Below are 56,884 nucleotides of genomic sequence, written 5' to 3'. Positions count from 1 at the left end.
TGGCGCTGGTGGGGATTGTGATCGTCATGTTCATGGTCCCGCGCGCTACCGGGCCGTTGCAGCATCGAGAGTCCGGCGTTGCGCGTCAGGCCCTGATGCCGACGCTCAAGCACCCCGACCTGCTGCGCCTGGACCTGGGCATTTTTGTGTTGCACGCGATGTTGATGTCGAGCTTCGTCGCCTTGCCACTGGCCCTGGTCGAAAAAGCCGGATTACCTAAAGAAGAGCATTGGTGGGTTTACCTGACGGCGTTGTTGATTTCCTTCTTCGCGATGATCCCGTTCATCATCTACGGCGAGAAGAAACGCAAAATGAAACGAGTTTTACTCGGTGCAGTCGGTACGCTGATGCTCACTGAGCTATTCTTCTGGCAGTTCGGCGATAGCTTGCGGGCGCTGGTGATTGGTACGGTGGTGTTCTTCACCGCGTTCAATCTGCTGGAAGCCTCCTTGCCATCGCTGATCAGCAAGGTTTCACCGGCGGGTGGCAAGGGCACGGCCATGGGGGTTTATTCCACCAGCCAGTTCCTCGGTTCGGCACTGGGCGGGATCATGGGCGGTTGGCTGTTCCAGCATGGCGGTTTGTCAGTTGTGTTCCTGGGATGTGCCGGGCTGGCTGCACTTTGGCTGGCCTTTGCTGTTACCATGCGCGAACCACCCTACGTTACGAGTCTGCGCTTGCCGTTATCACCTGAAGCCATCCGCGAATCAGGTTTGACCGAGCGTTTAAAGGCCGTTGTTGGGGTAACAGATGCAGTGGTGGTGGCCGAGGAGGCCGCCATTTATATCAAATTGGACACCGAACTATTGGATCGTACGACCCTCGAGCGCCTGGTCAACAACCCGGCGCCGGCGACGTGCGAAGCCTAGGAGAACGTTATGGCCCGTGGGGTTAACAAAGTCATATTGGTCGGCACTTGCGGCCAGGATCCCGAAGTTCGCTACTTGCCTAACGGTAACGCCGTGACCAACCTGAGTCTGGCGACCAGCGAACAGTGGACCGACAAGCAAACCGGTCAGAAGGTCGAGAAGACCGAATGGCACCGCGTGTCGATGTTCGGCAAGGTTGCGGAAATCGCCGGCGAGTACCTGCGTAAAGGTTCGCAGGTCTACATTGAAGGCAAACTGCAAACCCGCGAGTGGGAAAAAGACGGCATCAAGCGTTACACCACAGAAATCGTGGTCGACATGCAAGGCACCATGCAACTGCTCGGCGGCCGTCCACAGGGCGACCAGCAAGGCCAGGGCGGCATGTCCAACTCGGCGCCGCGTCCTCAGCAGTCCCGGCCGCAGCAGTCGCAACCAACCCAGCAGCCTCAGCGTGAGTCGCGTCCAGCGCCACAACAGCAGGCCGCACCGCAGCCGGCACCAGACTTCGACAGCTTTGATGACGATATTCCGTTCTAGGATGCGACTCAGACTCAATCTGTAAAGTATTTACTGAAAGCCCCGAGAGTTCTGCTCTTGGGGCTTTTTATTTGCCAAAAAAAGTAAAGACTACGAACCTGACGCTTCCAGCTGCCGATACGTGCAGGAGCGGGTCAGCGCGAAGATGCCGCCAAATCCTCTTCGACGAAGCGCAGCATTGCCTCCGCCAGCGCCTCGCGCGGATAGGCATTCTGTGTCACCCATAGTGAAGCGATGGTCGAATGTGTTCGGGCGATCGGCACTGCCAGTGCCCAATGATCGGCGTTGATATAGCCCATCAGGGTGCTGCCAGGCACAACCTGATCGTAGAAGATCACTTGGCTGTCGTTGCGGGCATCGATGCGCGCCAGCTTGTTGTAACTCGATTTCAGCACGGCCGAGATGTGGTCCGGCTGCGGGAAGGTAACGAGCGAATAGTAGTTCAGTTCGGACGGCAGCCGGTTCTGCGCCAGCCAGCTCTTGCGCGTTGCGGGTCGCAGGCTGTTGATCGCGCCACCGTCGCCCGAATCGCAGGTCGCACCGGGAAAGTGCCGCAACAGGTCCGCCTGGTACTGCTCGGCATCGTTGGCCAGCGCCGAGCCGCCGACCGAGCCGGCTGCGCTGATCACTGCCGCCACGCGGCCGCGGATTTCCGGGTAAGCGACCATCGCTTCGAGAATGTCAGGCGCGCCCTTCGAATAGCCGATCAGGGCGAGGCGCGGCGGTCCGGCTTCGGCTGGCATCGCCATGATCGCGTCGCGTATTTGCCGAGCGTTGTTTGCGGAACTCGATAAGGCGTCGACCTTGATCTGCACCAGGTCATATCCGAACTGGCGCAGATGAATCGCTACGCTGCCGGGCGCTTGCAGCCATTGCTCGAAGCATTCGTAGCCGACGCCGGCCACCACAGCGCCGATCAGACGGCGTTTCGATTGACCGAGATCGACGGGTTTGCCGGTGCCAGCAGGTTCGCTACCGACGCGCGTCAGTGCCTCCTCGCAAGGGCGGCTATCGGGCAGGTCGCTTCCTCGCTTGTCGAGGATCGAGCAGAAAATCTCGCGAAAGCGCGCCCGCTGGTCCTGCACGCCGGCCTGCGACGCAGGGACCAGCACAAGTGGCGGTGTGTCCGTCGAGTAGGCAATCAGCGGCGCGGGTGTGCAGGCGGTGAGCGCATGGCAGCCAGCGATCATCAGCCATGCCATGCCAGCGCTGCACAACAATGGGTGGGCACCGCACAAACGGCCGGCCGAGTCATCCGGCCTGCCGAACAGGTCACTTGCGGGCATCGTCGACCTCCTTCCGTGCAGGCGATTCGCGCCGGTCCAGATACGGTTCCCAATCGAGCATCTCCACCTCCGACAGGCTGAGCGGCCGCGTCGCAAAGAACATGACCGCACGCAGACCGTCGGTGAAGTAATGGGCGCCGCTGAACGTCGTTCGCGATTGTGCCTGGGACGCGGGACCGACGCCGGTGACGAACCCGAGCTTGTCCAGACCGGCCGAATACATCATGTCCTGGATCAGGAGATTTCTCGCCTCATCGACATCCTCATGCAAGACGAGGTTTTGCGAATCGCGCGGTGCAAAGCGTCCGCCGGTCGGTCTTGCGACCTGCGCGAGATAGACGGAGTGACCGTCGAAGCGCATTGGCGTGTTCCACACACGCACCCAAGTCGCCGGCGCTCCGGCTTGCGATTGCTTGCGAACCACGGCATCGGGCATGCGGCCGAACACACGTTCGGCCGCATCCGCGGGGTGCGCGGCACGCCGGTAGCCGCGACGCACAAATGCGGTGGCGATATCGGCGAACTCGCCGACGAGAATCGCATTGAACGGATCGCCGTTCGCCCTACCGTTCGCGTCAGCGGCGCAGCAGGGAAGGCGCTCCAACGCGGAACGCAACGCGGCCAGATCATTATAGTCCTTGATCTCGGAACCGTGATGCTGGAACAAGCCTTCGGCAAACCATTTTTCCCCAGCATCGTCCGGCACCCGCAAGAAGAGGGAGAACGGGATCAGCGTCTTTCTCTGCAGCAGATCGATATTCAGCAGCCGCGTAACGCGCTCCGGGTTGATGAACAGCACGCCCGCTTTCGTTTCGCCTGGCAGGACGGGATTCTTGAACCCCAGTTGGTCTAAGTGTGCATTGATGCGCGCGTTCGCTGCCGGGGCGAATATCCCGTGCATGGACCAGGCAACTTCGAGTGGCGAAAAATAGTCGGGATCGGTTCCCGGCCGCAGCAACAAGAGCGGATCGGCAGTCTGGTTCTGGACTTCGACCCACACGGGCTGCACGCGTGTCTTGTCCAACTCCACACCCAGCATGCGCCGCCTGTCTTCGGCACTGAGCACGGCGGCGCTGACGCGCACCTCGTGCCTGGTGGCCGTCTGCGCACGTTCACGCAACCCGGAGGTACTGAAATCGGCAGGCGCCTGCCAGGTCGCACAAGCAACGGCGAGCGCAAGAATCGCTGCACAACTCATGGTGCACAAGCAGCGCATTGCCCATCGCAGAGTACCCCTGGCGCGTGGCGCCGACGGCAAGCGGCTCATGGCTTGACCCGCCCCGGTGATTGTCCGCCATTCTCGTAGATTCCCTTCGATAGAAAGAATTCGATTTCCGCCAGGGAGGTGTGCGTGGGATCGAATACCAGGACACAGCGCAGCCCATCCGTGTAGTAAGGATCGGTCGTCAGGTTCTCGCGCGGCGCGCTCTTGGGCGCGGCCCCCACACCCTTGACAAATCCGAACTTGGCCAGCGTCACCGAATACGCCATATCCTGTGTCAGCGCACTCCGCGCTTCGTCGACGTCAGGGTCGATCTTGTGCGTCGTCAGCGTCGCAGAATGCACGGTCAACCGGCTGCCAATATCACGGCTGATCTGTCCGACCCACACCTTCTTGCCGTGATATTGCATGGGGCTCAGCCACAGTCTCAGGTGATTGCGCTGGTGGACGTTGTCACGCGCCTTTTGCAAGGCAAGGTCTTGAGCTCGCCCGAACAGATAGAGATCGCTCACCGGCGCATAGGGATAGCGCTCGCCGGCAAGCGCCGAATTAACCATTTTCATGATCGACCCCGACCACTTTTCCTCGGTTCCACGCCAGCCGCGACGCGCGAATGCGGGGAAGGCATCATCGAGGCCGCCGACGATCACCAGGTTCAGCGGATCGCCGTTCCTGGAACCCTCCTCGTTGGTGACGCAGCACGGCAGCGCCTCCAGCGCCGCCTGGAAACTGGTGTCATCCGTGTAGTTCACAATGTCTTCGGGCGGATAGATGCCCTGCCTGAACACTTGGCTGATGTGGTAATCGGTGCGCAGGCCCGGCACGATGGCCAGGACAGAGAAATGCCTCGCCCGCCCGTCTGCCACCAGATCGAGGTTAACGAACTTGAACCCCTCGTCGAGATTGGTCAACACGAAGCCCGAGGTTGTCGCGCCAGGTGGGATAGGGTTGCGGAAGGCCAGCCGACGAAAGTGCCGGTCGAGCGCCGTCCGCTCGTCCTGCGGGACGCCCGAGAAAAATGCTTCGGCCGCCTCGGATGCAGGGAAGAAATTTGGATCGAGGCCCGGCGAAAGCAGATAGTAGGCGCGGTCTTCCCGATTTTTGACTTCAACCCAGACTGGCTGTATCGATGTATTCGCCAGAGGCACGCCGTAGACCGCCTCGCTTTCTGCGGCCGACAGTACGGCGGTCGACACGCGCAAGCCGCCATCGCTGCGCGTCACGGCGCGGCTCTTGTAGTCAAGGCTCGTCGTTGGCGGAGGCAGGGAGGCGCAACCGGCGAGCGCGGCTGCGATGGCCGTTGCTGCGAGAACGTGTCTCACCATGCGATGCATCGCGTAACCTCATCAACTGAGCTTTACCAATCTTCGCTGCCCTGCCTACGTAATCCGTGGCTACTACGAACATTAGTTTCTACGTCGCAGCTTTTCATTATGTACCGCCCCGGGAATTCCGGAGGTTTTTTGGTGTGCATGACTCGGAGGCCAAGATGATTCGCCACTTCGTTCTTGTATCGGACTTGCACCGACTACCTCTTGCCAGTGTGTACTGGCGCACACAGACCACGGTTTCTTTAGTGCGAGGTTATTTGTCCCACTGTCCGAGCGACTTGTGGCGGCGATTAGCCCAACGTCGCGCTTTTCTCGTATCCGTAGAGGGGACCCATGTCATTCCGGATTGAATTGCGCAGGCTGCATCGCCACATGACTTGCGGCCTGGTGTCCGTAGTCGACGACGCCGACTTCCTCCATAAAGAAAATATTTCCCTTACCTGTGTGCTTGGCCTGATACATCGCAATATCGGCCTGTGCGATCAGATATGACGCTGTAACCGCACGCCCGGCGTGTGCCGCAATGCCGATCGACATGCCGAGTGCAAGCTTTCTCCCCGCAAATTCGAACGGTTCGCTGACCGCCGTCAGGCATTGCTGGGCAACGACGTTCGCGGCAGTGCGTACATCGGTGAGCCCAGTCAGCAGGATGACGAATTCGTCGCCGCCCAAGCGTGCCACCGTATCAACCTGGCGGCGTCCGTCGCTCAAGCGATGGGCGACCTGACGCAGCACCGCATCGCCGGCGGGATGTCCATACTGATCGTTGATCGCTTTGAAGCCATCCAGGTCGCAAAACAGCAATGCGATTTTCGATCCGTCGCGCTCGACCCGTGCCAGCGCATGTTCCAGACGGTCTTCCAGCATTGCCCGGTTGTACAACCCGGTCAGCGAGTCGTGATGCGCCAAGAACTTCAGTCGAGCCTCGCTGGCCTCGCGCGCCGCTTCTTCCTTGTGCAGTCTCTCGACCAGATAGTTGAAGCCTTTCACCAACTCGCCGACCTCGTCCACGTTGACGATCGGCAGCGCTACCAGCTTGCTCCTGCCATCAGCCATGTCCCGTATTGCATGTGCAGCATCGGTGAGCGGGCGCAGGATGCGCGGCAGCGCAATTAACAGGATCGCGACGAGCGCGATCAGAAAGGCCGCACTGGCCTTGAACATGAAACCGCGTACCGCCTCGATCGGACGATATGCCTCCTCGGCCGAGATGCGCGCAACCAGAAACCAGTTGCTGCTGGGCACAGTCACAATCGAGGCAAGTTCTTCCACGCCTTGGGCGTTCACCGCGACGCCGCTGCCGCGATAACCGGACATTGCACGATCGAGCAGTAGGTTGCCCCCAGGTGGCGGCGTCGGCTGGAGGCTCATGGCCAAGTCGCTTGACGCGACAAACAGATGGTCCTCGGGCGCAATCAGCAGGAAATCACCGGTTTCGCCCAGTCGCGTCAGCTGCATGCGGTCGAGAAAGCCCGGCGTGTTGAGCCGCGCAACGCCGGCCAGCACCGCTACGACGCCGCCGGCGCCATCGCGCACCGGTGCCGCGAAAACAATCGTTGGATCGCCGTTCATGTGTTCGCGCGAAGGCCTGCCGATGACCGGTGTATCCGCGCGTAAAGCGGCACGGAACCAGTCCGTCGCCGCAAAGTCGAGCGGCCACTGACCGGGCGCGACTGAATACTCTGCGAGCAGGCCATTCCCGTCTGGCCGTACTGCCAGAAGACCGCCGTTGAACAGCGGGTTGGCTTGCTGTCGGCCCTCGATCCAGGCTTGCAATTGTTGCGGTTGCCCGGCCAATGCCGGCGGCAATTCGCCGGCAAAGCGGTCGATCAGGGTCAGGCGCGAGCTGATGCTCTGGTCGATGTCGCGTGCGACGTAAGTCGCGATGGACATTTGCTGACTGGCGACCAGCTCATGCACATGCTCCTGAAATAGCGGTAGCGCTACGAAATTGCGCACCAACATGCCGATCATGAGCAGCGTGACACCGAGCGCGACAATTCGGATTTTGATGCTTTTAAAATTCACTTGATCGTATCCATTTTTATTGGAGGCATGTCACAAGTCTTCACGCTTGACTGTACTGCGCAAACGCAGATGCTACTGGTTTCGAAGAAACATTTAACGAGCGTTTACATGACCGGGGTGCGACTGACTCAACGCGGGTATGGCGAGTGCTTCAGTCTGTCGCGAGAATCTTTAGATCCGGCCAGTTGGCGAGCCAATTCTTTGAGCAAAGGCGATTCAGATAGGCCAACGGATCATGGCATCCGCTGCGAAGGCAGTTTTACCCAAACGCCCGATGCACTGCATCGGGCGTTTTGTATTTTAAAGCCAAGTGCCATCGCTTTCGGCAACGTCCGAGGCCATCCCAGCCACTGTTCGGATAGAAGTTCCCTGCCTTCGCGGAGCTCATGGTGAGCTTTCTTGACCGCGGATAACAGATACTTCCCATTGCCCGGCGTTTGCCGGATACTGTATGGCAAATGCCGGATCAATGGAGGTGCCGAATGTTAGCTGAAGTGATGCGAGAGCCTGCCTACGCTGCATACCGAATCCGCCTGGAGTCCCTCCTGCAGATTCCGACCGATGCCAGCGAGCTGGAAATTCACGAAATAATCCAGTTTGGTTTCGCGGCCGATCGACTGATGAAACTCTGCGACCAAGGCGATGTGACGCCCTTGGAACGTGATCAAATCATCCCCCTCAAAACGCTGAAGACACGGATTGCCAAAGACCAGAAGCTGACGGTCGACGAGAGTGATCGGCTGTTCCGGGCAGCGCATATCACCGCCATGGCCGACGCTCTGTTTGGAAACGATGAAAAGGCCAAGCGCTGGTTATCGAAACCCAAAGATCGTTTCTCAGGCAAAAGCCCAATGGCGATGCTTTCGACCATTCAGGGTACCCGTCAGGTCGAGGAGATGCTCATTCAACTGGCAGAAGGTTTTACCTTTTGATTTTCTGGCGGATAAGCGCGTTCGCTGATCTGACAGGGCGTGGAGGCCTGCTTGCCAGTGGACGGTGGCATACTGCCGGCAGGCCTGTCGTTTATCTCGCAGGGACACCTGCCGGGGCCATGCTTGAAATCCTGGTCCACCTTGAGGTGGATCAGGAAGACTTCCCTGAAACGCTGCAGCTGCTCAAGGTGGAGATCCCGGACAACATCAGCATTGCCATAGCACCTCAACTCAAGACGGATTGGGCAAATGATCTTCGTCACACCAAGGGCCTGGGTGATGGGTTTCTCAAGACTGCAGCGGCACTTCTGATGCCGATCCCAAGCGCCATCATGCCGCATACTCAAAACTACCTTTACAATCCCATGCACATGGACTCGGCGAAGGCAGTTCTGACCGGTGAGATCTTCAAATTGGACAATCGTCTGCTCAAGAAACCGTAGGCTCTTCCAAGCCGTAGATTTCTCCACGGCAAACAAAAGGCCCATAGCGCTCAAACGCTACGGGCCTTCTGGTTTCCGGCGCTTCTATCAGCTCTTGGCAAACGCCAGCATGTCGACGTTGACCTTTTCCTTGTGGGTATCCGTCAACCCATGGGGCGCGCCGGGGTAGACGATCAGCTTGGCGTGTTCGATCAGCCTGGCGCTTTCCAGTCCGGCCGCCTGAATCGGCACTATCTGGTCATCGTCGCCATGGATGATCAAAGTCGGGACGTCGAATTTCTTCAAATCCTCGCGAAAGTCGGTTTCCGAGAAGGCCTTGATGCTGTCCAGGGTGTTCTTGTGCCCGCCCAGCATGCCTTGCATCCAGAACGAGTCGATCAAGCCCTGGGAGGCTTTGGCGCCGGGGCGGTTGAAGCCGAAGAACGGCCCGCTGGCGATGTCTTTGTAGAGTTGCGAGCGATCGGCGATGGAGCCGGCGCGGATGCCGTCGAAAACTTCGATAGGCAAGCCTTTGGGGTTGCTGTCGGTTTTCAGCATCAGCGGTGGCACGGCGCTGATCAGTCCGGCCTTGGCCAGGCGTCCGGTGCCGTGGCGACCGATGTAGCGGGCGACTTCGCCGCCGCCGGTGGAGAAGCCGAAGAGGATTACCTCCTTGAGGTCCAGGTGTTCGATCAGCTCGGCCAGATCGTCGGCGTAGTGATCCATGTCGTTGCCGTCCCACGGCTGGCTGGAGCGTCCGTGACCGCGCCGGTCGTGGGCGATGGCCCGGTAGCCGTTATCCGCGAAATACAGCATTTGCGATTCCCAACTGTCGGCGCTCAGCGGCCAGCCGTGGCTGAACACTACCGGTTGTCCGCTGCCCCAATCCTTGTAATAAAGGGTATTGCCTTCGCGAGTCGTAAGCGTTGCCATGTCAGGAGTCTCCAATGAGTTTGCGTCAGTGGCTGGCAGTCAGGAAATCGGTGGTGGACACCACGCTTGCATAGGCAAAACCCAGGGCCGACATGAAGGCGGCGTGTACGTGGGCGGCCGGAACAACCAGACCGTTGAACTCAAGATCGCGGGAGGCACAGGCGTCGTGGATCACCGTGACCGGGTAGCCAAGGTCGGCCGCAGCGCGAGTGATAGCGTCGACGCACATGTGGCTCATGTTGCCGACGATCACCAGCTGCTCGATGCCCTGCTGGTCGAGAATTGACTGTAGTTCGGTTTCGCGAAATGAGTTGACGAAGTGTTTGAGCACCACCGGTTCGTCGGCGCGATTGATGACTTCAGGGTGCAAGTGCGCGCCTTCAGAGCCCGGCGTGAAGAAAGGCGCCGTGTCGGAAGTGAATTCGTGACGGATGTGCACCACCGGCTCACCGGCCTCGCGAAAAGCCTGAATCAGCCGTGCGGCATTGTCCGCAGCGGCTTCGACACCAACCAGTGGCCACTTGCCTTGGGGGAAGTAGTCGTTCTGGATATCGACTACGATGAGTGCTTGCTTGGCCATGTCTTTTTCCTTGAAGTGTGTCTTGGGTGTGGCATCAAGTATTGGGTCTGACCGGGCGTCCGAGGATTGGCCGCACCGACAATAGAGAGGGGAAAACTGACAATGGGCGTGGAACGCGCAGTCGCCGAACTCGGCGTGCTGATCTATCCCGGGGCGCAGATGGCGGCGGTGCACGGTTTGACCGACCTGTTCGGGGTGGCCAACCGCATTGCTGATGAGCACCGGACGGCGCGGTTACCGATACTGCGGGTCAGTCATTGGCGGGCCGATGGCGATGAGGTGCCCGTGCGAGTATTTGACAGCCATCCCGGCCCTGAGGGGGCGCTGGTGGCGGTGCTGATTCCGCCGTCGATCGGTGGCTTTTCCGACGATCTGGCGCCACTCGCGCTGATGCGCTGGATTCGCCAGCAACATGCCGGCGGTGCGACCTTGGGTGGCGTGTGCGTGGGCTCGATTCTGTTGGCGCAAAGCGGTCTGCTCGATGGCCGCGGCGCGACCACCCACTGGACCTCGGCGAAAAAATTCGCCGAGCGTTACCCGGCGGTCAAACTCAATGCCGACAAACCCATAGTCGACGACGGCGACCTGATCACCACCGCCGGGCTCATGGCCTGGTCCGAGCTGGGTTTGCGGCTGGTCGATCGGCTGCTCGGGCCGAGTATCGCCAGCAGTACCGCGCGCTTTTTGGTGGTCGAACACAGCGACAGCGCGAGTCAGTGTGGCAGCAATTTTTCACCGATTCTCGGCCATGGCGACGCCGCTATTCTGAAGGTTCAGCACTGGCTGCAGGCCAAGGGTGCGATCGAGGTGTCCCTGAGCAGCATGGCGCAGCAGGCCGGGCTGGAGGAGCGTACTTTCCTGCGGCGCTTTCGGACAGCGACCGGCCTGAAACCCACCGAGTACTGTCAGCATCTGCGGGTCGGCAAGGCCAGGGAAATGCTCGAATTCACCCACGACACCATCGACCATATTGCCTGGACCGTCGGCTATCAGGACCCGAGTGCTTTTCGCGCGACGTTCAAGAAAATCACCGGGCTTGCTCCCAGTGATTACCGAAGCCGGTTCGGCATCACGGCACCCGCGATGGCCGTGCGGGGTTGAATCCTTGGTCGTGCAAAATGCGTTGCCGGCCGGAGCGGTCGTGCAAAATACGTCAGGCCAAATGCCAGTATCGGTGCCGGCAGACCTCTGATCAGTGGAGCCTGATCTCGACTGGATTGTTGGCCTGATCCCTGCACCTATCCCAGGACACCCATTACGCGCATGGCCAAGGGGGACGCATGACCCCGGCACAACGAAAGAAACTGGTGGTCGCCCATTCGGTCCGCCCGCAGGCGCCGTTGCATGAAGTCGAAACCAACCGTGCGCTGGCTCGCTGGTTGGCGCAGATTCTCGGACTCAAGTTCGGTGGCAGTTATGACGCCGAACGTCACGCCTCTCGCGACCTCTATCTGCTGCCCACGCAAACCATTGTCGGCGCGCAAGACGCACGGCAACTCGGGATCAAGGGCCCGGAAGACTTGTGGGGTGGTTACGTCGAGTACGACTTTATCTGTACCAAAGCCATTACCCATGGCCTGTTGAACAAAGAGGCAGTGGCGCCTGAAGGCTGGGCGCCGCTGTTTTGCGAACGAGTTCGCACTGTGGTACTGGACGGCGTTAGCGTTTTTTCGTTGAGAGATGCCCGGCCGGCGGCAACCCACCTGCTCTACAGCGGGCCGATCCGGATGAAACCGATTCACGGCTGTGCCGGTCGGGGGCAGAAAGTGATCAACAGCCTCGATCAATTCGATGAAATCATTGCCCGGCCGGAAGCCGCCAAGCTGTTCAGCGAAGGCGTGGTGCTCGAGCAGGATTTGCAAAACGTCATGACCCACAGCGTTGGCCAGACCGCTATCGCCGGCAAACGCCTGAGCTACTGTGGCGAGCAGTACCTGACGGAAGACGGCGTTGGCGAAAAGGTCTACGGTGGTTCGGACCTGCTGGTAGTGCAGGGCGGCTACGATGAGTTGCTCGCCCTCGAGTTGCCGGATGACGTGCGTCTGGCCATCCGCCAGGCCCAGGTATTCGATGCCGCGGCGAATGAGGCCTATCCGGCATTCTTCGCCTCGCGGCGCAATTACGACATCGCCCAGGGTCTGGATACCGACGGCCAGCAGCGCAGCGGGGTGCTGGAACAGTCGTGGCGCATGGGCGGTGCCAGCAGTGCGGAAGTGGCGGCGCTGCAAGCGTTCGTCAACGACCCGGGAATGCGCGCAATCCGCGTGTCCTCGGTGGAAACCTATACTCAACAGGCATTACCGGCGGCTGCCATCGAAGTGTTCCGTGGCCCGGCTGAAAGCAGCGATTTTCTTCTCAAGTACGTAACGGTCAAATCCTATGACGGCTAGAAGCGAAACGATTCAGATCGAGATCGACCATGAGCAGATGACCGGGACCTTTCTCAGTCCCAAATCGAAAGTCCCGGGCGTATTGTTCGTGCACGGTTGGGGCGGCAGCCAGGAGCGCGACCTGGAACGGGCCAAAGGCATTGCCGGGTTGGGTTGTGTGTGTCTGACATTCGACCTGCGCGGCCATGCAGGCCACGGCATTGCACTGTCGCAGGTAACCCGTGAAGACAATCTGCGCGACTTGCTTGCGGCCTACGACCGCCTGCTCGCTCATCCAGCTATCGACACCTCGGCGGTTGCCGTGGTGGGAACCAGCTACGGGGGTTACCTGGCAAGCATCCTCACCTCGTTGCGCCCGGTACGCTGGCTGGCATTGAGGGTGCCGGCGCTGTATCGCGATGACCTGTGGCTCACACCCAAGCGTGACCTGGATAAAGCCGACTTGTTCGATTACCGCAGCAGCCGGGTGCAGGCTGGCAGCAACCGTGCGCTGCACGCCTGTGCCGAGTTTACCGGGGACGTGCTGATCGTTGAGTCCGAACACGATGAACATATCCCCCACGCCACCATCATGAGTTATCGCGCGGCCTGTCAGCAGACCCACTCGCTGACCCACCGGATTATTGACGGCGCCGATCATGCGCTGAGCGATCCGGTTTCGCAGCAGGCCTATACCTCGATCCTGGTGGGCTGGATTACCGAAATGGTGGTGGGCGAGCGGTTGAGTCTTATTCAGTCGAGGTGAAGGTGATGTTGGGTTCACCCCGCAGGCTTCTTCTCCACCCGCAGTGCCTTGGCCTTGGCCTCGACCACCAGGAACATCACCAGCGCAATCAACAGCGGCACAATGAAATACACCGCACGGTAGGCGATCAGCCCGGCCAGCAGGCTGCCGCGTGACACCTCATGTTGCAGCATCGCGATGAACACCGCTTCCAGCACCCCGAGCCCGGCCGGGATATGAGTAATCACCCCGGCAATGCTGCTGATCAGCAACACGCCCAGCACCACCGGGTAATCGAGTTGCTTGGGCAGTAAAGTGAACACTACCGCGGCCATCAACGACCAGTTCAGCGCCCCCAGGAACAATTGCAACAAGGCCATGCGCAACGATGGCAGGTTGATTTCGATACCGCGCAGGGCCCAGGTGCGTTGTCGGGAAAAGCGGCAGGCCACGAGATAGCTCGCACTCAGTAACAGCAACAGCAGCCCCACCCCTTGCAAGGCATCACTGCTGAGCTTCCAGCTGGGTGGCAGCCTGACCAGACCGCTGCTGAACACCGTTCCGGCCAGCAGCATGTAGCCTAACCAGTTGGTGGCCATGCTCAGACCGAGAATTTTCGCGATATTGGCCGTGCTCACACCCAGCCGCGAATACAACCGATAGCGCATGGCGATGCCGCCGACCCAGGCGCTGAGGTTGAGGTTGAAGGCATAGCTGATAATCCCCACCGGCAAAACCTGTCGCCAGCCCAGATTCTGTCGGATATAGGTGCGGCCGATCAGATCAAAGCAGGCGTACACCAGGAAACTCACCAGGGTCAGGCTGGCGGCAATGATCAGAGTGCGCACCTTGAAGTCGGCCAGGGTGTCGACTACTTCGCTCCAGTCGATACGCCTTGCCAGCAGAGTGAATAGCACGATCAGCAGTAAAAAAAACACCACCGTCAGTGGCCGTTTCCAGCGCTTCCATCCATGGCTGGCATCGGGGCCATTTTGCGCCGAGTGTGATTCGGGGTGGCTCATGGCGCTTGCTCCCGGGTCGCCTTCGACGTCTGCTGCGGATGGGTAAAGGGTTTGAGACGCGGTTTATGCGCCGGCAGCCAACCGATCCAGGCCGGAAAGTGCCGCAGGCAGTGGAACACTAGAAAGCCTATCGTCATCCGCCATAGCAGTCCGCGCGGTGAGCGGTTTTGCGGCATACACTTGCAGTGCTCGCGGCTCAGTTGATCCAGGCGCTCGAACAGCTCTCGATTGAATTCGCGGTCGCGAATCAGCACGTTGGCTTCCAGATTCAGTGACAGGCTCAACGGGTCCAGGTTACTCGAACCTACGGTGCTCCATTCCTCATCCACCAACGCGACCTTGCCGTGCAATGGCCGCTCGCAATACTCGTAGATAGTTACGCCATCCTTGAGTAGATAGTCATAGAGCATCCGCGCCGCGAGTTTAGCGACCAGCATGTCTGGTTGGCCTTGCAGAATCAGTCGTACCTCGACCCCGCGTCGTGCCGCGTTGCGGATTTCGCGCAGCAAGCGATAGCCCGGAAAGAAGTAGGCGTTGGCGATCACCACCCGACGTTTTGCTCTGCGCAAGGCCTGCCGGTAAACCTCTTCGATATCCGTCCGATGCTCGCGGTTATCGCGATAGACCAGTCGCACCTGACCGTCATGTTCAGTGAAGGCCAATTCCGAGCGACGTCCGCGGCGGCGTTGCCACCAATATTTGGCATGGGCCGGCCGGCCACTTTGCAGCAGGGCGAAATGATGGATGTCGACCACCGCCGGCCCCTGCACCTCGACCGCGTAATCCTGCTTGGCTTCAGGACCGAAGTCGGCAAGGTGATCGGCGGAAAAATTGATCCCGCCAAGGAAGGCAATTTCACCGTCGACCACCACGATCTTGCGATGCAGCCGACGGAACCAGTTAGTCCGCAGCAAGCCGAGGGTCAGCGGCGCGGGATCGAATATTTGCAGGCGTACCCCGGCTGCGCTCAGGGCTGCCAGGAATTCAGTACTCAGCTCACCGCAGCCGAATCCGTCCAGGCTCATGGTGATCCGCACGCCTCGTTGTGCTGCCTCGATCAGGATGCTTTGCAGCTCATTGCCCACCTTGTCCTCGAACAGAATGAAGGTCTCGATGAGGATTTCGCTCTGCGCCTGGCGCAGGACTTCGAACACCCTGGGAAAATACGCCTCACCATTTTCCAGCAGCACGACCCGATTGTTGCTCTGCCAGCCGTACTCGATATCTTCAAACGCCCGGTCCCGTGGGGATGGGGTTGTGGATAAGGTGTTCAGCGGGTTTTTTTCGATCGGCGTGCTGCTCATAGCTCGACCTCCACCGACAGCGGCGCATGATCAGACAGATGGGACCACGGGCGTGCCTTCAATACTTTCGGATGCTGCGCCTTCAGATTGCGCACGTAAATCCGGTCCAGACGCAATGCAGGCAGTCGCGCCGGGAAACTGCGCGCCGGTTTGCCATAGTGCTCGGCGAACACTTCGCGCAAACCGCAGGGTTTGAGTAGCGCATCGGCACGCTGGCGCCAATCGTTGAAGTCGCCGGCGACAATCACCGGTGCATCTGCGGGCAGATCTTCCAAACATTGCGCCAGGAGCTGCAACTGCTGGCGGCGATGGGATTCGAGCAACCCAAGGTGGACGCAAATCGCGTGTACTTCACGGCCGTCACCGGGTAAGCGCAATACGCAATGCAACAGCCCGCGGTTTTCCCGCCCGGAGATGGATACGTCGAGATTGTCATGGCGAATGATCTGGAATTTCGACAACAGCGCGTTGCCATGGTCGCCCGAGGGATATACCGCGTTACGCCCATAGGCGAACTGTGGCCAGATAGTGTCGGCGAGGAATTCGTACTGCGGCATCGTCGGCCAGTTGCTGAAGCGCCGTGAATGAGGCTCGTGGGTGCCGTGCACCTCCTGGAGAAACACCACATCGGCGGACACACTTCGCACCGCTTCGCGCAGTTCCGGCAAGATAAACCGTCGGTTGAGGGCGGTGAAACCCATGTGGATATTGACGGTCAGCACCGTGAAGCGGCAGACCGCCGTGGTGCCTGGGGTGATATCGCAATGCTCGCTTGTCGGCTCCTGCAGGCTCATGGCAATACCCCGGGTTCCGGCGACTTGCCCGGTTCGGTCGCCAGTGCGGCATCCAGACCCAGGCGCTGTAGCAGGCTGCGGGCATCGAAGGGCGCGCGGACTTTGAGGTCATTGTCGAAGTAACAAAACACCTCGCGGGTTTTTCGCGCTTTGGGCTTTTGCTGGCGGTCGATCAACTGCGCATCGGCCGGCTGTTTGCCGTGGCTCCAGGCGTCGATCCGATCACCCCAGAGCTTCAGCGCCTCGGTTGTGTAGCCGCTGGCGTAGAGCTGTTTGTCGCCATGCAGGCGCATATACACAAAGTCGCTGGTCAGGTCTTCACGGTAGGGCCACTTGCCGGCCGTATCGGCGATGACCAATGCGGTGCCATAACGCTTGAGCAAGGTGACAAACTCCGGGACCGCAAAGCTGTCGTGGCGGATCTCCACGGCGTGCCGTAGCGGCTTTTTTCCGTGGGACTTCATGCTGGCTTTGCCGTTCAGGCGGGCTTCGTGTTGTCGGGCGAGGTCCGCTGCCTGTTGGGTATTCGTCGGGATCTGGGCGAGAAAGGCTTCGAATAATTCGGGGTCGAACTTGAAGCTCGGCGGGAATTGCCAGAGGATCGGTCCGAGTTTTTCCTTGAGCTCCAGCACCCCGGAGGCGAAAAAATTGGCCAGGGGTTTGTGTACGTCACGCAGACGCAGGATGTGGGTGATGTAGCGGGGCGCTTTGACGCTGAAGACAAAGTCTTGCGGGGTGTCGGCGTACCAGTCGGCATAGCGCTGAGGCGTTTGCAGCGCATAGAACGAACCGTTGATTTCAATGCTGTTGACCGCCCGTGAAGCGAACTGCAACTCACGGTTCTGGGTCAGCCCTTCGGGGTAGAAATCACCTCGCCAAGGCTTGTAGCGCCAGCCGGAAATACCGATATGAATCACCGCCATGCGTCCTCCTGTCGTATCTCGCCGAATCACCTCCGTTCTGTTGATGACTGTGTTTGCGGCGGGAAAGTTTCGACGGGTTTACAGACGGTGAGTTACCTGTAGCAGCTGGCGCAGCCTGCGTTCGGCTCGGTCCGCGTTCGGGCGCAGCAGTCGCAATCCGGCGGAGGTGTTCTACCTGAAGTAACGCGACTACAGGTTTTACGACTGCTTCGCAGCCGAACGGGGGCAAGCCCCCTCGCCACAGGATCAATGACCACCCACCACCCGTGCCATACCTTCGAAAGGCTCTGCATACACCGGCCCGAGGCGATCGAGGCGACCGCTCCATGCGGTCAATGCCAGGGCGACCAGCACTACCAGCCCGCCGATCCATGCGGTATGAATCAGGCCCATGTGGGCGACGATCAGGCCTCCACCCCAGGCACCACCGGCGATGCCGAGGTTGAAGGCGGCGATATTGAGGCCGGAAGCCACGTCCACCGCATTCGGCGTGTGGTGTTCGGCCTGGCGCACTACATAGACCTGCAGACCCGGTACGTTACCGAAGGCCACCGCACCCCAGACCAGCACCGTAGCGAGGGCCAGCCAAGGGTTGCCGGCGGTAAAGGTCAATACAAAGAGCACGGCGGCGAGCAGGGCGAAGACGATTTTCAGGGCGCTGATCGGGCCGCGTTTGTCGGCCAGTTTACCGCCCCAGATGTTACCGATAGCCACCGAGATACCGTAGACCAGCAGCACCAGGCTGACGGTGCCAGCGCTGAAACCGGAGATGTCCTGAAGAATCGGCGCCAGATAGGTAAAGGCAATGAACGAGCCGCCGTAACCTATCGCGGTCATGGCGTACACCAGCAACAGTCGCGGTTGTTTCAGCACTTGCAGCTGCTGCAACAATGAAGCGGGTTTGCTGTGGGCGATGTTTTTCGGCACGTAGAGCAGGCTGCCGATAAAGGCGATCAGACCCAGGGCCGAGACCGCGAGGAAGGTTTCGCGCCAGCCGAAGTGCTGACCAATGAACGTACCCAGCGGCACGCCAGTGACCAGGGCCACGGTCAGGCCGGTAAACATGATCGCAATCGCGCTGGCGGCTTTTTCCTTGGGCACCAGGCTGGTGGCGATGATCGAACCGATGGAGAAGAACACTCCGTGGGCGAGACCGGTGACGATTCGCGCAATGACCAGTGATTCGTAGCTTGGCGCTTTCCAGGCCAGCAGGTTGCCGAGGGTGAACAACACCATCAGCGACAGCAGCAAGAATTTGCGCGGCACTTTACCGGTCAACGCGGTGAGCACCGGGGCGCCAACGGCCACACCCAGGGCATAAAGGCTGACCAACAGGCCGGCGGATGGCAAGTCGACCCCAAGGTCGGCGCCAATGGTGGGTAACAGGCCAACGATAACGAACTCGGTCGTCCCGATGGCGAATGCGCTTAGGGTCAGCGCGAGCAAGGCAATGGGCATGGCTGCAACTCCAGTGATTTGAATCAGGAGCGCAGTGTCGGTGTTTGACTCATGCAGAAAAATAGCCTTATCGGCATAAGATATTTGACTGGAAGTCAAAGGTTTGCCCGTGGGCAAACCTTGCGGGTGAGGCGCTTTGCAGCTCGGCCCCGTGCGGATTTAGTGCGACATCACTTCGCGAATATCGGCCGCCAGTTCTCGCACTCGTGCTTCCTCGGTGTCCCACGAGCACATGAAGCGCGCGCCGCCATTGCCAATGAAGGTGTAGAAGCGCCAGCCCTTGGCTGTCAGGGCCGCGATGGCCGGTTCCGAGAGTTGCAGGAACACCCCGTTGGCTTCCACCGGGAACATCAATTCGACGCCAGGAATGTCCTCGACCAGACTGCTCAACAGTTGCGCGCAGTGGTTGGCGTGGTGCGCGTGTTTGAGCCAGGCGTCGTGTTCCAGGATGCCGACCCAGGGGGCGGAGAGGAAACGCATCTTTGAAGCAAGCTGCCCGGCCTGCTTGCAGCGGTAGTCGAAGTCTTCGGCCAGCTTGTGGTTGAAGAACAGAATCGCCTCACCCACCGCCATGCCGTTTTTCGTCCCGCCGAAGCACAGCACGTCGACCCCGGCCTTCCAGGTCAGGTCTGCTGGCGAGCAGTCGAGGAATGCACAGGCGTTGGAAAAGCGCGCGCCGTCCATGTGCAGGTTCAGGCCCAGCTCCTTGCAAGTGGCGCTGATGGCGCGGATTTCTTCCGGACGATAGACGCTGCCGACTTCGGTCGCCTGGGTCAGGGTCACTACTCGTGGTTTCGGGTAGTGGATGTCCTGGCGCTTGAGGGCGATCTCGCGGATCGATTCCGGGGTCAGCTTGCCGTTTTCAGTGTGGGCGGTCAGCAGCTTGGAGCCGTTGGAGAAAAACTCCGGTGCGCCGCATTCGTCGGTTTCGACGTGGGCGGTTTCCGAGCAGATCACGCTGTGGTAACTCTGGCACAACGAAGACAGGGCCAGGGAGTTGGCCGCGGTGCCGTTGAAGGCGAAGAACACTTCGCAGTCGGTTTCGAACAGCTTACGGAAATGATCGGCGGCGCGGGCAGTCCACTCATCGTCGCCATAAGCGCGTTGGTGGCCATGATTGGCTTGCTCCATGGCGGCCCAGGCTTCAGGGCAGATACCGGAATAGTTGTCGCTGGCGAATTGTTGGCTCTTGTCGGTCATGGCCGTCTTCCGTGGTTGAGAGCAGCGTGGTCGATGATGGTGCGCACTTTACCCAAGATTGGCGGGGTAGCACACGCCCAGTTTCTGTAGGAAAAATGCAAACTGCTTGAGGGATTATGCGCGACTCTTCCATGAACCCTGAAACACCTGCCCGCGACGGTGCGCTGGATCTGCTCAAATGGCTGGCGCTGTTGAGCATGGTGCTCGATCACCTGCGGTACGTCGGTTTGAGCCTCGACGTGCTTTTCGTGCCCGGACGCCTGGCGTTTCCCTGGTTCTGCCTGGCGATCGCGTGCAATCTGGCCCGGGCTGTCCGGCCGGGCGCCGATGGGCAATGGCGTTACCTGGGTTGGCTCCTGCTGTTTAGCGTCGTGAGCGAGATTCCCTATCGGCTGTTCATTCCCCGCCCGGACACCCTCAACGTGCTGCCTACCCTGATGCTGGGCCTGCTGGTCGCGCGAGGCTGGCAGCATCGAACGGCTCAGGCGCAGCTAATGGCCGTGGCGGCGCTGCTGTTGGCCGCGCTGTTCCCTGAGCGACTGATGTTCGGTTTCTTCGGGATCTTGCTGCCGTTGGCCACCCTGCTGGTGTTGCGACGGCCCTGGTATTTCAGCCTGTTGCCGGGGCTGGTGTGCCTGGCGGCCAATCAATGGAAAACCCTGTTGCCCGGCGTCGCTAATGGCAATAGCGTGGCGATCCTCGGCATCACCGTTTGTCTGGTCGCACCGTTGATCGGCCTGCTGCTGTTGCGGCATATGGGCCGGCGCTCGCCACCGCCGATGCGTCGTTGGGCGTATGCGCTCTATCCCGTGCATTTCCTGGCGCTTTTGGCTTTACGAGAACTCATCGCCTGACACTTGTGTAGGCCGCTGCCGAAGGCTGCGATCTTTTGACTTTGCTCTTTAAAAGATCAAAAGATCGCAGCCTGCGGCAGCTCCTACAAAGGGCATGTCGTAAACGCACCTTTGCGTGGCGCCCATGGGCATTTGGCCTGTCTGCGCCGGTCATACCATCGCATCCAAAGGGCACTGTCTTAGGGCAGAGGCCTCACCGAGACGAATGGCGCACCACCGCCGCTGGGAGAGACGCGATGTTCAGCAAGCAAGACCAAATCCAGGGTTATGACGATGCACTGCTGGCGGCGATGAATGCCGAGGAGCAACGTCAGGAAGATCACATCGAGCTGATCGCGTCGGAAAACTACACCAGCAAACGCGTCATGGAAGCGCAAGGTAGCGGCCTGACCAACAAATACGCCGAAGGTTATCCGGGCAAGCGCTACTACGGCGGTTGCGAACACGTCGACAAGGTCGAGGCACTGGCCATCGAACGCGCCAAGCAGCTGTTCGGTGCCGACTACGCCAACGTCCAGCCGCATTCCGGCAGCCAGGCCAACGCCGCGGTATTCCTCGCCCTGTTGCAGGCCGGCGACACCGTACTGGGCATGAGCCTGGCCCACGGTGGTCACCTGACCCACGGCGCCAAGGTCAGCTTCTCCGGCAAGCTCTATAACGCTGTGCAGTACGGCATCGACACCGTCACCGGGCTGATCGATTACGACGAAGTCGAACGCATGGCGGTCGAGCACAAGCCGAAAATGATCATCGCCGGGTTTTCCGCCTACTCGAAGACCCTGGATTTCCCGCGCTTCCGCCAGATTGCCGACAAGGTAGGCGCCTACCTGTTCGTCGACATGGCTCACGTCGCCGGTCTGGTGGCTGCCGGTCTGTACCCGAACCCGCTGCCGTACGCCGACGTGGTCACCACCACCACCCACAAAACCCTGCGCGGTCCACGTGGTGGCCTGATCCTGGCCAAGGCCAACCCGGACCTTGAGAAAAAGCTCCAGGCCGCGGTGTTCCCCGGCGGTCAGGGCGGCCCGCTGATGCACGTGATCGCCGGTAAGGCGGTGTGCTTCAAAGAAGCGCTGGAGCCTGGCTTCAAGGCCTATCAGCAGCAAGTGATCGACAACGCCCAGGCCATGGCCAGCGTGTTTATCAAACGCGGCTACGATGTAGTGTCCGGCGGCACCGACAACCACCTGTTCCTGGTCAGCCTGATTCGTCAGGGTCTCACCGGTAAAGAAGCCGACGCCGCTCTGGGTCGCGCGCACATCACCGTGAACAAGAACGCCGTACCGAACGATCCACAGTCGCCGTTCGTCACCTCGGGCCTGCGTATCGGCACCCCGGCGGTCACCACTCGCGGCTTCAAAGTCGCTCAGTGTGTCGAGCTGGCCGGCTGGATCTGCGACATCCTCGACAACCTCGGCGATGCCGATGTCGAGGCCGATGTGGCGAAGAATGTGGCAGCCCTGTGCGCGGACTTCCCGGTTTACCGCTGAGAGCAGTTTTGGAGTAAATGACTATGCAACGCTACTCGGGCTTCGGCCTCTTCAAGCACTCCCTCAGCCACCATGAAAACTGGCAGAAGATGTGGCGCACGCCGACCCCGAAAAAGGTCTACGACGTGGTCATCGTCGGCGGTGGCGGGCATGGTCTGGCGACCGCCTACTACCTGGCCAAGGAACACGGCATCACCAACGTGGCGGTGGTCGAAAAAGGCTGGCTGGGCGGCGGGAACACCGCGCGCAACACCACCATCGTTCGCTCCAACTACCTGTGGGACGAGTCGGCGCACCTGTACGAACACGCGATGAAACTGTGGGAAGGCCTGTCCCAGGACCTGAACTACAACGTGATGTTCTCCCAGCGTGGCGTCTACAACCTGTGCCACACCCTGCAGGATATTCGTGATTCCGAGCGTCGGGTCAGCGCCAACCGCCTCAATGGCGTCGATGGCGAACTGCTCAACGCCAAGCAGGTCGAGGACGAGATCCCGTACCTGGATTGCTCAAAGAACACCCGTTACCCGATCATGGGTGCGACTGTTCAGCGTCGCGGCGGCGTCGCCCGTCACGATGCCGTGGCCTGGGGTTTTGCCCGTGCCGCCGATGCCCTGGGCGTGGACTTGATTCAACAGACCGAAGTGATCGGCTTCCGCAAGGAAAACGGCGTGTGCATCGGTGTGGAAACCAACAAGGGCTTCATCGGCGCCAAGCGCGTCGGCGTGGTCACTGCCGGTAACTCCGGGCACATGGCCAAGATCGCCGGTTTTCGTCTGCCGATCGAATCCCACCCGCTGCAAGCGCTGGTGTCCGAGCCGATCAAGCCGATTATCGACAGCGTGATCATGTCCAACGCCGTGCACGGTTACATCAGCCAGTCCGACAAGGGCGACCTGGTGATCGGCGCCGGTATCGACGGCTACAACGGCTATGGCCAGCGTGGTTCGTACCCGGTGATCGAGCACACCATCCAGGCCATCGTCGAGATGTTCCCGGTGCTGTCGCGCGTACGCATGAACCGTCAGTGGGGCGGCATCGTCGACACCACGCCGGATGCGTGCCCGATCATCTCGAAAACCCCGGTGCCGAACATGTTCTTCAACTGCGGCTGGGGGACCGGTGGCTTCAAGGCAACCCCTGGCTCGGGCAACGTGTTTGCCGCCAGCCTGGCCAAGGGTGAAATGCACCCATTGGCCGCTCCATTCTCCATCGACCGTTTCCACAACGGTGCGTTGATCGACGAACACGGCGCTGCAGCTGTCGCCCACTAACAGGAGAAATCCCTATGTTGCACATCTTCTGTCCTCACTGCGGCGAGTTGCGCTCCGAAGAGGAATTCCACGCATCCGGCCAGGCGCACATCCCGCGCCCACTGGATCCGAACACCTGCACCGACGAGGAGTGGGGCGACTACATGTTCTTCCGTGACAACCCACGCGGGTTGCACCACGAACTGTGGGACCACGTCGCCGGTTGCCGTCAGTACTTCAACGCCACCCGCGATACCGTGACCTACGAGATTCTTGAAACCTACAAGATCGGTACCAAGCCACAATTCACCGGCAAGACAGAAACGACGAAAGTCGTCACTGGTCTGGGAGAGAAGGTATGAGCCAGATCAATCGTCTGTCCAACGGCGGCCGGATCGACCGCAACAAAGTCCTGAGCTTCACCTTCAACGGCCAGAGCTACAAAGGCTTCGAAGGCGACACCCTGGCCGCAGCCTTGCTGGCCAACGGTGTCGACATCATCGGTCGCAGCTTCAAATACTCCCGGCCGCGCGGCATCTTCGCCGCCGGTGCCGAAGAGCCGAACGCGGTGCTGCAGATCGGTGCCACCGAAGCCACGCAAATCCCTAACGTGCGCGCTACTCAACAAGCGCTGTATCAAGGCCTGGTCGCCACCAGCACCAACGGCTGGCCGAGCGTCAACAACGACATGATGGGGATTCTCGGCAAGGTCGGCGGCAAGCTGATGCCGCCGGGCTTCTACTACAAAACCTTCATGTACCCGCAATCGTTCTGGATGACCTACGAGAAGTACATTCGTAAGGCCGCGGGTCTCGGTCGTTCGCCGACCGAGAACGATCCGGACACCTACGACTACATGAACCGTCATTGCGACGTGCTGATCGTCGGCGCTGGTCCCGCAGGCCTGGCCGCAGCATTGGCAGCCGCGCGCAGCGGCGCCCGGGTGATTCTGGCGGATGAACAGGAAGAGTTCGGCGGCAGCCTGCTCGACTCCCGCGAAAGCCTCGACGGCAAACCGGCCACCGAATGGGTCGCCAGCGTCATCGCTGAGCTCAAATCCCTGCCGGACGTGGTGCTGTTGCCCCGCGCCACGGTCAACGGCTACCACGACCATAACTTCCTGACCATTCACGAGCGGCTCACCGATCACCTAGGCGACCGCGCACCGATCGGTCAAGTCCGTCAGCGCATCCACCGGGTTCGCGCCAAGCGCGTGGTGCTGGCGACCGGCGCCCATGAGCGTCCACTGGTCTACGGCAACAACGACGTGCCGGGCAACATGCTGGCTGGCGCAGTCTCGACTTATGTGCGTCGTTACGGCGTAGCACCGGGCAAAAAACTCGTGCTCTCCACCAACAACGATCACGCCTATCGCGTGGCGCTGGACTGGCTCGACGCCAGCCTGCAAGTGGTGGCCATCGCCGACGCACGGAGCAATCCTCGCGGCGCGCTGGTAGAAGAAGCACGGGCCAAAGGCATCCGCATCCTGACCGGCAGCGCAGTGATTGAAGCGCGCGGCAGCAAACACGTGACCGCGGTTCGCGTTGCCGCCATCGATGTCAAAGCCCACACCGTGACCAGTCCTGGCGAATGGCTGGATTGCGACCTGGTGGCCAGCTCCGGCGGCTACAGCCCGGTGGTTCACCTGGCTTCGCACTTGGGCGGCAAGCCGATCTGGCGTGAAGACATCCTCGGTTTCGTACCGGGCGAAGCACCGCAGAAACGCGTGTGCGTCGGCGGCGTGAATGGCGTGTACAGCCTCGGCGACACCTTGGCCGACGGTTTTGAAGGCGGCGTGCGCGCCGCCAGCGAAGCCGGCTTCAAAGCGGTCGAAGGCGTGCTGCCAAAAGCCCTCAGCCGTTTGGAAGAGCCAACCCTGGCGCTGTTCCAGGTGCCTCACGAAAAAGCCACCGCACGGGCGCCGAAGCAATTCGTCGACCTGCAGAACGACGTCACCGCCGCCGCCATCGAACTGGCGACCCGCGAAGGTTTCGAATCGGTCGAACACGTCAAGCGCTACACCGCACTGGGCTTCGGTACCGACCAGGGCAAACTGGGCAACGTCAACGGTCTGGCCATTGCGGCGCGTTCACTGAACGTGACCATCCCGCAAATGGGCACCACCATGTTCCGCCCGAACTACACGCCGGTGACCTTCGGCGCGGTAGCCGGTCGTCACTGCGGGCACATCTTCGAGCCAGTGCGCTACACCGCGCTGCAAGCCTGGCACGTGAAAAACGGCGCCGAGTTCGAAGACGTCGGCCAGTGGAAGCGTCCATGGTACTTCCCGAAAAACGGTGAAGACCTGCACACCGCCGTCAAACGCGAATGCAAAGCCGTGCGCGACAGTGTCGGCCTGCTCGATGCGTCGACCCTGGGCAAGATCGATATCCAGGGCCCGGATGCGCGGGAGTTCCTCAACCGCGTCTACACCAACGCCTGGACCAAGCTCGATGTGGGCAAGGCCCGTTATGGCTTGATGTGCAAAGAAGACGGCATGGTCTTCGACGACGGCGTTACGGCCTGTCTGGCGGACAACCACTTCGTGATGACCACCACCACCGGCGGCGCTGCGCGCGTGCTGCAATGGCTGGAAATCTACCAGCAGACCGAATGGCCAGACCTCAAGGTGTACTTCACCTCGGTCACCGACCACTGGGCGACCATGACCCTGTCCGGGCCGAACAGCCGCAAGCTGCTCAGCGAAGTCACCGACATCGACCTGGACAAGGACGGCTTCCCGTTCATGACCTGGAAAGAAGGTCTGGTTGGCGGTGTGCCGGCGCGGGTGTTCCGGATCTCGTTCACCGGTGAGCTGTCCTACGAAGTCAACGTGCAGGCCGACTACGCCATGGGCGTGCTCGAGAAAATCGTCGAGGCCGGCAAAAAGTACAACCTGACGCCGTACGGCACCGAAACCATGCACGTACTGCGGGCCGAGAAGGGCTTCATCATCGTCGGCCAGGACACCGACAGCTCGATGACCCCGGACGACCTGAACATGGGCTGGTGCGTTGGCCGGACCAAACCGTTCTCGTGGATCGGCTGGCGCGGCATGAACCGTGAAGACTGCGTGCGTGATCAACGCAAGCAGTTGGTGGGCCTGAAACCGATCGACCCGACCAAGTGGCTGCCTGAAGGCGCGCAGCTGGTGTTCAACACCAAGCAAGCGATCCCGATGAGCATGGTCGGTCACGTGACCTCCAGCTACCTGCACAACTCCTTGGGCTATTCGTTTGCCATGGGCGTGGTGAAGGGCGGCTTGAAGCGTATCGGTGAGCGCGTGTTCGCACCGCTGGCCGACGGCAGCGTGATCGAGGCGGAAATCGTTTCTTCGGTGTTCTTCGATCCCAAGGGTGATCGCCAGAACATTTAATGGCCTCGGGTCCTTTGGGGCGGGCAGTTGCACCGCGGTGTCTTCATCGTCGGAACGCCGCCCGGAGCAAGCTCGCTCCCACAGGATTGAAGTCGCCAGGAAAGTTTGTGTCAGGCATCAATCCAATGTGGGAGCGAGCTTGCTCGCGATGACGGCAGAGTTGCCACCACAAGAGCCGGAACCAACAGAATTCAAGACAGGTGCTTTATGACCGCAGCCAATGTTTACCCACAACGCCCAACCACCGGGGCCAAGGCCGAGTCGCCGCTGCATCACGCAGACCTCGCCAGCCTGGTGGGCAAGGGCCGCAAAAACGCCGGTGTTACCGTGCGTGACAAGAAACTCCTCGGCCACCTGACCATTCGTGGCGACGGCCATGATCCAGCGTTCGCCGCTGGCGTGCACAAGGCCCTGGGCCTGGAACTGCCCGTGGCCCTGACCGTCGTCGCCAAGGGCGAAACCAGCCTGCAATGGATGGGGCCGGATGAATGGCTGCTGATCGTGCCGACCGGTGAAGAATTCGCTGCCGAGAAAAAACTCCGTGAAGCGCTGGGTGCTCTGCACATCTCCATCGTCAACGTCAGCGGCGGCCAACAGCTGCTCGAACTGAGCGGCCCGAAAGTCCGCGAAGTGCTGATGAAGTCCACCAGCTACGACGTGCACCCCAACAACTTCCCGGTGGGCAAAGCCGTCGGCACAGTGTTCGCCAAGTCGCAACTGGTGATCCGTCACACCGCTGAAGACACTTGGGAACTGGTGATTCGTCGCAGCTTTGCCGATTACTGGTGGCTGTGGTTGCAGGATGCGGCGGCTGAATACGGGCTTAGCGTCCAGGCCTGACGCGGTCTAGCGCCGGGCTTGTTGTGGCGAGGGGGCTTGCCCCCGCTGGACCGCGAAGCGGGCCCAAAACCGGTGACTGTGTTTTCTCTGACGAAACGCGTTGGATGGTTTTACGACTGCTACGCAGCCGAACGGGGGCAAGCCCCCTCGCCACAGATATCACTGCCGACCCTTGGTTGCGTAGGTATTTTCGAACAGGAGTCACCGCACTATGAGCCGCGCCCCAGACACATGGATTCTGACCGCCGACTGCCCTAGCGTCCTCGGCACCGTGGATGCGGTGACCCGTTTTCTGTTCGAACAGGGTTGCTACGTCACCGAGCACCATTCCTTCGATGATCGGCTTTCCGGCCGCTTCTTCATTCGCGTGGAATTCCGTCAGCCCGACGGCTTTGACGAACAGGCCTTCCGCGCCGGTCTCGCCGAGCGCACCGACGCTTTTGGCATGATCTTCGAACTGACCCCGCCGCACCACCGGCCAAAAGTGGTGATCATGGTCTCCAAGGCCGATCACTGCCTCAACGACTTGCTCTACCGCCAGCGCATCGGCCAATTGTCCATGGACGTGGTCGCGGTGGTCTCCAACCACCCGGACCTCAAGCCGCTGGCCGACTGGCACCAGATTCCCTACTACCATTTCCCGCTGGACCCGAACGACAAGCCATCGCAAGAGCGTCAGGTCTGGCAGGTCATCGAAGAGTCCGGCGCCGAACTGGTGATCCTTGCCCGCTACATGCAAGTGCTGTCGCCGGAGCTGTGCCGCAAACTCGACGGCAAGGCGATCAACATCCATCACTCCCTGCTGCCTGGTTTCAAAGGCGCCAAGCCCTACCACCAGGCCTACAACAAAGGCGTGAAACTGGTGGGTGCCACCGCGCACTACATCAACAACGACCTGGACGAAGGCCCGATCATCGCCCAGGGCGTGGAAGTGGTGGATCACAGTCATTACCCCGAAGACTTGATCGCCAAAGGGCGGGATATCGAAGGGCTGACGTTGGCGCGGGCGGTGGGATACCACATTGAGCGAAGGGTGTTTCTCAACGCGAATCGTACTGTCGTTCTTTAGATCTTGGGGCTGCTGCGCAGCCCATCGCGAGCAAGCCCGCTCCCACAGGGATTTGTGTGAGTACACAAATCTCATACACACCAAAGATCCACTGTGGGAGCGAGCTTGCTCGCGATGAGGCCCTCCCAAACAACCCAAGAACACACAGGCAATAACCCAAGCAATCAACGCGCTGCCGCTCCATGGCAACGCGACCGCTACATAAAAACAACAGCGAGGTGAAAGCATGTCTGGTAATCGTGGTGTCGTGTATCTCGGCAATGGCCAGGTCGAAGTACAGAGAATCGACTATCCCAAAATGCAGGACCCGCGCGGCAGGAAGATCGAACACGCTGTCATCCTGCGCGTGGTGTCTACCAACATCTGTGGTTCCGATCAGCACATGGTGCGCGGCCGCACCACCGCCCAGACCGGCCTGGTCCTGGGCCACGAGATCACCGGTGAAGTGATCGAGAAGGGCCGTGATGTCGAGAACCTGCAGATCGGCGACCTGGTGTCGGTGCCGTTCAACGTTGCCTGCGGCCGCTGCCGTTCGTGCAAAGAACAGCACACCGGCGTCTGCCTGAGCGTTAACCCGGCACGTCCCGGCGGTGCCTATGGTTATGTCGACATGGGCGACTGGACCGGTGGCCAGGCCGAATACGCGATGGTGCCGTATGCCGACTTCAACCTGCTGAAACTCCCTGATCGCGACAAGGCCATGGAAAAAATCCGTGACCTGACCTGCCTCTCCGACATCCTGCCGACCGGCTACCACGGCGCAGTGACCGCGGGCGTTGGCCCGGGCAGCACCGTGTACATCGCTGGCGCCGGCCCGGTCGGTCTGGCGGCTGCCGCATCCGCTCGCCTGTTGGGCGCCGCGGTGGTGATCATCGGTGACGTCAACACAGTCCGCCTGGCCCACGCCAAGGCCCAGGGCTTCGAAATCGCCGACCTGTCCCTGGACACCCCGCTGCACGAACAGATCGCTGCATTGTTAGGCGAGCCTGAAGTGGATTGCGCCGTCGACGCCGTAGGCTTCGAAGCGCGCGGTCACGGCCATGACGGCGTGAAACACGAAGCACCGGCCACCGTGCTCAACTCGCTGATGGGCGTAGTCCGCGTAGCCGGCAAAATCGGCATCCCCGGCCTCTATGTCACTGAAGATCCAGGTGCTGTCGACGCCGCCGCAAAAATGGGCAGCCTGAGCATCCGCTTCGGTCTGGGCTGGGCCAAATCCCACAGCTTCCACACCGGCCAGACACCAGTGATGAAGTACAACCGCCAGCTGATGCAAGCCATCATGTGGGACCGCATCCATATTGCTGACATCGTCGGTGTTGAAGTTATCAGCCTTGATGATGCGCCACGTGGCTACGGCGAGTTCGATGCGGGCGTGCCGAAGAAGTTTGTGATTGATCCGCATAAGTTGTTTAGTGCGGCGTAATGTTCTTAGATTAAAGAAGAGGGCGACTTAATGTCGCCCTTTTTTGTTCAGGTGCGTGAGTTGTTCATTGCGTGCTAAGTCGTGAAAATCTTAATCATTACAAGTTGCTCATTTTGCGTTTCTTGTTGCCCAGTTATAAGTCGGTGGAACTTCAGGAGCTGGGGTGTTGAGGGCTTCCTCGTAATTTGGAGGAGGGATTCGTTGTCTGAGTTGTGCAATATCTCTTTCTGTATATTGCCAGGTTCTGACCCTTTGATGATGTGCCTCGCTTGTAGTAGGCAAATAACCATTGGCAATGTCGTTGAGAATGCTACGTTGTATTGACGCCGAGCTTTCCAGACGCCTGATTTCTTCTAACAAACGATTTTCGTCAACAGATGCCAGTACATCATCAGATCTGGATTCGACTGAAGCACGGCGACGAGGAGGACTATAGGCTGGCGGGGGATCAACAATGGTAGTGGGGGCATTAGAGACAGTCTGCCTCGGCGCGTTTTCTGCAGAGCCTGAAGTATCGATCGCTAGACGTCGGGCGCTAGCAGGAGTTCTGAATCCCAGCCTGTTTCCAACTCCTTTGAAAATGCTAATTAGCCAATTGGAATGGCCCGTTGGATCTCGACGATTTACCGGATCCCCCGCGCAATACGCATACGCATTCAACCCACCCTCCCCAAACGGACTCCAACTGTCCGGGCTGTTGAACCGCATCAACACCGGGTTAAACGCCCGATAGCCATTGCCCAACAAATAATGCCCGGTCACCGGGTCCGGCCGTTCGCCGTTGAAACCGAGCAGGCTGAGTAAACCGTTTTCGGGTGGGCGATGGCCGTAGGGTGTATAGGCAAGGGAATGAGGCGGCGTCGCATCGAGTGCGTTCAATACCGAGCGTTGTTGATCTGTGGCGAGCAGGGTGGTTTCAGCGGTGCCGCCCAGGCGTTGTTGTTGCGCTAGCAGTTGATCGTCATGCTGAAAAATCGAGCGCTGCACCGAGTCTTTAATCTCGGTGGCCAAGCGGTTTTTTAGGTAGAAGCGCTGGATGCTCGACTGCTTCGACTGCTTCGACTGCTTCGACTGCTTCGACTGCTTCGATAGCGTGCAAGCGGCCAGGCGATCCAGTGGGTCGTAGTGATAGCGGCAGAGCAGGGTTTCGCGGTTCGTTGGCATGGTGTCGGTTCCCTGAAAGATCCGTCGATTCAGGATTTCACTGTGGCGCAATCGACCCGAGTTGCCTACTAGCAGAACTGCTAGGTGTTTAAGAGGAAGCCCCAACCAATGTGCTCAACTCCCCGATGGACGTGGTTCGCATGGCCGGCAAAGCAAAACAGAACGGCGACCTTTGGGTCGCCGTTTTTCATTGTCAGTGCTCAGAATCGTTCAACAAAGCATATGTTGGTCATTTGGTATCGCGCACGGGCGTTAACGAGGAGTATTCAAATGCACACTTCTGTTCTGCGCCTGATTCGCATGTTTGTACTTGCTTGGTTTTCCTGTAAGCAATTGGAGCGTTCTTTTCGGCGACTGTCCAGCGTGTGTCCGGAGCTGGCTTCCAGTCTTTGAATGAGTACAACGTCAGCCTTGCGAAGGCGAACCACTCTTCCCCTTCATAATCACAGGAGACCACAAAGCTATTACCTTCCGAACTGATGTCTCGATACAACGCACCGGTGAATTTGAAAGTCTTTAGATGGTCCTCCTCAGCATAGGGGTTTGAGCCAACCCATATAAATTTCCCCGGTCCAGGCGCGCTATACAAATAACCACCGTCGCTCTCATCCTTGAGTTGTTTTATATCGGCGACTTCAGGGCAGGTGGTTGTTGCAGCGTAGACGTTACCCGCCATGGCCATGGTAGTAAATAGGCTGGCAATAAGTTTCATCCGCATTATGTGTACTCCGTTACGTATTTTGAGTGTCCATGCTCGCGGCTATGCCTGGATATGCCTACTGTCAAATCTGACAGTTATTTATGTCGATTTGAAATTACGCTTTCCACATTTATAAAAATTTTGCGGATAAGAGGCGTTGGGAGGACTATTTAAGTTGGGTCACGTTTAGCCGCCCATTGTCGCTTGTTTCTGCAATCGCCGTTCGATGACATCGAGCAAGTCGCAGCCGTCACGCAAGGAATTGCCGGGAGTTGGGCGACATCCTGGAGGACGACGGCGTCGGTACTGACATCTACTCGAAAGGCGTTGCGATGCCCCGGCTCGGAAGGAAGATTTGCAAGGCCGCGGATTATTAGCCCTACAAGGGTGCAGCGAATTTGCAATAAATAGATATGTCCGCTTTTTTTATCTACGGCCTATATAGATAGCCTTCAGGAAGACCTGTCCCCTTTCTGACAATTTCAGTAACCTTGACAGCCGATAATCCAGCGTCTGCCAGGCTCCGATAGAGGTTTCGTTGTTTTATAGTTATCGGGAAAGTTGTTTCTTCTCCGGTTCCAAGGCTATAAGCGGTTATGCGGGTCATTGGTTCAGTAGTCCCCGTGGGCGGGGCGGCTGACGGAGCGGCGTCGCGTTTTGCTAAGCCGGTTGTGAGTGATGATTGGCTTTCAGAGAATGGCCGGGAGCCTGTTTTTTTGCCGCTTATTTGGGAATTAGACGCTAAGGTTTTGACCTGTGGAGACATTGCATCCTGACTTTGTGAAGGCCGCAGTACTTGGGGGGGCGAAGGATGTGTGCTAGCAGGGTTATTGTTTTTTGGCGGAGTAGTCTCGAATTTTTGAGTGGTGTTAGTTGCACGAGATGATTTTCCGAATCCAAATACTCCCTTGATAGATCCCCATATTCCCCTGAAGGTCCAATGCCCCGTAGGGTCTGTGCCGTTTATCGGATCCCCCAAGGCATACGCATAGGGATTCAACCCGCCCTTGCCAAACGGGCTCATATTGTCCGGGCTGTTGAAGCGCATCAACACGGGGTTAAACGCGCGATAACCATTACCCAACAAGTAATGCCCGGTCACCGGGTCCGGCTGTTCGCCGTTGAAGCCGAGCAGGCTGAGCAAGCCGTTTTCCGGTGGGCGATGGCCGTAGGGTGTGTAGGCGAGGGGATGGGGCCGTGTCGCGTCGAGTGCATTCAAGACCGAGCGTTGTTGATCGGTGGCGAGCAAGGTGGTTTCAGTGGTGCTGCCCAGGCGCTGTTGTTGCGCCAGCAGTTGATCCTCGTGCTGGAAGATCGAATGGCGCACTTGGTCTCGAATCTCGGTGGCCAGGCGGGTTTTCAGGTAGAAGCGCTGGGTGCTTGCCTGCTTTGATAGTGTGCAAGCGGCCAGGCGATCCAGTGGATCATAGTGGTAGCGGCAGAGCAGGGTTTCGCGGTTCGTCGGCATGGGGTGGGTTCCCTGAAAGGTCCGTCGATTCAGGCTACTACTCTCGCGCAATTGGCCGGCGCTGCCTACTAGCAGAACTGCTAGGGTATGCGGGTTTTCTGATTTTTATAGGTTCATCGAGGATTAGGGACAACTTAGTTTCTATTGGGTAGGAATAGAGGGTTTTGATTTTCGTTTCTGCTTCTTTGAACGTATTTGCCACTACTTCGCCATATACGGTTTTGTGAGTGTGGTCCTTCGCGTAGGCAGTGTATTCAAAGATGGCCATCATTATATCCTTGTTATTGATCACGCAAAAAATAGAGCCTGTCGATAAAGTTATAAATTCCGGGCAATGTTTCGTCTACTGTCAGAAATTACAGATAGCGTCGTTATGTCAGCGCTTTCGGATAGACGGTTGACTGGCTCAAAAAAGAATTGGGAGTCTGAAAAAGACTGACTATCAACGGACTATCCGTCATCGGCTACAAAAAGGGCGACCATGATGTCGCCCATTTTTGTTTATGAGGACGCCTGCGTCTGCAATCGCCGTCCGATCACGTCCATCAGGTCGCAGCCGTCGCGCAGGGGGATGGCCAGGACTCGGGCGAAGTCGTGGAGGACTATGGTGTCGGAATGGATTTCTTCGCGCAGGGCGAGGTTTTCCAGCAGTTGGGTCACGGCGAGGATGCGGTAGGCGGCGGTGTCGTGCAGGACGTCGAGTGGGGCTTGGGTGTCGATGAGCAGGGAGTGGAAGTCGTTGTCGATTCCGGTGATGGGCATGTATCGGTTCATAAGGAAGCTCCGCGATTCGGTTAGGGCCACCACTCAATCGTCGCCAAACGAAAGGGTGGCAGCTGTACGCAGGTTGGCGAACCGGGAACACACGGAAAAAACCGGCAGACCCGAAGGTCTCCCGCGCACAGCCGCCATAACGCAGCTTTGCGGGTGCAAAAGATCCTGTCAAAAAAGCAGGAAGCTTTTGACCATATATTCGTCAGGTCGCCAAACCCGGTCGCCATGTGGGCGACGGGCGGACTATAAGCTTCATGCTTCGAACGGTGCAAGGCGCGAGCGTGAGGGGATTTCCGAGATAAGTGTAAGACTTGTGCCGAACACAATCCCCTGTGGCGAGGGGGCTTGCCCCCGCTGGGCTGCGAAGCAGCCCCAAAACCAGCCACAGCGGTGTGTCAGGTAATGCGCGTCATCGTTCTTCGCGGGCAAGCCACGCTCCCACAGTTGACCGCGTCTAACCACAATGAGCTGCCAGTCTGGAGATTGTGTTGACTGACAGGCTGCTTCCTCATGGGGTTTACAACGCCACCAATTGCCCCTGATACAACACCGGCCCGGTCGGTTGCCCGGTCGGCGAGCCGCCTTGTGGCTCAAGGCTGACCGCCAGTGCAATCGGAGTGTCGAGCAAGGCTTGCTGATCTTCGCTCAGGCTGACCCGGCCGTTCCCCCCGGCCGGCAGTACGCCGAGGGAAATCGGTTTGCCGTCAGGCTTGATGGCCCAGAGTTCCAGGCTGCGGCCCGGATCGACGGCGGCGAGTGTCAGCAGTTCGACTTGCAGGTAGTCGTCATGGGCCTGGATCCGCAACGCCGGTTGCTCGGTAGCGCTGAGCAGGGTGGCGCTGTAACGGGCGTCGTCGCGGTTGTAGATGATGCCCAGGGTTACGGCCACCAGCAGCGAACACACCATCGCAGTGACGCGCAGCCAATTCCAGAACGAGCGTTTTTCAGGCGCATGTAATTGCGGCGGCTCGATCCGTGCGGTGATGGCCTGCCACACGTGATCCGGCACCGGTTCTTCGACCAGTGGCTCGTTCAGGGTAGCCAGGCTTTCCTGCCACTGGGCCAGTTCACTGCGCAGGCTGGGGGTTTGGTAGTTCATGTTTCAAGGCACCTGCGCAGGCGCTCCATGCCGCGACGGATCCAGGATTTGACCGAGCCCAGCGGCGCGGCCAGCTGTTCGGCCAATTCAGCGCACGACAGGCCCTGAAAGTAGGCGATAGTGATCGATTGGCGCTGCATGCCTTCCAGGTGTTCCAGGCAGCGGTTCAAAGCGCTGGCCTCACGCGCACGACTCAACAGGTCATGGGCCGATGGGCCCTCATCCACCAACGCCTGTTCCTCAAGCTCGTTCAAGGGCCGCTCGCGATGCTTGCGCAGCTGGTCGACGGCCTGATTGCGGGTGATGTTGATCATCCAGGTCAATGGCGCCGACAGTTGCGGCTGGTAACGGGAAGCGTTGTTCCAGATCCGCACGAAGCTCTCTTGCAGCACGTCTTCGGCCAGATCGCGACGCCCCATAAAGCGCAATGCGACACCGTGCAAACGCGGGGCAGCGCGGTGGTAGAGGGTCTCAAACGCGCGACGGTCGCCCAGTGAACACTGGGCCAGAAGCTGTCTGAGCTGATCAGCGTCGTCGGTGGAAATGACGGTTCTCCGGGCAATCGAGGTAGCGGCGCTTGACTGCGTGCGGTGCCGATTGCAGGCAGAGGTTAGTTCACGGCGCGCCGTTGTTCCATTCACAGGCCAGGTCCTCAGGCCAACGCCGACCCTGGTGCGCAGGGCCGGCGCTGGTGAATGCTCAGCTTTTCGGCATGAGCACTTTGTCGATCACCTGGATCACGCCGTTGGACTGGTTCACGTCGTAGGTGGTGATGTCGGCGGTGACGCCTTTTTCATCCTTGAGCACGATGTTGTGCGGGCCGTTCATCATGACCCACAGCTTGCCGCCGCTGACGGTGGCAAGCTCTGCCTTGCCGCCACCGGCCTTGATGCGCTTGCTCAACTCCGTCATGTCGAGCTTACCGGGCACCACGTGGTAGGTGAGGATATGGGTCAGGGTGGTTTTGTTTTCCGGTTTCAGCAGGCTGTCGACGGTGCCGGCGGGCAGGGCGGCGAACGCCGAGTTGACCGGTGCGAACACGGTGAACGGGCCTTTGCCTTTGAGGGTATCGACCAGCCCAGCGGCTTTCACGGCGGCGACCAGGGTGGTGTGGTCGGCTGAGTTGACGGCGTTATCGATGATGTCTTTGCTCGGCATCATGCTCTGGCCGCCGACGATCACGCTGTCATGGCGCGGGTCCGCGGCGTGTGCGCTGCTCAGCGTCAGGCCGCAGGAAAGGGCCAGGGTCAGCAGGCTGGTGATCAATGGAGTTTTAATCGAAGTGCGTTTCATGGTGATGATCCTCATGGGGAAGAATCGGCCAGGAGTGTCTGTCCGTGCTTGATATACGCAGGCGAGGGAACACTGGATGCAGGGCATGGGAACTATTTTTCGGCTGGTTGAGGCAACGCACTGGACACTGGGAACAAACCCCATTCCCGCCAGTCCAACTGACTGTTTTGCACCACTCATTGCGCAGTGGTTTTCATGGCCCAAGAGGTTGTCTCGATGAAGATTTCACGCGGTGTTGCACTGGCTTCGCTCATGACCCTGGCCGCAAGCCCGGTCTTCGCGGCTTTCAACCTGGACGATGTGGCCAACGCAGTCTCCGGTGCACAAGGGAATAACAAAGGTGACGCGACAGTGGAGGCAGCACCAAAAGCGGCCGGCTTGCTCAATACCTTGGGTTCGCAGCTCGACATCACCCCAGAGCAGGCGATCGGCGGCACCGGCGCCATGCTTGGGCTGGCAAAAAATCAGTTGAGCTCCACCGACTATTCGCAGCTGAGCAAAAGCGTGCCGGGCCTGGATCAGATCTCGGGCAATAGCGCGCTGGGCGCCTTGGGTGGCTTGGGCGCTTTGGGCGGGTTGCTCGGCAAGTCCGGTGAGTCGTCGGCGCTGGACGGTTTGCTGGGCAACGTCAAAGACACCAACGACCTGAACAACGCCTTCAGCGCCTTGGGCATGGACAGCGGCATGATCGGCCAGTTTGCCCCGGTGATCCTGCAGTATCTCGGTCAGCAGGGCGTGGGCGGCTCGCTGCTGCAAAACCTGGGTGGAATCTGGGGCACCGGTATCGGCAGCTGACTTAACGGCGCTCGGTAGTTGACCGCGGTCAGCGGCTGGCGCTTGAGCAGCTAGCAGGCGGTAATGGTGAACGCCAGATCCTTGCTTCGGGCAACAGGTCAATCCGGGCAATGACGAATGTTTCACCTTTGGTTGGGTAGGGTGGGGTTCAGTTGTAGATTGCTGGAAGGTCCCTGACCTTATCGCGAGCAAGCTCGCTCCCACAGTTGATCGCCTATCCCCAGTGGGAGCGGCGGTGCGATCCGACTTGCCCGCGAAGCGATCTCGAGAACGAACGAATTATAGGGTTAAGGATCTAAAATCTCGCTGCCCATTCCCAAAAGGAACCCTCCCATCGTGAAATCCGTCCTTGCACTGTTATCCCTCCTGGCCCTGCCGGTCATGGCCGCCGAGCCGACCCTTTACGGGCGCTACGAATACATCCAATTGCCGGAAATCGGCGGTGAAACCCTCAAGGCCAAAATGGACACCGGCGCGCTGACCGCCTCGCTGTCGGCCAAGGACATCGAAACCTTTACCCGTGATGGCGAAGACTGGGTGCGCTTCCGCCTGGCCACCAAAGGCGCGAGCAACAAGGTTTACGAGCACAAGGTCGCGCGGATCAGCAAAATCAAAACCCGCACCGAAGAAGACGAGGATGACGAGGACACGGCCGCACCCACCAAACGCCCGGTGGTCGATCTGGAGTTGTGCCTGGGCAAGGTCAAACGCACCGTCGAGGTCAACCTGACCGATCGCAGCAGCTTCAACTACCCGCTGCTGATCGGCTCCAAGGCGTTGCGCGAGTTTGGTGCGGCGGTGAATCCGGCGAAACGGTTTACGGCTGACAAACCCGACTGCTGATTGACGGCGATTGAACGATCCTGCACCTTTTGGCAACGAAAACTCTGTGCTCGGATGCCATGCCCCATATCCTGATTGTCGAAGACGAAGCCGCGATTGCCGATACCCTGATTTTCGCCTTGCAGGGCGAGGGCTTTACCACCACCTGGCTAAGCCTGGGGCAAGCGGCGCTGGAGCATCAGCGCAGTACTCCGGCGGACTTGATCATTCTCGATATCGGCCTGCCGGATATCAGCGGCTTTGAAACCTGCAAGCAATTGCGACGTTTCAGCGAAGTGCCGGTGATGTTTCTCAGCGCCCGCGACGGCGAGATCGACCGGGTGGTGGGGCTGGAAATCGGCGCTGACGATTATGTGGTCAAGCCGTTCAGCCCTCGCGAGGTCGCTGCGCGGGTACGGGCGATTCTCAAGCGTGTCCTGCCGCGAGCCACCGCCGCTGTGGCCACCGGGGTGTTTCAGATAGACCGCGAGCGTGTGCAAATCAGCTATCGCAGCCAGCTGCTGAGCCTGACCCGTCATGAATTCCGTCTGCTGCAATGCCTGCTGGAGCAACCCGAACGGGTCTTCAGCCGCGAGCAGTTGCTGGATGCGCTGGGTGTCGCCGCCGATGCCGGTTACGAGCGCAGCATCGACAGCCATATCAAAAGCCTGCGGGCGAAACTGCGCATGGTGGTTGCCGACGCCGAGCCGATCCAGACCCACCGCGGTCTCGGTTATAGCTACCGCCCGGGGCACAGCTGATGCCGCTGGGTATCCGGATTTTCCTGGTGTATCTGCTGTTTATCAGCTTCACCGGCTATTTTGTGCTTAGCACGGTGATGCAAGAAATCCGCCCGGGCGTGCGCCAGTCCACCGAGGAAACCCTGGTGGACACCGCCAACCTGATGGCCGAGATCCTGCGCGATGACCTCAAGTCCGGGACGCTTGCCCAAAGCCGCTGGCCGGACCTGCTCAAGGCCTACGGCGAACGGCAACCGGCGGCGACCATCTGGGGCTTGCCTAAGAATCAGGTCAATCACCGCATCTATGTCACCGATGCCCAAGGCATCGTGCTGCTGGACTCGAGCGGCGTGGCAGTGGGGCAGGATTATTCACGCTGGAACGACGTGTACCTGACCCTGCGTGGCGAATACGGCGCCCGCTCGACCCGCAACGATCCGGCAGATCCCGACTCATCGGTGATGCACGTCGGCGCGCCGATCCGCGACAACGGCCAGATCATTGGCGCGGTCACCGTGGCCAAGCCCAACAGCTCGTTGCAGCCCTACGTCGACCGCACCGAGCGGCGTCTGTTGTGGTACGGCGCGGGGTTGATCGGCCTCGGTTTGCTGTTCGGCGCCGCGCTGTCCTGGTGGCTCAGCGCAGCACTGCGGCGCTTGACCGCCTATGCCCAGGCCGTCAGCGAGGGCCGCCGCGCCGAGTTGCCGCAGTATCGCGGTGGCGAGCTGGAGCAGTTGGCCACGGCGGTCGAACACATGCGCACTCAGCTTGAAGGCAAGGCTTACGTCGAACGTTATGTCCACACCCTGACCCATGAATTGAAGAGCCCGCTGGCGGCGATTCGCGGCGCCGCCGAATTGCTCCAGGACGAAATGTCGCTGGCGCAACGGCAGCGTTTCGTCAGCAATATCAATTGCGAAAGCGCGCGCATGCAGCAGTTGATCGAGCGACTGTTGAACCTGGCACTGGTCGAGCAGCGCCAGGGGCTGGAGGAGCGGGTGGCAGTACCCTTGGTGCCGCTGCTGGAAGAGTTGCTGAGTGCCCGGAGTGCGCGGATCGAGCGTAAGCATCTACAGGTCGAGCAGCAGGTGGCTTCGAGATTGAGCCTGTCGGGCGAGCCGTTTTTGTTGCGTCAGGCATTGGCCAATCTGCTGGAGAATGCGCTGGATTTCATCCCGTCTCATGGGGTGTTGCGATTCAGCGCCGAGCAGGTGGGTGAGCAGATCGAGCTCAAACTGTTCAACCAGGCCGACCCGATTCCCGATTACGCCTTGCCGCGCTTGAGCGAGCGCTTCTACTCCTTGGCGCGCCCGGACAGCGGGCGTAAAAGCACCGGGCTTGGGTTGAATTTTGTTGAAGAAGTGGTGCAGTTGCACGGTGGCGAGTTGCACATCGGCAACGTACCGGGTGGGGTAGAGGTGACATTGCGTCTGCCCTGACTTGTGGTGAGGGGGCTTGCCCCCGCTGGGCTGCAAAGCAGCCCCAAAAAATACGACTGTGTTTCGTCAGATACACCTCATTCTCCGCTTTTACGACTGCTTCGCAGCCGAGCGGGGGCAAGCCCCCTCGCCACAGGGGTACGGTTCACAGATCGGATCTTTTTTCTCCACTCACTCTCCACATTCCCCCCACAAAACCCCCACACAACCACCACAGACTCTCCCCATCCAAACAGGGAGAGATCCATGAACCGCAGCCTGACTTTAAAACTGGGGGCGATTGCCCTTTTGATTCTGCTGTTGCTGATTCCGCTGCTGATGATCAACGGCATCATCAATGACCGTCAGCAACTGCGCGACGGTGTCCTTGAAGACATCGCACGCAGTTCCAGCTACAGCCAGCAGCTGAGCGGCCCGATCATGGTGGTGCCGTATCGCAAAGTGGTGCGCACCTGGAAAACCAATGAGAAAACCAGCAAGCGCTACCAGGAAATCGGCGAAGAACGCGGTCGGCTGTATTTCCTGCCGGAGCGTTTTGAACTAGACGGCAAGGTGCAGACCGAATTGCGGGCGCGGGGGATTTATCAGGCGCGGCTGTTCCATGCCGACAACCGCATCAGCGGTCATTTCGCGCTTCCCGAGCAGTGGGGAATCAAGGAAGATTTCGTCGACTATCAGTTCGATCAGGCATTTCTGGCGGTCGGTATCAGCGATATTCGAGGGATCGAGAATGCCCTGAAACTGGAACTCAATGGCCAGAACCTGGACTTTGTCCCGGGCTCACAAGTGAGCTGGCTGGGTGAGGGTGTGCATGTGCCGTTGCCGGGGCGGGACGTCAGGCAGGCCACGCAACTGGCGTTCGCGTTTGACTTGCGCCTGCAAGGCACCGGGCAGTTGCAGATCATCCCGGTCGGCAAAACCAGCAAGGTGCAATTGGCCGCCAACTGGCCTCACCCAAGCTTTATCGGCAACTACCTGCCGACCCAGCGTGAAATCACCGGAGCAGGGTTTACCGCGAATTGGCAGACCTCGTTCTTTTCCACCAACCTCGAAGAAGCCCTGTCCAACTGCCTGGCCAGCGAGCGATGCGAAGAATTCAAGAGCCGCAGCTTTGGGGTGAGCTTCATCGAACCGGTGGATCAGTACCTCAAGAGCGACCGGGCGATCAAATACGCGCTGCTGTTCATTGCCCTGACCTTCGCCGGATTCTTCCTGTTCGAAGTGCTCAAGAGCATGGCAGTGCATCCGATCCAGTACGCGTTGGTGGGTGTGGCGCTGGCGTTTTTCTATCTGTTGCTGTTGTCGCTGTCCGAGCACATCGGGTTTGCCTTGGCTTATATGTTGTCAGCTGCCGCCTGCGTGGTGTTGATCGGCTTTTATGTCAGCCATGTGCTGCGCAGTCTTTGGCACGGCTTGAGTTTCGCGGGAGGGTTGGCGGCGTTGTATGGCCTGCTGTATGGCTTGCTCAGTGCCGAGGACTACGCGTTGCTGATGGGCTCGTTACTGCTGTTTGGGCTGCTGGGTGTGTTTATGGTGCTGACTCGCAAACTTGACTGGTATGGGATTGGTCAGGGCAAAGCCAAGCCACTGGAGTTTGATATCGAGGTGACCCGTGAGTAGGTCGTTGGGGTTGCGGGAGGATCAAGTGGTGGGGGCAAAGCTGGCGATTAAAATCGCCAGCTTGTTTCCTGTACGTCAAGACCGTCGCGGGGTGGTCAGGATCCTCTACATTTTGCCCAGCGGGTCGTAGTGGTAGTGACACAGTACGGTTTCGCGAGGGGAAGTAGGCATTGACTGAGCTCCATGCAATGCCCAAAAAAATGGATCTTCAGCATCGGAATTTTTTCAGTCTTTGCCTACTAGTAGAACTGCTAGGGTGCCGCTCGTCTCCGAGCGGCGGCTTCAGTAAGGTCTGTTTTTGCGAGCACGTTACGCCGAGAGGTTCATCAACTTTGACGAAGTTCCTTCAGGTTGGGGTTGAGAGCTGCATTTTCATTTGCATTGGACTGTGGTCCGGGGACACGCGCTCCAGGTTGCGCATCACCTTGCAGATGACGGGTATTTTCAAAGTTACCTTGGCTGGCAGGTGTGTGGTTTGCCGGATTTTGGGTAGTTTGAGATCTGGGCCTTGTTGATGGCTGCATCTCAAAGGCCTCAGGAGGTGTATTCACTGAACGGCGCGAGTCCATCGCCCTACGTGCATTGATTTGCGCCGGACGTGCGTTGAATTTCGCCATTATCCGAGGTCCCATGGCAGCAAGGCCTAGTGCTACTGCGGACACACCTAAAAGAGCGATTGAAGTGATTCTTAGCGGGTTAGCTATATCCTCATCTTTTATGAATTTCGAAGCAACACTCCCAGCTATCCCTGTTAAGAGCGCACCGGAGGAAGCTAATTTTAAAATTCCAAACACCGAAAAGTGCCCAGTCGGATCACTTTGATTTACCGGATCCCCAGCGCAATATCCATACGCATTCAACCCTCCCTTGCCAAATGGACTCCAACTGTCCGGGCTGTTGAACCGCATCAACACCGGATTGAACTGCCTGTAACCATTGCCCAAATGATAATGCCCGGTTATCGGATCCGGTCGTTCGCCGTTGAACCCGAGCAAGCTGAGTAAACCATTCTCCTGCGGGCGATGGCCGTAAGGTGCATAGGTGAGGGGGTGAGGCCGGGTCGCGTCGAGCGCGTTTAATACCGAACGTTGTTGATCGGTTGCCAGTAAGTGGGTGTCAATCCGGCCACCTTGGGACTGCTGTTGCGCCAACAGTTGGTCGTCGTGCTGGAAAATGCTGCATTGCACCGGGCCTTGTATTTCGGTGGCCAGGCGGGATTCGCAGTAAAAGCGCTGGATGCCGGGTTCTTCGAATAGCGTGCAGTCTGCCAAGCGGTCAAGGGCATCGTGGTGGTAGCGACACAGTACGGTTTCGCGAGGGGAAGTAGACATTGGCTGAGCTCCGTGCAAGGTCCAAAAAGCTGGCCTTCAGCATCGGCGTTTTTTCAGTCGTTGCCTAGCTAGCAGAACTGCTAGGGTTTTGGGCTTGCAGGAGTATCAGAAGTTGGCGACACGGAGTGCTGGGTTGTTTCGTCTGGATCCGGGGTGGTGCTATCGCGAGCAGGCTCGCTCCCACATTGGTCTTGCATTGATTCCCCTATCGCGAGCAGACCTGAATCCGTGGGAGCGGGCTTGCTCGCGATGAGGGCAGGTCAGTCACTGCTTATTCAAACCGGTGGCTGGGTCTCCAGCATCGACGGCCGCTGACTGACTTCGGCATACCAGTCGGCGAGTTTCGGGTTGGCTTTACGCCATTTCAGGTCTGGATGGCGGAAGTCCAGGTAGCCGAGGGCGCAGGCCACGCTGATGGCGGCGACGTCGAAATGGCAGGTGAGTTCGGCGATCGCATCGGCTTCGAACACGGCCAGGGCGCGGCGGATTTTCTCGCGTTGGGCTTCGAGCCATTCGTCCCAGTGTTTTTCCGGGGCGCGCAGGGCGACTTCGTATCGCACCAACACCGAGGCGTCGAGGATTCCATCGGCCATCGAGGCCAGGGTCAGGCGCCGCCAGCGGGCCGAGCCGTCGCGGGGGATCAGCGGGTTGCCGACGTGCTGGTGGTCGAGGTAATCGAGGATCACCCGGCTGTCGTGCAGTACGTTGCCGTCGGCCAGGCGCAGGGCCGGGATTTTGCCCAGCGGGTTGTCCCGGTTGAGGGCGGCGTCCGGGCTGACCGGGCTGAGTTGGCTGTTTTGCAGCGCTACGCGATTCAGTTGGCCGGTTTCGTGGAGCAGCACCATCACTTTGCGAACGTAGGGCGAAGCCGGGTTGTGGAATAAGGTCATGCTGGGGGCGGACATGGGTTTTTCTCACAGGATGGGCAGGGGGTTAGCCTATTAAGTTCTGTGGTGGCTGGCGAGGGGTTTGAATCGGGGAATGATTCGGTGCCTGTGGGGCCGCTATCGCGAGCAGGCGCGCTCCCACAGGGTTTTCGGTTGGCCACAGACTTGTGATCAGCGGCCGATCCAGTGTGGGAGCGAGCCTGCTCGCGATGGGGTCCTGTCAGGCACCAAGAATTTCAGCCCCGAGCACGCCCTTTGAACAACCCCCGCAACCCAATCACCGCCGGCATCCCCAAGCCAATCCAGCTCAATCCATCCCACACACCCTCCCCGAGCAGCGCGGCGAACAGTCCGGTGGCAGTCAACAGACCAAGGACCATGGGCGTACCGAAGACCTTCCAGAAGTTCGATTGTCTGGGCTTCACGAGGCAGTTTCCACTTCAGCGATCACCGGTTTTGCCGCCTTGCGCCGCACTGCCCACAGATACACGCCGCTGCCCAGGACGATGATCGTCAGCACATCGAGCGCCGCCCAGAGGATCTTCATCGGCATGCCGCCGTAGTCGCCGAAGTGCAGTGGTTGCGACATGCCCATGGCGTCCATGTACCACGGCCGTTCGGCGACGGCGGTGACCTGCAGGGTGTTGGCGTCGATCAGCACCGGGGTCAGCAAATGCGAGGTCAGGTGGGTGCTGCCTTTCATGAATACCGCGTAGTGATGCTCGCTGGAAAACCGCGTGCCGGGGAAGGCGATGAAGTCTGGCTGCATGCCTGGCGCCACGCTTTCGGCAATCTCGAGCAAACGGCTGGCTGGCGCCAGTTGGGTCAGCGGCGGGGCGCCGCGGTAAGGTTCGATCATTGCGCTGAGGCTGTCATTGCGCCAGGCGGCGATCAGCAGGTCGGCGCAGGCGCTGATCACCCCGGTGACACCGACCACCAGCGCCCAGGTCAGGGTGACCACGCCGATCAGGTTGTGCAGGTCGAGCCAGCGCAGGCGGGTGGATTTGTCCTGGCGTACCGTGGCGAATTTCAGCCTGCGCATGAACGGCAGGTACAGCACCGTGCCGGAAATGATCGCCAACACGAACAGGATCCCCATGAACGCCAGCAGTAATTTGCCCGGCAGACCGGCGAACATGTCCACGTGCAGACGCAGCATGACCATCATCAGCCCGCCATTGGCCGAGGGGACTTCCAGGGCTTCTCCGGTGCGGGCGTCGAGCATGAAGGTGTGGGACGAGTTGGGTTCGGTGCCGGCGGTGGGCGCCATGATCGCGATCACGCCGTTGGGGTCTTCTTCATCCCAACCGAAATACTGCATCACCTCGCCCGGCCGATGGGCCTCGGCGGCGCGCACCAGCTGTTGTAAATCCAGCCGCGCGGTGTCGGCCGGCAGCTGCTTGAGCTCGGGCGCGTCCCCCAGCAGGTGATCGATCTCGTGATGAAAAATCAACGGCAAGCCGGTCAATGCCAGCATCAACAGGAAGACGGTGCAGATCAGGCTGGTCCAGGTGTGGATAAAGGACCAGCGGCGGATGGTTGTGCTTTTCATCGGTTATCCAAATGCAAAAAGGGCCACCGCACGGTGGCCCTTCAATCATGGTGTGCGGCTTAGAACTTGTAGTTAACGCTGGCAACGACGTTGCGTTCGTCGCCGTAGTAGCACCAGTAACCGTCACAGTTGGACAGGTAATCCTTGTTGAACAGGTTCTTGGCTTCGACCGCGACCGTGACCCCCTTCATGCTGTTGTCCAGGCGCCCGAGGTCGTAATGCACAGCGGCGTCATAGACGGTGTAAGAGCTGACATGGGCAACATCGGTATTGGTGGCGTTGCCATAAGTGTCACCCACGTAGCGTACCCCGGCACCTACGCCGAAACCGTCGAGCAGACCCGCGTGCCAGGTGTAATCACCCCACAACGTGGCCTGGTTGCGCGGGATCAGCGCCATGCGGTTGCCGACTTCGGTGGCCAGACCCTTGCGGATCTCGGTGTCGGTGTAGGTGTAGGAGCCGATGACCTTGAAGTTGTCGGTGACCTCGGTGGTGGCCTCCAGTTCAAGCCCGCGAACCTGCAGCTCGCCGACCTGGCGGGTGAGGCTGCCTTCGGTCACGTTCACGTTTTCCTGGCGCAGGTCGTAGACCGCTGCGGTCAGCAGGGTCTTGCTGCCCACCGGCTGGTACTTGACCCCGACTTCGTACTGACGGCCTTCGGTCGGCTTGAACGACTCGGTGGCCGAGACGCTGGCGCCAATGCTCGGCTGGAAGGACTCGGTGTAGGAGATATAAGGGGTCACGCCATTGTCGAACACATAGCTGAGGCCGACGTTGCCGGTGAAGGCTTTGTCGCGCTGGGTGTTGGTGACATCGTTGTTGTTGTAGAAGGTGGTGCCGGTGTGGACCCAGTCTTCACGACCGCCGAGGGTCAGGCGCCAGTTGTCCAAGGCCATCTGGTCCTGGACGTACAGGCCGGTCTGGCGGGTCTTCTGGTTGAAGTCCTGCAGGGCGAAGTAAGTGACGCCGGACATGTCCGCCCCGTGGATCGGGTTGTTGACGTTGATCGGCGGCACGCCCATGCCGTACAGCCACTGGTAATTGGTGTTGGAGCGCTGGTGATCCAGGCCCAGCAACAGGGTGTGGCTGATTGCACCGGTGGCGAAGTCAGCCTGGAAGTTGTTGTCGACCGCGAACTGGCTGATGTCTTCGTTGACGATGCCCGACTCACGGTTGACGTTGCCATCGGCGTCGACGGTATTGAAGGTGTTGACGTTCACCGCCTGGAATTCCAGGTCGCTCTTGGTGTAGCGCAGGTTCTGACGGAATTGCCAGACGTCGTTCAAACGGTGTTCAAAGGCATAACCCAGGGCGTAGTAGGTGCGGTCGTAGTAGTCCCAGTCCGGCTCGCCGAGGTTCTTGTGATGGGAAATCTTCCCGGCCGGCGAGCTGAGCTTGGTGCCCTGCAGCGGCAGGAACTGGCCAGTGATGCCGGTATCGTCGCGGGTGTACTGGGAGATGAAGGTCAGGCTGGTGTCTTCATTGATGTTCCAGGTCAGGCTCGGCGCGAGGTTGTAGCGCTTGTCCGGGATATGGTCGACCGGAGCGTTACTGTCGCGCACTACGCCGCTGACGCGGTAGAGAAACTGGCCTTGGTCATCGATCTTGCCGGTGCTGTCGAAGTTGATCTGTTTGTGTTCGTTGCTGCCAGCCTGGGCTTCGACCTGGTGAGCGCTTTCGGCCTGCGGACGACGGCTGACCATGTCGAGCATGCCGCCCGGCGGGGTCTGGCCATAGACCGAAGAGGCCGGGCCGCGCAGTACGGCGATGCGCTCCAGGTTCCAGGGCTCGACTTTCGGGTTTGCGAACGAGCCCTTGGGCAGCGGCAGGCCGTCGAGGAACTGGGTCGGGTCGAAGCCACGCACGCGCAGCCAGTCGGCACGGGAGTCGGAGCCGTAGCCGCTGCTCTGTACGCCGGCGGTGTAACGCAGTGCGTCATTGAGGTTGAGCACCTGGCGCTCATCCAGCTGTTCGCGGGTGATAACGGTCATCGAGCGGGGGACTTCAACGATGGCGGTATCGGTCTTGGTCCCGGCAGCGGTTCGAGTGGCCACGAAACCGGCGGCTGGTCCCCAGGCACTTTCGCTGTTTTCCACGCCGATCACCGCCGTTTCCGGCAGGGCCATCACCCCCTCAGGAACGGTCACCAGGCTGTAGGTGCCGGCGCTGCTTTGTTCCAGTTGCAGACCGGTGCCGCGCAGGGCCTGGCCCAGGGCGCCGGCGGCGTCGAACTGGCCATTGACCGGTGCCGAGGTTTTACCGGCGGCCAGCGACGGATTCAGGCTCAGCGCCAGACCGGCCTGGCTGGCGATCTGGTTCAGGGTGCTGGCCAATGGCGCCGCCGGCAGATTGTAGGCGCGAACGCTGGACGCCTGTTCGGCGGCAACCACGTGGGTACTGGCCAAAGGGGCGCAGAAGGCAATGGCGACGGCCAACAGGCTGGGGCGCAACAAGGTGTCTAGCGAGCGGGACATACAGCGGCTCCTGAATGGAAATATTTCTCAATTGCCTATGTGCCGGACGAGATTCAAAAAGTGATAGGGCTGATTGAAAATAATTTAGATTCAGAAAGTGGGAGGGTACATCTTGGCGGAGTGTGGATCACTCCCCTGTGGCGAGGGAGCTTGCTCCCGCTGGTCCGCGAAGCGGACCCAAAACCAGCCACCTCGTTTTATCAGGTAAATCGCGTTGGCAGGCTTTACGACTGCTTCGCAGCCGAGCGGGAGCAAGCTCCCTCGCCACAAGGGGATCTGCGTTCAGAATCAGGGTTTGGTCTCAGCCTTCGCCACCACCGTCACCCACCACGGCGTGTGCTGTGCGATCTGCACCGGCAGGGTCGGCAGCAGGGCGGTCAGCGCCAGGTCGGTGTCGTGCAGCGGGAAGCTGCCGGTGATTCGCAGGTCCGCCACTTGCGGCGCGACCCCCAGATGGCCACGCCGATAACGCCCGAGTTCGTTGACCAGATCCGCCAACCGGGCGTTATCCACCACCAGCATGCCGCGGGTCCAGGCGTCGGCTCCCGGGTTCAGCGCCAGCAGTGGACCAAGGCCGTCCCGACGCATCAGCACTTGTTGGCCTTCACGCAGAATCTGTTCGTCAACACTCGATTGCGGATGTGCGGCCACGGCCGATTGCAACACGCTCAGCCGCGTTCCTTGCTCTTCGAGCTTGACCAGGAACCGCGTACCCAGCGCGCGCATCTTGCCTTCGCGGGTTTCGACGATAAACGGCCGGGCATCGTTGTGGCCGGTTTCAATGAGAATTTCACCTTCCAGCAGTACGATTCGCCGCTGCTTCTCATCAAAACGCACATCCAGCGCGCTGTGGGTGTTGAGGTTGATCTGCGTGCCGTCGGCCAGTCGCAGGGTGCGTTGCTCGCCGGTGGCGGTGCGTTGGTCGGCCAGCCAGTAATCGAGCGGCAGATAACGTTCACCGGCGAACAGCGTCAGACCGCAGACCAGCATCACACTGGCCAGCCCGCTACCGAGCTTGCGGACCCTGCGCCGAATGCTTTCCCGCGATTGCAACAAGGCCGAGCGGGCCGGGCCGCTGGCGACACTGAAGCGTTGATCGAGCATGCCCAGCTGCCGCCAGGCGCGAGCATGCTCCTCGGTGGCGGCGTGCCATTTGGCGAATTCTTCGCGCTCTATGGCGCTGCCGTTGCCGGAGTCCAGCGACAGTTGCCAGGCGATGGCGGCATCCAGGACCCGCGCCGAGACCGGTTTGGAGTTGACCTGGTTCATGCCGGCTCACCGTACAGGGCGATGTAGCACTGACGAATGCCTTGGGCCAGATACTGCCGCACTCGAGGCACGGACACCCCGAGACGCTCGGCGATTTCAGCATGGCCCAGACCATCGATACGGTTAAAAAGGAAGGCCGCGCGTGCCTTGCTCGAGAGTTGGCCAAGCAGGCGGTCGATGGCCTTGAGGTCTTCGAGAATCAGTTGCTGTTCTTCCACTGAGGGTTGTTCGCCCACCGGGATCAGCATCAGTTCGGTGAGGTAGGCCTGTTCCAGTGCGGCGCGGCGGAAGTAGTCGAACAGCAGGCCTTTGGCGATGGCCACCAGAAACGCCCGCGGTTCGCGCGGGGTTTTCAGTTCATCGCGGCCCAACAGGCGGACGAAGGTGTCCTGGCTCAGGTCTTCGGCCCGTTGCGGACAGGCTACATTGCGCCGCAGCCAAGCCAGCAGCCAGCCGCGATGGTCGCGATACAACGCGCCGACAAGCTCACTGTGAGGACTTTGGGCTGACGACACGAACATCACCAATCGAGAAGTTTAAACTAACGAGAATTATTCGCGATTGTGTCAGAGGCGGGAGATGTAAGCAATTGGCGCTGGTCGGGATCCTGAGACTGGCGATGTCTCCCGTAGCAGCTGCCGAGCCTGCGAGGCTGCGTTCGGCCGCGTAGCGGTCGCAATTCAGATACCGCGGTTTTCCAGGCAAACCGCGTCAAGCCATTTACGACCGCTTCGCGGCCGAACGCAGGCTTCGCCAGCTGCTACGGGAAATCGCGTCGCACTCTAGAACGAATGCGCCTGCTTGCGACGCTTCCACTGGTTCAGCCGTTGTTGCAGGTTCAGCGGGCTATGAATTTGCTGCTGTCGCGCCCGGCTGAACAGGATCAGGGCCAGCTCTGCTGTGGCCAGCGCATCGGCGCTGGCGTGGTGGCGTTCGCCAACCTGCAGATTGAAATAGTCGATCCATTGATCCAGCCCGGCTTTGCTGACGTGCGCTCGGGGGCAGAGCAACGGCGCCATGTCTGCGACATCGAGAAACGTGTGCTGCAAGCGATAACCCAGGCTGTCTTTCAAGGCCCGCCCAAGCATGTGCTGATCGAACGGTGCATGAAAGGCCAGCAACGGGCTGTCGCCGACGAACTCCATGAAGTCCAGCAAGGCTTCGGCCGGATCGCTCCCGGCGGCAATCGCGCTGGGGCCCAGGCCGTGGATCAATACCGCGGGGCTGAGCTTGTGATCTTCGCGCTGCAAGGTTTGTTCGAATTGTTGGCTGAAGTCGATCGCCCCGTCTTCGATCACCACCGCGCCGATGGACAGCACCACGTCCTTGTTCAGGTTAAGCCCGGTGGTTTCCAGATCCAAGACCACCCAGCGTTGCTCGCGCAGGCTGCATTCGCTCAGTTCCGGGGCGGCTATCAAGTGCTCCAGTCGCTGTTGCTGCTCGAGCGTCAGTTTCGGGCCGTCGGGCCTTAGCCAGGAGAACAGACTCATAGCTGATACCGCAGGGCCAGGCTGCTTTGCAATCGCTGGGCCTGGCGCAGGGATTCACGGAGGATTCGCCGATCCAGGTGATTGAGGCTGTCAGGGTCGACCCGGTTGGAGTAGGGCAGGTTCTCGCGGGTTTGCAGTTGATGCTGCTGCATGCGGGTCTGCTGAATGAAGTGGTAGGCCTCCTCGTACGCAGCACCGTCCAGCCGTTCGATGACTTCCCGGGCCACCAGTTGCTGCAAGCGCTCCAGCGTATTATTGGCTTCGATGCCATTGGCCAGGGCCAGTAGTCGGGCGCCGTCGACGAAGGGGGTGAGGCCCTGCACTTTCAGGTCCAGGGTGGCTTTCTCGTTACCTTTGCGGGTCAATACAAAGTCGCGGAAGCGCCCCACCGGCGGACGCTGGCGCAAGGCGTTCTCGGCCATCATGCGCTGGAACAGGCGGTTGTCGGCGACCTGGTCGAGAATCTCGTGGCGTAATTGCTCACAGCCTTGTTCATCGCCCCAGACCACTCTCAAGTCGAAATAGATGGTCGAACTCAGCAGGTTCTCCGGCGTCGCTTCACGAATAAACGCCGCGAAACGTCGGGCCCATTCGGCGCGGGACAGGCACAGCTCGGGGTTGCCGGCCATGATGTTGCCCTTGCACAGGGTGAAACCGCAGAGCGCCAGGCTTTGATTGATCTGCTGCGCCAACGGCAGCAACTTGCCACGGATCTCGGCAGCGTGGGCGGCGTCTCTGGCCTCGAAGAGGATGCCGTTATCCTGATCGGTATGCAGGGTCTGCTCGCGACGACCTTCGCTGCCGAAACACAGCCAGCTGAAGGGTACGCCGGGATCGCCTTTCTCGGCCAGGGTCAGTTCGATGACCCGGCACACGGTATGGTCGTTGAGCAGGGTGATGATGTGAGTAATCTGGGTCGAGGACGCGCCATGGGCGAGCATGCGCTCCACCAGTTGGCCAATTTCGCCGCGAATCGCCACCAGGTGGTCCACCCGAGGTGCGTTGCGGATGGTCCGCGCCAGGTGCACCAGGTCGACCCGTTGCAGGGAAAACAGATCGCGCTCCGAGACCACGCCGCACAGGCGATGATCCTTGACCAGGCAGACATGGGCGATATGCCGTTCGGTCATGGCAATCGCCGCATCGAACGCGCTGTGATCCGGCGTCAGGGAAAACGGCGCCTGGGTCATATGCCGTTCGATGCCCTGGTTGAAATCACCGGTGCCATCGGCGACTACCTGGCGCAGGTCGCGCAGGGTGAAAATGCCGACCGGGGCCTTGTGCTCGTCGACCACCACAATGCTGCCGACCTGTTGCTCGTGCATCAGGGTCACGGCTTCACGCAGCGGTGTCGTCGGGCTGCAGGACACCGGATGGCGCATGGCCAATTCACCCAGACGGGTATTGAGCGAATACTGGGTGCCGAGGGTTTCCACGGCTTTTTGCTGAACCTGCTGGTTGACTTGATCGAGCAGGCTGCTGACCCCGCGCAGGGCAAAGTCGCGGAACGGGCTGGACAGCGCGAACAGCTTGATAAAGGCCAGCTTGTTCAATTGCAGGCAAAACGTGTCGTCGGCCGCCAGGTGTTCGGTGCGGGTTGCGCGTTCGCCGAGCAGTGCGGCAAGCGGGAAACACTCGCCCGTGGCGATGTCAAAGGTGGTTTCGGTGCCGCCCTTGGCGGTATGCGGGCGCTCGCCGACGACTCGCCCTTGCTTGACGATATAGAAGTGCTCAACCGTGCCGTCAGCGGGCTTGATGATGCTGTCGCCCGGTGCGTAGAAGCGCAGTTGGCATTGCTCGACCAGGTAGGCCAGGTGAGCGTTTTCCATCTGATTGAAGGGCGGGAACCGTTGCAGGAACTGCATGGTGCCGTGGATGTTCTGCAACACCGCGGTTTTCCCTGCCTGGGTGAAGGCATCCTCTTTATTCATAACCATTACCGCAGTTTTTTTTGAATTGTTGTGGTTGAGTCATCAGTCATCCTCAACCCCTCTGGCCCGGGTGCCCATTGGACGTAAGTCTAGGTAGCCAGCAAGTTAAATCGAAGTTTCGGATAAGCCCTACAGAGCCCAGGCAAAAACTGTCATAAGCTCTATTTGGAGTTATCCGACGAAGTGCACATTGAAGGTCTGTTTGGTGATGTCTGAGCATTTGCCAAGGGATTGATTTGAAAACGCAGAGAACCGTATGTCCGACCACGATATCTTGAGTGATGCCGAGCGCGAGGCGCTCAGCGCCGTCATGCTGGAGCCGGATTTGCCGCCGCAGCGCGTGTTGATCGCCGATGATGATCGGGACGCACGGGAGTTGTTGTCGGAGATCCTTGGCCTGGATGGTATTCGCTGCATGACTGCTGCCAATGGCAAAGCGGCGCTGGAACTGTTGAACTCGAATAAATCGATTGGCCTGCTCATCACGGATCTGCGCATGGCACCCTGCGATGGTCTGGATCTGATACGTCAGGTGCGCGAGTCGGAGCGCGCGGCGCTGCCGATTATCATTATTTCCGGGGACGCAGATGTCCGTGACGCCATCGCCGCCATGCATTTAAACGTGGTGGACTTCCTGCTCAAACCGATTGATACCGGCAAGTTGTTGGCGTTGGTGAAGCATGAGTTGGGTGTGGCGCCGTAGGTTCCTGCAGGCGCTGCCGATAAGCTGCGATCTTTTGATCTTGCTTCCCGCGGATACAAAAAAAGCCCTGACCGTTGCCGATCAGGGCTTTTTGTTATCTATCGCTAACGCTTATTTCACAGACCGTTCCTGGCCTTGAACTCGCGACGGCGACGGTGCAGAACCGGCTCGGTGTAACCGTTCGGCTGTTTGGTGCCTTCGACCACCAGTTCGACAGCTGCCTGGAAGGCGATGTTGCTGTCGAAGTCAGGGGCCAGCGGACGGTATAGCGGGTCGTTGGCGTTCTGCCGGTCGACCACGGGTGCCATGCGCTTGAGGCTTTCCAGCACTTGGGCTTCATTGACGATGCCGTGACGCAACCAGTTGGCGATGTGCTGGCTGGAAATACGCAGCGTGGCACGGTCTTCCATCAGGCCGACGTCGTTGATGTCCGGTACCTTCGAACAGCCCACGCCCTGGTCGATCCAGCGCACCACGTAACCGAGGATGCCCTGGGCGTTGTTGTCCAGTTCGTTCTGGATTTCTTCGGCTGACCAGTGGGTGTTGCTCGCCAACGGGATGGTCAGGATATCGTCGACCGACGCGCGACCACGCTTGGCCAGTTCGGCCTGACGGGCGAATACGTCGACCTTGTGGTAGTGCAGCGCATGCAGTGCGGCAGCGGTTGGCGAAGGGACCCAGGCAGTGTTGGCGCCAGCCAGCGGGTGAGCGATTTTCTGCTCGAGCATCGCGGCCATCAGGTCGGGCATGGCCCACATGCCTTTACCGATCTGGGCGCGACCTTGCAGGCCGGTGCTCAGGCCGATATCGACGTTCCAGTCCTCATAGGCGGCAATCCATTTCTCCGCCTTCATGGCCGCTTTGCGCACCATCGCGCCAGCTTCCATGGAGGTGTGGATTTCATCGCCAGTACGATCGAGGAAGCCGGTGTTGATGAACACCACGCGCTCGCTGGCCGCCTTGATGCAGGCCTTGAGGTTGACCGTGGTACGCCGCTCTTCGTCCATGATACCGACTTTGAGGGTGTTGCGCGGCAACTCGAGGACTTCCTCGATGCGCCCGAACAGCTCGTTGGTGAACGCCGCTTCTTCAGGGCCGTGCATTTTCGGTTTAACGATGTAGACCGAACCGGTGCGGCTGTTTTTGCGCGAGTTGTTGCCGTTGAGGCTGTGAATCGCCGCGAGGCTGGTGATCAGGCCGTCGAGAATCCCTTCCGGAACTTCGTTGCCGTCCTTGTCGAGAATCGCGTCGATGGTCATCAAATGGCCAACGTTGCGCACGAACAACAGGGAACGGCCGTGCAGGCTCAGTTCGCTGCCGTCGAGCGCGGTGTAGCGGCGGTCGGCGTTCATGGTGCGGGTGAAGGTCTTGCCACCCTTGGACACCTCTTCCGACAGGTCGCCCTTCATCAGGCCGAGCCAGTTGCGGTAGATCACCACCTTGTCATCGGCATCGACCGCGGCGACCGAGTCTTCGCAGTCCATGATGGTGGTCAGCGCTGCTTCCATCAGCAGGTCGTTGATGCCAGCAGGGTCGGTCTGACCGACCGGAGTGCTGGCGTCGATCTGGATTTCGAAGTGCAGACCGTTGTTTTTCAGCAGGATCGCGGTCGGCGTAGCGGCGTCGCCGTGGAAGGCGATCAGCTGTGCGTCGTTGCGCAGGCCAGTATTGCTGCCGCCCTTGAGGCTGACCACCAGTTTGCCGTCAACGATCTTGTAGCCGGTGGAGTCGACGTGGGAGCCGGCCGCCAATGGCACCGCTTCGTCGAGGAAGGCGCGGGCGAAGGCGATGACCTTGTCGCCACGGACCTTGTTGTAGCCTTTGCCTTTTTCCGCGCCGTCGGCTTCGCTGATGGCGTCAGTGCCGTACAACGCGTCATACAGCGAGCCCCAACGGGCGTTCGAGGCGTTGAGGGCGAAACGGGCATTCATCACCGGGACGACCAGCTGTGGACCGGCCATACGGGCGATTTCGTCGTCGACGTTTTGCGTCGTTACCTGGAAGTCCGCCGCTTCTGGCAGCAGATAACCGATGTCTTGCAGAAAGGCTTTGTAGGCCACGGCGTCATGCGCCTGATCGGCACGAGACTGGTGCCAGGCATCGATTCGCGCCTGGAGGTCGTCGCGTTTGGCGAGTAGGGCTTTGTTCTTCGGCACCAGGTCATGAATGACCTTATCGGCTCCGCCCCAGAACTTATCGGCGGTGAGGCCGGTACCGGGAATGGCTTCGTTATTCACGAAGTCGAACAGGACTTTGGCGACCTGCAGGCCACCGACTTGAACGTGTTCAGTCATTGCTTGCCTCACTCTGCTCAGCTATTTCGCTTTTCAGCTCTTCAATTTAACAATGAAGCCTCTGGCCATTTAAACCACAACCCCTTGCACCAGTACATGCCATTGCTGGCGGCTGGGTGCATCCAATCAACGGCAGAGCCTTGCTGACGGGGCTTTTCGGGGTTGCGATGGCGCCTGGGCAGACATCGATCCAACGTTATGTAGTGCGCGCTGCGGCATACTACATGATGAATAGCGGTTGTGAAAATTAGACTAAATACGTCGTTTAGCGACTTGAGCCAGCTGTATGGTCACGCTGGGGAATGGGATGTTCTCAAAAAACTATAAGATTGTTCCAGATAAATCTAAGAACAGTACACGATTTGTTTTTCTGTAGCGGCTTGCCGGGCGATAGACATCAGCCAATCAAGCGCAGAATAAAGGCTTGCCTATACTTCCCCTTCTATTACAAAAGTCATGACAAGAGGGCTATGCCATGGACCATCTCGTACTTACCGTAATCGCCCCGGACAAACCCGGCCAGGTCGAGCGCATTGCCCAATGCATTGCCGAGCACGGCGGCAACTGGCTGGAAAGTCGCATGTCGCGCATGGCCGGACAATTTGCCGGGATCCTGCGGGTTGGCGTGCCGGCCGAGGCCTACGACGAACTGGTGGATGCGCTGCAAGGATTGTCGGCGCATGGAATCCGCGTGCTGATTGCCGAAAGCGGCATCGAACAATCCTGCACCTGGAAGCCGATCGCCATGGAACTGGTCGGCAACGACCGACCGGGAA

Annotated in this window: 51 protein-coding genes (2 of these 51 cut by a window edge); 22 read left to right on the top strand and 29 right to left on the bottom strand. The window is 59.8% G+C overall.

The window, feature by feature from the left end:
* Positions 1 to 869, top strand: the 3' portion of a protein-coding gene (locus F8N85_RS14265) for an MFS transporter (RefSeq protein WP_150804237.1). The gene continues 529 nt to the left of window position 1, outside the view; only the last 869 of its 1,398 coding nucleotides appear in the window; its start codon lies beyond the left edge, outside the window; it ends in the stop codon at positions 867 to 869.
* 9 nt (positions 870 to 878) lie between these two features.
* Complete coding sequence (locus F8N85_RS14260; RefSeq protein WP_150804236.1) at positions 879 to 1,406, top strand: single-stranded DNA-binding protein; 528 nt, start codon at positions 879 to 881, stop codon at positions 1,404 to 1,406.
* Between the two features lie 134 nt (positions 1,407 to 1,540).
* Here F8N85_RS14260 and F8N85_RS14255 read toward each other — a convergent pair whose 3' ends face one another.
* The 4 genes from F8N85_RS14255 to F8N85_RS14240 all read right to left on the bottom strand — a co-directional run bounded on the left by F8N85_RS14255 (position 1,541) and on the right by F8N85_RS14240 (position 7,273).
* A complete protein-coding gene (locus F8N85_RS14255; RefSeq protein WP_150804235.1) occupies positions 1,541 to 2,608 on the bottom strand; it encodes a hypothetical protein in 1,068 nt (355 codons plus the stop codon).
* A gap of 70 nt (positions 2,609 to 2,678) precedes the next feature.
* Positions 2,679 to 3,890 carry an LssY C-terminal domain-containing protein gene (locus F8N85_RS14250; protein ID WP_224795689.1) on the bottom strand — a complete coding sequence of 404 codons (1,212 nt, stop codon included), beginning with the start codon at positions 3,888 to 3,890 and terminating at the stop codon, positions 2,679 to 2,681.
* A 65-nt stretch (positions 3,891 to 3,955) separates the two neighbouring features.
* Positions 3,956 to 5,248, bottom strand: coding sequence for an LssY C-terminal domain-containing protein (locus F8N85_RS14245; protein ID WP_150804234.1), 1,293 nt, complete (start codon positions 5,246 to 5,248; stop codon positions 3,956 to 3,958).
* A 333-nt stretch (positions 5,249 to 5,581) separates the two neighbouring features.
* On the bottom strand, positions 5,582 to 7,273 hold the full coding sequence (locus tag F8N85_RS14240) for a GGDEF domain-containing protein (protein ID WP_150804233.1): 1,692 nt from the start codon (positions 7,271 to 7,273) through the stop codon (positions 5,582 to 5,584).
* A gap of 482 nt (positions 7,274 to 7,755) precedes the next feature.
* On the opposite strand from F8N85_RS14240, the gene F8N85_RS14235 reads away from it, so the two are divergent.
* Positions 7,756 to 8,205 (top strand): antitoxin Xre/MbcA/ParS toxin-binding domain-containing protein, encoded by a 450-nt coding sequence (locus F8N85_RS14235; RefSeq protein ID WP_150804232.1) that lies wholly within the window; start codon positions 7,756 to 7,758, stop codon positions 8,203 to 8,205.
* On the top strand, positions 8,202 to 8,648 hold the full coding sequence (locus F8N85_RS14230; protein ID WP_150804231.1) for an RES family NAD+ phosphorylase: 447 nt from the start codon (positions 8,202 to 8,204) through the stop codon (positions 8,646 to 8,648). The genes F8N85_RS14235 and F8N85_RS14230 overlap by 4 nt, the downstream gene beginning before the upstream one ends.
* An 87-nt stretch (positions 8,649 to 8,735) precedes the next feature.
* On the opposite strand, the gene F8N85_RS14225 is transcribed toward F8N85_RS14230, so the two are convergent.
* A complete protein-coding gene (locus F8N85_RS14225; RefSeq protein ID WP_150804230.1) occupies positions 8,736 to 9,560 on the bottom strand; it encodes an alpha/beta fold hydrolase in 825 nt (274 codons plus the stop codon).
* A 25-nt stretch (positions 9,561 to 9,585) separates the two neighbouring features.
* Entirely contained in the window at positions 9,586 to 10,140 is a 555-nt protein-coding gene (locus F8N85_RS14220; RefSeq protein WP_150804229.1) for a cysteine hydrolase family protein, read from the bottom strand.
* A 102-nt stretch (positions 10,141 to 10,242) separates the two neighbouring features.
* Here F8N85_RS14220 and F8N85_RS14215 point away from each other — a divergent pair, with 102 nt between their 5' ends.
* From F8N85_RS14215 to F8N85_RS14205, 3 genes are all read left to right on the top strand, one after another.
* Positions 10,243 to 11,241 carry a GlxA family transcriptional regulator gene (locus F8N85_RS14215; protein WP_150804228.1) on the top strand — a complete coding sequence of 333 codons (999 nt, stop codon included), beginning with the start codon at positions 10,243 to 10,245 and terminating at the stop codon, positions 11,239 to 11,241.
* Between the two features lie 179 nt (positions 11,242 to 11,420).
* On the top strand, positions 11,421 to 12,530 hold the full coding sequence (locus F8N85_RS14210) for a DUF3182 family protein (RefSeq protein WP_150804227.1): 1,110 nt from the start codon (positions 11,421 to 11,423) through the stop codon (positions 12,528 to 12,530).
* A complete protein-coding gene (locus tag F8N85_RS14205) occupies positions 12,520 to 13,275 on the top strand; it encodes an alpha/beta hydrolase family protein (RefSeq protein WP_150804226.1) in 756 nt (251 codons plus the stop codon). The genes F8N85_RS14210 and F8N85_RS14205 overlap by 11 nt, the downstream gene beginning before the upstream one ends.
* 14 nt (positions 13,276 to 13,289) lie before the next feature.
* On the opposite strand, the gene F8N85_RS14200 is transcribed toward F8N85_RS14205, so the two are convergent.
* The 6 genes from F8N85_RS14200 to F8N85_RS14175 form a co-directional block, all read right to left on the bottom strand.
* Entirely contained in the window at positions 13,290 to 14,276 is a 987-nt protein-coding gene (locus F8N85_RS14200) for a lysylphosphatidylglycerol synthase domain-containing protein (protein ID WP_150804225.1), read from the bottom strand.
* Complete coding sequence (gene clsB / locus F8N85_RS14195) at positions 14,273 to 15,580, bottom strand: cardiolipin synthase ClsB (protein ID WP_150804224.1); 1,308 nt, start codon at positions 15,578 to 15,580, stop codon at positions 14,273 to 14,275. The genes F8N85_RS14200 and clsB overlap by 4 nt, the downstream gene beginning before the upstream one ends.
* Positions 15,577 to 16,374 carry an endonuclease/exonuclease/phosphatase family protein gene (locus tag F8N85_RS14190; RefSeq protein ID WP_150804223.1) on the bottom strand — a complete coding sequence of 266 codons (798 nt, stop codon included), beginning with the start codon at positions 16,372 to 16,374 and terminating at the stop codon, positions 15,577 to 15,579. Before F8N85_RS14190 ends, clsB begins: the two co-directional genes overlap by 4 nt.
* Complete coding sequence (locus tag F8N85_RS14185; RefSeq protein ID WP_150804222.1) at positions 16,371 to 17,297, bottom strand: DUF72 domain-containing protein; 927 nt, start codon at positions 17,295 to 17,297, stop codon at positions 16,371 to 16,373. The genes F8N85_RS14190 and F8N85_RS14185 overlap by 4 nt, the downstream gene beginning before the upstream one ends.
* A 246-nt stretch (positions 17,298 to 17,543) precedes the next feature.
* Positions 17,544 to 18,755, bottom strand: a complete 1,212-nt coding sequence (locus tag F8N85_RS14180; RefSeq protein ID WP_150804221.1) for an MFS transporter — start codon at positions 18,753 to 18,755, stop codon at positions 17,544 to 17,546.
* Positions 18,756 to 18,914: 159 nt separating this feature from the next.
* Positions 18,915 to 19,955: a low specificity L-threonine aldolase gene (locus F8N85_RS14175; RefSeq protein ID WP_150804220.1), complete on the bottom strand. Its 1,041-nt coding sequence runs from the start codon at positions 19,953 to 19,955 to the stop codon at positions 18,915 to 18,917.
* Positions 19,956 to 20,071: 116 nt separating this feature from the next.
* Here F8N85_RS14175 and F8N85_RS14170 point away from each other — a divergent pair, with 116 nt between their 5' ends.
* From F8N85_RS14170 to fdhA, 8 genes are all read left to right on the top strand, one after another.
* Positions 20,072 to 20,809 carry a TraX family protein gene (locus F8N85_RS14170; RefSeq protein ID WP_224795688.1) on the top strand — a complete coding sequence of 246 codons (738 nt, stop codon included), beginning with the start codon at positions 20,072 to 20,074 and terminating at the stop codon, positions 20,807 to 20,809.
* Positions 20,810 to 21,045: 236 nt separating this feature from the next.
* Positions 21,046 to 22,299 carry a serine hydroxymethyltransferase gene (gene glyA, locus F8N85_RS14165; protein WP_150804219.1) on the top strand — a complete coding sequence of 418 codons (1,254 nt, stop codon included), beginning with the start codon at positions 21,046 to 21,048 and terminating at the stop codon, positions 22,297 to 22,299.
* A gap of 23 nt (positions 22,300 to 22,322) precedes the next feature.
* On the top strand, positions 22,323 to 23,573 hold the full coding sequence (locus tag F8N85_RS14160; protein WP_150804258.1) for a sarcosine oxidase subunit beta: 1,251 nt from the start codon (positions 22,323 to 22,325) through the stop codon (positions 23,571 to 23,573).
* 14 nt (positions 23,574 to 23,587) lie between these two features.
* Positions 23,588 to 23,914: a sarcosine oxidase subunit delta gene (locus tag F8N85_RS14155; protein ID WP_150804218.1), complete on the top strand. Its 327-nt coding sequence runs from the start codon at positions 23,588 to 23,590 to the stop codon at positions 23,912 to 23,914.
* Positions 23,911 to 26,928: a sarcosine oxidase subunit alpha gene (locus F8N85_RS14150; RefSeq protein WP_150804217.1), complete on the top strand. Its 3,018-nt coding sequence runs from the start codon at positions 23,911 to 23,913 to the stop codon at positions 26,926 to 26,928. The genes F8N85_RS14155 and F8N85_RS14150 overlap by 4 nt, the downstream gene beginning before the upstream one ends.
* A gap of 207 nt (positions 26,929 to 27,135) precedes the next feature.
* Positions 27,136 to 27,768 carry a sarcosine oxidase subunit gamma gene (locus F8N85_RS14145; RefSeq protein WP_150804216.1) on the top strand — a complete coding sequence of 211 codons (633 nt, stop codon included), beginning with the start codon at positions 27,136 to 27,138 and terminating at the stop codon, positions 27,766 to 27,768.
* A 211-nt stretch (positions 27,769 to 27,979) separates the two neighbouring features.
* A complete protein-coding gene (gene purU, locus F8N85_RS14140) occupies positions 27,980 to 28,837 on the top strand; it encodes a formyltetrahydrofolate deformylase (protein ID WP_150804215.1) in 858 nt (285 codons plus the stop codon).
* Positions 28,838 to 29,063: 226 nt separating this feature from the next.
* Positions 29,064 to 30,263 (top strand): formaldehyde dehydrogenase, glutathione-independent, encoded by a 1,200-nt coding sequence (fdhA, locus tag F8N85_RS14135; protein WP_150804214.1) that lies wholly within the window; start codon positions 29,064 to 29,066, stop codon positions 30,261 to 30,263.
* 108 nt (positions 30,264 to 30,371) lie between these two features.
* Here the strand turns inward: fdhA and F8N85_RS34980 are convergent, their stop codons facing one another.
* From F8N85_RS34980 to F8N85_RS14100, 7 genes are all read right to left on the bottom strand, one after another.
* Positions 30,372 to 31,427, bottom strand: coding sequence for an RHS repeat-associated core domain-containing protein (locus F8N85_RS34980; protein WP_224795687.1), 1,056 nt, complete (start codon positions 31,425 to 31,427; stop codon positions 30,372 to 30,374).
* 229 nt (positions 31,428 to 31,656) lie between these two features.
* Positions 31,657 to 32,145, bottom strand: coding sequence for a DUF3757 domain-containing protein (locus tag F8N85_RS14125; RefSeq protein WP_150804213.1), 489 nt, complete (start codon positions 32,143 to 32,145; stop codon positions 31,657 to 31,659).
* A gap of 412 nt (positions 32,146 to 32,557) precedes the next feature.
* On the bottom strand, positions 32,558 to 33,595 hold the full coding sequence (locus F8N85_RS14120) for an RHS repeat-associated core domain-containing protein (protein ID WP_150804212.1): 1,038 nt from the start codon (positions 33,593 to 33,595) through the stop codon (positions 32,558 to 32,560).
* 501 nt (positions 33,596 to 34,096) lie between these two features.
* Complete coding sequence (locus F8N85_RS14115) at positions 34,097 to 34,369, bottom strand: hypothetical protein (RefSeq protein WP_150804211.1); 273 nt, start codon at positions 34,367 to 34,369, stop codon at positions 34,097 to 34,099.
* Positions 34,370 to 34,886: 517 nt separating this feature from the next.
* A complete protein-coding gene (locus tag F8N85_RS14110; protein WP_150804210.1) occupies positions 34,887 to 35,468 on the bottom strand; it encodes an anti-sigma factor domain-containing protein in 582 nt (193 codons plus the stop codon).
* Positions 35,465 to 36,109 (bottom strand): RNA polymerase sigma factor, encoded by a 645-nt coding sequence (locus F8N85_RS14105; RefSeq protein ID WP_150804209.1) that lies wholly within the window; start codon positions 36,107 to 36,109, stop codon positions 35,465 to 35,467. The genes F8N85_RS14110 and F8N85_RS14105 overlap by 4 nt, the downstream gene beginning before the upstream one ends.
* Before the next feature lie 58 nt (positions 36,110 to 36,167).
* Positions 36,168 to 36,761 carry a fasciclin domain-containing protein gene (locus F8N85_RS14100; RefSeq protein ID WP_150804208.1) on the bottom strand — a complete coding sequence of 198 codons (594 nt, stop codon included), beginning with the start codon at positions 36,759 to 36,761 and terminating at the stop codon, positions 36,168 to 36,170.
* A gap of 216 nt (positions 36,762 to 36,977) precedes the next feature.
* Here F8N85_RS14100 and F8N85_RS14095 point away from each other — a divergent pair, with 216 nt between their 5' ends.
* The 5 genes from F8N85_RS14095 to creD all read left to right on the top strand — a co-directional run bounded on the left by F8N85_RS14095 (position 36,978) and on the right by creD (position 42,177).
* A complete protein-coding gene (locus F8N85_RS14095; RefSeq protein ID WP_150804207.1) occupies positions 36,978 to 37,556 on the top strand; it encodes a DUF2780 domain-containing protein in 579 nt (192 codons plus the stop codon).
* A 336-nt stretch (positions 37,557 to 37,892) separates the two neighbouring features.
* Positions 37,893 to 38,399 (top strand): ATP-dependent zinc protease, encoded by a 507-nt coding sequence (locus F8N85_RS14090; protein ID WP_150804206.1) that lies wholly within the window; start codon positions 37,893 to 37,895, stop codon positions 38,397 to 38,399.
* A 59-nt stretch (positions 38,400 to 38,458) separates the two neighbouring features.
* The gene (gene creB / locus F8N85_RS14085) at positions 38,459 to 39,139 is read left to right on the top strand and encodes a two-component system response regulator CreB (RefSeq protein ID WP_150804205.1); all 681 of its coding nucleotides are present in this window, start codon (positions 38,459 to 38,461) and stop codon (positions 39,137 to 39,139) included.
* Entirely contained in the window at positions 39,139 to 40,557 is a 1,419-nt protein-coding gene (gene creC / locus F8N85_RS14080) for a two-component system sensor histidine kinase CreC (protein ID WP_150804204.1), read from the top strand. The genes creB and creC overlap by 1 nt, the downstream gene beginning before the upstream one ends.
* Before the next feature lie 246 nt (positions 40,558 to 40,803).
* Positions 40,804 to 42,177 (top strand): cell envelope integrity protein CreD, encoded by a 1,374-nt coding sequence (creD, locus tag F8N85_RS14070; RefSeq protein WP_150804203.1) that lies wholly within the window; start codon positions 40,804 to 40,806, stop codon positions 42,175 to 42,177.
* 326 nt (positions 42,178 to 42,503) lie between these two features.
* Here creD and F8N85_RS14065 read toward each other — a convergent pair whose 3' ends face one another.
* The 9 genes from F8N85_RS14065 to F8N85_RS14020 all read right to left on the bottom strand — a co-directional run bounded on the left by F8N85_RS14065 (position 42,504) and on the right by F8N85_RS14020 (position 53,117).
* The gene (locus tag F8N85_RS14065) at positions 42,504 to 43,508 is read right to left on the bottom strand and encodes an RHS repeat-associated core domain-containing protein (protein ID WP_150804202.1); all 1,005 of its coding nucleotides are present in this window, start codon (positions 43,506 to 43,508) and stop codon (positions 42,504 to 42,506) included.
* A 275-nt stretch (positions 43,509 to 43,783) separates the two neighbouring features.
* Positions 43,784 to 44,413 (bottom strand): glutathione S-transferase, encoded by a 630-nt coding sequence (locus F8N85_RS14060; protein WP_150804201.1) that lies wholly within the window; start codon positions 44,411 to 44,413, stop codon positions 43,784 to 43,786.
* A gap of 218 nt (positions 44,414 to 44,631) precedes the next feature.
* Positions 44,632 to 44,820: a hypothetical protein gene (locus F8N85_RS14055; RefSeq protein WP_150804200.1), complete on the bottom strand. Its 189-nt coding sequence runs from the start codon at positions 44,818 to 44,820 to the stop codon at positions 44,632 to 44,634.
* Positions 44,817 to 45,947, bottom strand: a complete 1,131-nt coding sequence (locus F8N85_RS14050) for a PepSY-associated TM helix domain-containing protein (RefSeq protein ID WP_150804199.1) — start codon at positions 45,945 to 45,947, stop codon at positions 44,817 to 44,819. The genes F8N85_RS14055 and F8N85_RS14050 overlap by 4 nt, the downstream gene beginning before the upstream one ends.
* A gap of 59 nt (positions 45,948 to 46,006) precedes the next feature.
* Positions 46,007 to 48,421, bottom strand: coding sequence for a TonB-dependent siderophore receptor (locus F8N85_RS14045; RefSeq protein ID WP_150804198.1), 2,415 nt, complete (start codon positions 48,419 to 48,421; stop codon positions 46,007 to 46,009).
* Positions 48,422 to 48,709: 288 nt separating this feature from the next.
* Positions 48,710 to 49,690 carry a FecR domain-containing protein gene (locus F8N85_RS14035; protein WP_150804197.1) on the bottom strand — a complete coding sequence of 327 codons (981 nt, stop codon included), beginning with the start codon at positions 49,688 to 49,690 and terminating at the stop codon, positions 48,710 to 48,712.
* Complete coding sequence (locus tag F8N85_RS14030) at positions 49,687 to 50,211, bottom strand: RNA polymerase sigma factor (RefSeq protein WP_191636182.1); 525 nt, start codon at positions 50,209 to 50,211, stop codon at positions 49,687 to 49,689. The genes F8N85_RS14035 and F8N85_RS14030 overlap by 4 nt, the downstream gene beginning before the upstream one ends.
* Before the next feature lie 261 nt (positions 50,212 to 50,472).
* On the bottom strand, positions 50,473 to 51,180 hold the full coding sequence (locus tag F8N85_RS14025; RefSeq protein WP_150804195.1) for a PolC-type DNA polymerase III: 708 nt from the start codon (positions 51,178 to 51,180) through the stop codon (positions 50,473 to 50,475).
* Positions 51,177 to 53,117: a putative nucleotidyltransferase substrate binding domain-containing protein gene (locus F8N85_RS14020; protein WP_150804194.1), complete on the bottom strand. Its 1,941-nt coding sequence runs from the start codon at positions 53,115 to 53,117 to the stop codon at positions 51,177 to 51,179. The genes F8N85_RS14025 and F8N85_RS14020 overlap by 4 nt, the downstream gene beginning before the upstream one ends.
* A 250-nt stretch (positions 53,118 to 53,367) precedes the next feature.
* Here F8N85_RS14020 and F8N85_RS14015 point away from each other — a divergent pair, with 250 nt between their 5' ends.
* Positions 53,368 to 53,814 (top strand): response regulator, encoded by a 447-nt coding sequence (locus F8N85_RS14015; RefSeq protein ID WP_150804193.1) that lies wholly within the window; start codon positions 53,368 to 53,370, stop codon positions 53,812 to 53,814.
* A gap of 116 nt (positions 53,815 to 53,930) precedes the next feature.
* Here the strand turns inward: F8N85_RS14015 and F8N85_RS14010 are convergent, their stop codons facing one another.
* Positions 53,931 to 56,108 carry a malate synthase G gene (locus F8N85_RS14010; RefSeq protein ID WP_150804192.1) on the bottom strand — a complete coding sequence of 726 codons (2,178 nt, stop codon included), beginning with the start codon at positions 56,106 to 56,108 and terminating at the stop codon, positions 53,931 to 53,933.
* A 475-nt stretch (positions 56,109 to 56,583) separates the two neighbouring features.
* Here F8N85_RS14010 and F8N85_RS14005 point away from each other — a divergent pair, with 475 nt between their 5' ends.
* Positions 56,584 to 56,884 carry the 5' portion of a glycine cleavage system protein R gene (locus F8N85_RS14005; protein WP_150804191.1) on the top strand. The gene runs 218 nt beyond the window's last position, so 301 of the gene's 519 nt are visible here — the first part of the coding sequence; its start codon is at positions 56,584 to 56,586; its stop codon lies beyond the right edge, outside the window.

The sequence above is a fragment of the Pseudomonas fluorescens genome, from assembly GCF_902497875.1.
GTDB lineage: Bacteria > Pseudomonadota > Gammaproteobacteria > Pseudomonadales > Pseudomonadaceae > Aquipseudomonas > Aquipseudomonas fluorescens_BR.
The sequence above is the reverse complement of the archived record's forward strand: the minus strand, read 5'-3'. Positions and strand labels throughout refer to the sequence as shown.

Bases quoted from the DNA above. Each gene is read 5' to 3' on its own strand.
- F8N85_RS14260 (WP_150804236.1), top strand. From the start codon at position 879: ATGGCCCGTGGGGTTAACAAAGTCATATTGGTCGGCACTTGCGGCCAG.
- F8N85_RS14255 (WP_150804235.1), bottom strand. From the start codon at position 2,608: ATGGCATGGCTGATGATCGCTGGCTGCCATGCGCTCACCGCCTGCACA.
- F8N85_RS14250 (WP_224795689.1), bottom strand. From the start codon at position 3,890: ATGAGTTGTGCAGCGATTCTTGCGCTCGCCGTTGCTTGTGCGACCTGG.
- F8N85_RS14245 (WP_150804234.1), bottom strand. From the start codon at position 5,248: ATGCATCGCATGGTGAGACACGTTCTCGCAGCAACGGCCATCGCAGCC.
- F8N85_RS14235 (WP_150804232.1), top strand. From the start codon at position 7,756: ATGTTAGCTGAAGTGATGCGAGAGCCTGCCTACGCTGCATACCGAATC.
- F8N85_RS14225 (WP_150804230.1), bottom strand. From the start codon at position 9,560: ATGGCAACGCTTACGACTCGCGAAGGCAATACCCTTTATTACAAGGAT.
- F8N85_RS14220 (WP_150804229.1), bottom strand. From the start codon at position 10,140: ATGGCCAAGCAAGCACTCATCGTAGTCGATATCCAGAACGACTACTTC.
- F8N85_RS14215 (WP_150804228.1), top strand. From the start codon at position 10,243: ATGGGCGTGGAACGCGCAGTCGCCGAACTCGGCGTGCTGATCTATCCC.
- F8N85_RS14210 (WP_150804227.1), top strand. From the start codon at position 11,421: ATGACCCCGGCACAACGAAAGAAACTGGTGGTCGCCCATTCGGTCCGC.
- F8N85_RS14205 (WP_150804226.1), top strand. From the start codon at position 12,520: ATGACGGCTAGAAGCGAAACGATTCAGATCGAGATCGACCATGAGCAG.
- F8N85_RS14200 (WP_150804225.1), bottom strand. From the start codon at position 14,276: ATGAGCCACCCCGAATCACACTCGGCGCAAAATGGCCCCGATGCCAGC.
- clsB (WP_150804224.1), bottom strand. From the start codon at position 15,580: ATGAGCAGCACGCCGATCGAAAAAAACCCGCTGAACACCTTATCCACA.
- F8N85_RS14190 (WP_150804223.1), bottom strand. From the start codon at position 16,374: ATGAGCCTGCAGGAGCCGACAAGCGAGCATTGCGATATCACCCCAGGC.
- F8N85_RS14185 (WP_150804222.1), bottom strand. From the start codon at position 17,297: ATGGCGGTGATTCATATCGGTATTTCCGGCTGGCGCTACAAGCCTTGG.
- F8N85_RS14180 (WP_150804221.1), bottom strand. From the start codon at position 18,755: ATGCCCATTGCCTTGCTCGCGCTGACCCTAAGCGCATTCGCCATCGGG.
- F8N85_RS14175 (WP_150804220.1), bottom strand. From the start codon at position 19,955: ATGACCGACAAGAGCCAACAATTCGCCAGCGACAACTATTCCGGTATC.
- F8N85_RS14170 (WP_224795688.1), top strand. From the start codon at position 20,072: ATGCGCGACTCTTCCATGAACCCTGAAACACCTGCCCGCGACGGTGCG.
- glyA (WP_150804219.1), top strand. From the start codon at position 21,046: ATGTTCAGCAAGCAAGACCAAATCCAGGGTTATGACGATGCACTGCTG.
- F8N85_RS14160 (WP_150804258.1), top strand. From the start codon at position 22,323: ATGCAACGCTACTCGGGCTTCGGCCTCTTCAAGCACTCCCTCAGCCAC.
- F8N85_RS14155 (WP_150804218.1), top strand. From the start codon at position 23,588: ATGTTGCACATCTTCTGTCCTCACTGCGGCGAGTTGCGCTCCGAAGAG.
- F8N85_RS14150 (WP_150804217.1), top strand. From the start codon at position 23,911: ATGAGCCAGATCAATCGTCTGTCCAACGGCGGCCGGATCGACCGCAAC.
- F8N85_RS14145 (WP_150804216.1), top strand. From the start codon at position 27,136: ATGACCGCAGCCAATGTTTACCCACAACGCCCAACCACCGGGGCCAAG.
- purU (WP_150804215.1), top strand. From the start codon at position 27,980: ATGAGCCGCGCCCCAGACACATGGATTCTGACCGCCGACTGCCCTAGC.
- fdhA (WP_150804214.1), top strand. From the start codon at position 29,064: ATGTCTGGTAATCGTGGTGTCGTGTATCTCGGCAATGGCCAGGTCGAA.
- F8N85_RS34980 (WP_224795687.1), bottom strand. From the start codon at position 31,427: ATGCCAACGAACCGCGAAACCCTGCTCTGCCGCTATCACTACGACCCA.
- F8N85_RS14125 (WP_150804213.1), bottom strand. From the start codon at position 32,145: ATGCGGATGAAACTTATTGCCAGCCTATTTACTACCATGGCCATGGCG.
- F8N85_RS14120 (WP_150804212.1), bottom strand. From the start codon at position 33,595: ATGCCGACGAACCGCGAAACCCTGCTCTGCCGCTACCACTATGATCCA.
- F8N85_RS14115 (WP_150804211.1), bottom strand. From the start codon at position 34,369: ATGAACCGATACATGCCCATCACCGGAATCGACAACGACTTCCACTCC.
- F8N85_RS14110 (WP_150804210.1), bottom strand. From the start codon at position 35,468: ATGAACTACCAAACCCCCAGCCTGCGCAGTGAACTGGCCCAGTGGCAG.
- F8N85_RS14100 (WP_150804208.1), bottom strand. From the start codon at position 36,761: ATGAAACGCACTTCGATTAAAACTCCATTGATCACCAGCCTGCTGACC.
- F8N85_RS14095 (WP_150804207.1), top strand. From the start codon at position 36,978: ATGAAGATTTCACGCGGTGTTGCACTGGCTTCGCTCATGACCCTGGCC.
- creB (WP_150804205.1), top strand. From the start codon at position 38,459: ATGCCCCATATCCTGATTGTCGAAGACGAAGCCGCGATTGCCGATACC.
- creC (WP_150804204.1), top strand. From the start codon at position 39,139: ATGCCGCTGGGTATCCGGATTTTCCTGGTGTATCTGCTGTTTATCAGC.
- creD (WP_150804203.1), top strand. From the start codon at position 40,804: ATGAACCGCAGCCTGACTTTAAAACTGGGGGCGATTGCCCTTTTGATT.
- F8N85_RS14065 (WP_150804202.1), bottom strand. From the start codon at position 43,508: ATGTCTACTTCCCCTCGCGAAACCGTACTGTGTCGCTACCACCACGAT.
- F8N85_RS14060 (WP_150804201.1), bottom strand. From the start codon at position 44,413: ATGTCCGCCCCCAGCATGACCTTATTCCACAACCCGGCTTCGCCCTAC.
- F8N85_RS14050 (WP_150804199.1), bottom strand. From the start codon at position 45,947: ATGAAAAGCACAACCATCCGCCGCTGGTCCTTTATCCACACCTGGACC.
- F8N85_RS14045 (WP_150804198.1), bottom strand. From the start codon at position 48,421: ATGTCCCGCTCGCTAGACACCTTGTTGCGCCCCAGCCTGTTGGCCGTC.
- F8N85_RS14035 (WP_150804197.1), bottom strand. From the start codon at position 49,690: ATGAACCAGGTCAACTCCAAACCGGTCTCGGCGCGGGTCCTGGATGCC.
- F8N85_RS14030 (WP_191636182.1), bottom strand. From the start codon at position 50,211: ATGTTCGTGTCGTCAGCCCAAAGTCCTCACAGTGAGCTTGTCGGCGCG.
- F8N85_RS14025 (WP_150804195.1), bottom strand. From the start codon at position 51,180: ATGAGTCTGTTCTCCTGGCTAAGGCCCGACGGCCCGAAACTGACGCTC.
- F8N85_RS14020 (WP_150804194.1), bottom strand. From the start codon at position 53,117: ATGGTTATGAATAAAGAGGATGCCTTCACCCAGGCAGGGAAAACCGCG.
- F8N85_RS14015 (WP_150804193.1), top strand. From the start codon at position 53,368: ATGTCCGACCACGATATCTTGAGTGATGCCGAGCGCGAGGCGCTCAGC.
- F8N85_RS14010 (WP_150804192.1), bottom strand. From the start codon at position 56,108: ATGACTGAACACGTTCAAGTCGGTGGCCTGCAGGTCGCCAAAGTCCTG.